Annotated in this window: 46 protein-coding genes and 4 pseudogenes (2 of these 50 only partly in view); 25 read left to right on the top strand and 25 right to left on the bottom strand. The window is 72.4% G+C overall.

The window, feature by feature from the left end; translation table 11 throughout:
* Window positions 1-451, bottom strand: the 5' end (the start) of a protein-coding gene (gene murQ, locus N8I84_RS18815) for an N-acetylmuramic acid 6-phosphate etherase (protein ID WP_263230626.1). The gene continues 485 nt to the left of window position 1, outside the view; 451 of the gene's 936 nt are visible here — the first part of the coding sequence; the start codon lies at window positions 449-451; the stop codon falls past the left edge of the window.
* A 213-nt stretch (window positions 452-664) separates the two neighbouring features.
* Window positions 665-1,603, bottom strand: coding sequence for a MurR/RpiR family transcriptional regulator (locus N8I84_RS18810; protein ID WP_200420940.1), 939 nt, complete (start codon window positions 1,601-1,603; stop codon window positions 665-667).
* Between the two features lie 55 nt (window positions 1,604-1,658).
* On the opposite strand from N8I84_RS18810, the gene N8I84_RS18805 reads away from it, so the two are divergent.
* Window positions 1,659-2,042 carry a hypothetical protein gene (locus tag N8I84_RS18805; protein WP_263230625.1) on the top strand — a complete coding sequence of 128 codons (384 nt, stop codon included), beginning with the start codon at window positions 1,659-1,661 and terminating at the stop codon, window positions 2,040-2,042.
* Window positions 2,039-2,359: a DUF4031 domain-containing protein gene (locus tag N8I84_RS18800; RefSeq protein ID WP_263230624.1), complete on the top strand. Its 321-nt coding sequence runs from the start codon at window positions 2,039-2,041 to the stop codon at window positions 2,357-2,359. Before N8I84_RS18805 ends, N8I84_RS18800 begins: the two co-directional genes overlap by 4 nt.
* On the opposite strand, the gene N8I84_RS18795 is transcribed toward N8I84_RS18800, so the two are convergent.
* The gene (locus tag N8I84_RS18795) at window positions 2,307-3,374 is read right to left on the bottom strand and encodes a GNAT family N-acetyltransferase (protein ID WP_263230623.1); all 1,068 of its coding nucleotides are present in this window, start codon (window positions 3,372-3,374) and stop codon (window positions 2,307-2,309) included. The two genes, N8I84_RS18800 and N8I84_RS18795, sit on opposite strands and share 53 nt — an antisense overlap.
* A 25-nt stretch (window positions 3,375-3,399) precedes the next feature.
* Window positions 3,400-4,047, bottom strand: a complete 648-nt coding sequence (locus tag N8I84_RS18790) for an HD domain-containing protein (RefSeq protein ID WP_263230622.1) — start codon at window positions 4,045-4,047, stop codon at window positions 3,400-3,402.
* On the opposite strand from N8I84_RS18790, the pseudogene N8I84_RS43160 reads away from it, so the two are divergent.
* The 4 genes and pseudogenes from N8I84_RS43160 to N8I84_RS18775 form a co-directional block, all read left to right on the top strand.
* A pseudogene (locus N8I84_RS43160) lies at window positions 4,046-4,588 on the top strand (maleylpyruvate isomerase family mycothiol-dependent enzyme); the annotation flags it as partial. The gene N8I84_RS18790 and the pseudogene N8I84_RS43160 overlap by 2 nt on opposite strands.
* Window positions 4,485-4,772: a hypothetical protein gene (locus N8I84_RS43155; RefSeq protein ID WP_390898917.1), complete on the top strand. Its 288-nt coding sequence runs from the start codon at window positions 4,485-4,487 to the stop codon at window positions 4,770-4,772. The pseudogene N8I84_RS43160 and the gene N8I84_RS43155, both read left to right, overlap by 104 nt.
* Before the next feature lie 120 nt (window positions 4,773-4,892).
* Window positions 4,893-5,582, top strand: a complete 690-nt coding sequence (locus tag N8I84_RS18780) for a copper homeostasis protein CutC (protein ID WP_263230621.1) — start codon at window positions 4,893-4,895, stop codon at window positions 5,580-5,582.
* A 251-nt stretch (window positions 5,583-5,833) separates the two neighbouring features.
* The gene (locus N8I84_RS18775) at window positions 5,834-9,148 is read left to right on the top strand and encodes a choice-of-anchor D domain-containing protein (protein WP_263230620.1); all 3,315 of its coding nucleotides are present in this window, start codon (window positions 5,834-5,836) and stop codon (window positions 9,146-9,148) included.
* A gap of 49 nt (window positions 9,149-9,197) precedes the next feature.
* Here the strand turns inward: N8I84_RS18775 and N8I84_RS18770 are convergent, their stop codons facing one another.
* Window positions 9,198-11,162, bottom strand: a complete 1,965-nt coding sequence (locus N8I84_RS18770) for a HelD family protein (RefSeq protein ID WP_263234806.1) — start codon at window positions 11,160-11,162, stop codon at window positions 9,198-9,200.
* A 453-nt stretch (window positions 11,163-11,615) separates the two neighbouring features.
* Between N8I84_RS18770 and N8I84_RS18765 the strand changes: the two genes are divergently transcribed.
* Window positions 11,616-11,804 (top strand): hypothetical protein, encoded by a 189-nt coding sequence (locus N8I84_RS18765; RefSeq protein ID WP_263230619.1) that lies wholly within the window; start codon window positions 11,616-11,618, stop codon window positions 11,802-11,804.
* Between the two features lie 27 nt (window positions 11,805-11,831).
* Here the strand turns inward: N8I84_RS18765 and N8I84_RS18760 are convergent, their stop codons facing one another.
* Together N8I84_RS18760 and N8I84_RS18755 are read right to left on the bottom strand one after the other, a co-directional pair.
* Window positions 11,832-13,478 (bottom strand): DNA repair helicase XPB, encoded by a 1,647-nt coding sequence (locus N8I84_RS18760; RefSeq protein ID WP_263230618.1) that lies wholly within the window; start codon window positions 13,476-13,478, stop codon window positions 11,832-11,834.
* Window positions 13,479-13,593: 115 nt separating this feature from the next.
* Window positions 13,594-16,197: pseudogene (locus tag N8I84_RS18755) on the bottom strand (helicase-associated domain-containing protein).
* A 701-nt stretch (window positions 16,198-16,898) separates the two neighbouring features.
* Between N8I84_RS18755 and N8I84_RS18750 the strand changes: the two are divergent.
* Window positions 16,899-17,903 carry a hypothetical protein gene (locus N8I84_RS18750; protein ID WP_263230617.1) on the top strand — a complete coding sequence of 335 codons (1,005 nt, stop codon included), beginning with the start codon at window positions 16,899-16,901 and terminating at the stop codon, window positions 17,901-17,903.
* A gap of 79 nt (window positions 17,904-17,982) precedes the next feature.
* On the opposite strand, the gene N8I84_RS18745 is transcribed toward N8I84_RS18750, so the two are convergent.
* Window positions 17,983-18,405, bottom strand: a complete 423-nt coding sequence (locus tag N8I84_RS18745; RefSeq protein ID WP_263230616.1) for a hypothetical protein — start codon at window positions 18,403-18,405, stop codon at window positions 17,983-17,985.
* A 152-nt stretch (window positions 18,406-18,557) separates the two neighbouring features.
* Between N8I84_RS18745 and N8I84_RS18740 the strand changes: the two genes are divergently transcribed.
* Complete coding sequence (locus tag N8I84_RS18740; RefSeq protein WP_263230615.1) at window positions 18,558-19,175, top strand: HAD family hydrolase; 618 nt, start codon at window positions 18,558-18,560, stop codon at window positions 19,173-19,175.
* Between the two features lie 19 nt (window positions 19,176-19,194).
* Here N8I84_RS18740 and N8I84_RS18735 read toward each other — a convergent pair whose 3' ends face one another.
* A complete protein-coding gene (locus N8I84_RS18735; protein WP_263230614.1) occupies window positions 19,195-19,449 on the bottom strand; it encodes a hypothetical protein in 255 nt (84 codons plus the stop codon).
* 175 nt (window positions 19,450-19,624) lie between these two features.
* On the opposite strand from N8I84_RS18735, the gene N8I84_RS42745 reads away from it, so the two are divergent.
* Window positions 19,625-20,008, top strand: coding sequence for a cold-shock protein (locus N8I84_RS42745; protein ID WP_103845154.1), 384 nt, complete (start codon window positions 19,625-19,627; stop codon window positions 20,006-20,008).
* Window positions 20,009-20,033: 25 nt separating this feature from the next.
* Here the strand turns inward: N8I84_RS42745 and N8I84_RS18725 are convergent, their stop codons facing one another.
* The 4 genes from N8I84_RS18725 to N8I84_RS18710 all read right to left on the bottom strand — a co-directional run bounded on the left by N8I84_RS18725 (window position 20,034) and on the right by N8I84_RS18710 (window position 23,564).
* Complete coding sequence (locus N8I84_RS18725; RefSeq protein WP_263230613.1) at window positions 20,034-20,888, bottom strand: 1,4-dihydroxy-6-naphthoate synthase; 855 nt, start codon at window positions 20,886-20,888, stop codon at window positions 20,034-20,036.
* A complete protein-coding gene (locus N8I84_RS18720) occupies window positions 20,885-21,628 on the bottom strand; it encodes a futalosine hydrolase (RefSeq protein WP_263230612.1) in 744 nt (247 codons plus the stop codon). The genes N8I84_RS18725 and N8I84_RS18720 overlap by 4 nt, the downstream gene beginning before the upstream one ends.
* Entirely contained in the window at window positions 21,598-22,059 is a 462-nt protein-coding gene (locus tag N8I84_RS18715) for a DUF2771 domain-containing protein (RefSeq protein WP_103845157.1), read from the bottom strand. Before N8I84_RS18715 ends, N8I84_RS18720 begins: the two co-directional genes overlap by 31 nt.
* Window positions 22,060-22,130: 71 nt before the next feature.
* Window positions 22,131-23,564 carry an MFS transporter gene (locus N8I84_RS18710; RefSeq protein ID WP_263230611.1) on the bottom strand — a complete coding sequence of 478 codons (1,434 nt, stop codon included), beginning with the start codon at window positions 23,562-23,564 and terminating at the stop codon, window positions 22,131-22,133.
* A 377-nt stretch (window positions 23,565-23,941) separates the two neighbouring features.
* Here N8I84_RS18710 and N8I84_RS18705 point away from each other — a divergent pair, with 377 nt between their 5' ends.
* Both N8I84_RS18705 and N8I84_RS18700 read left to right on the top strand, forming a co-directional pair.
* Window positions 23,942-24,862, top strand: coding sequence for a DUF3027 domain-containing protein (locus N8I84_RS18705; RefSeq protein WP_263230610.1), 921 nt, complete (start codon window positions 23,942-23,944; stop codon window positions 24,860-24,862).
* 229 nt (window positions 24,863-25,091) lie between these two features.
* A complete protein-coding gene (locus N8I84_RS18700) occupies window positions 25,092-28,208 on the top strand; it encodes a sacsin N-terminal ATP-binding-like domain-containing protein (RefSeq protein ID WP_263230609.1) in 3,117 nt (1,038 codons plus the stop codon).
* A 76-nt stretch (window positions 28,209-28,284) separates the two neighbouring features.
* Here N8I84_RS18700 and N8I84_RS18695 read toward each other — a convergent pair whose 3' ends face one another.
* Together N8I84_RS18695 and N8I84_RS18690 are read right to left on the bottom strand one after the other, a co-directional pair.
* Window positions 28,285-30,678 (bottom strand): cation-translocating P-type ATPase, encoded by a 2,394-nt coding sequence (locus N8I84_RS18695; RefSeq protein WP_263230608.1) that lies wholly within the window; start codon window positions 30,676-30,678, stop codon window positions 28,285-28,287.
* Between the two features lie 119 nt (window positions 30,679-30,797).
* Window positions 30,798-31,070 (bottom strand): DUF2530 domain-containing protein, encoded by a 273-nt coding sequence (locus N8I84_RS18690; RefSeq protein ID WP_263230607.1) that lies wholly within the window; start codon window positions 31,068-31,070, stop codon window positions 30,798-30,800.
* A gap of 280 nt (window positions 31,071-31,350) precedes the next feature.
* On the opposite strand from N8I84_RS18690, the gene N8I84_RS18685 reads away from it, so the two are divergent.
* Window positions 31,351-32,802: an NCS2 family permease gene (locus N8I84_RS18685; RefSeq protein WP_263230606.1), complete on the top strand. Its 1,452-nt coding sequence runs from the start codon at window positions 31,351-31,353 to the stop codon at window positions 32,800-32,802.
* A gap of 33 nt (window positions 32,803-32,835) precedes the next feature.
* On the opposite strand, the gene N8I84_RS18680 is transcribed toward N8I84_RS18685, so the two are convergent.
* A complete protein-coding gene (locus tag N8I84_RS18680) occupies window positions 32,836-33,030 on the bottom strand; it encodes a ribbon-helix-helix protein, CopG family (protein WP_200420915.1) in 195 nt (64 codons plus the stop codon).
* A gap of 193 nt (window positions 33,031-33,223) precedes the next feature.
* On the opposite strand from N8I84_RS18680, the gene N8I84_RS18675 reads away from it, so the two are divergent.
* The 3 genes from N8I84_RS18675 to thpR all read left to right on the top strand — a co-directional run bounded on the left by N8I84_RS18675 (window position 33,224) and on the right by thpR (window position 36,125).
* A complete protein-coding gene (locus tag N8I84_RS18675; protein WP_200420914.1) occupies window positions 33,224-33,661 on the top strand; it encodes a MarR family winged helix-turn-helix transcriptional regulator in 438 nt (145 codons plus the stop codon).
* Window positions 33,662-33,803: 142 nt separating this feature from the next.
* Entirely contained in the window at window positions 33,804-35,465 is a 1,662-nt protein-coding gene (locus N8I84_RS18670) for an MFS transporter (protein ID WP_390898916.1), read from the top strand.
* 90 nt (window positions 35,466-35,555) lie between these two features.
* Window positions 35,556-36,125: an RNA 2',3'-cyclic phosphodiesterase gene (thpR, locus tag N8I84_RS18665; RefSeq protein WP_263230605.1), complete on the top strand. Its 570-nt coding sequence runs from the start codon at window positions 35,556-35,558 to the stop codon at window positions 36,123-36,125.
* Between the two features lie 213 nt (window positions 36,126-36,338).
* On the opposite strand, the gene N8I84_RS18660 is transcribed toward thpR, so the two are convergent.
* From N8I84_RS18660 to N8I84_RS18650, 3 genes are all read right to left on the bottom strand, one after another.
* Window positions 36,339-37,328, bottom strand: coding sequence for an aldo/keto reductase (locus N8I84_RS18660; RefSeq protein WP_263230604.1), 990 nt, complete (start codon window positions 37,326-37,328; stop codon window positions 36,339-36,341).
* 59 nt (window positions 37,329-37,387) lie between these two features.
* Window positions 37,388-37,981, bottom strand: coding sequence for a Uma2 family endonuclease (locus N8I84_RS18655; RefSeq protein WP_263230603.1), 594 nt, complete (start codon window positions 37,979-37,981; stop codon window positions 37,388-37,390).
* A gap of 87 nt (window positions 37,982-38,068) precedes the next feature.
* Window positions 38,069-38,752, bottom strand: coding sequence for an SGNH/GDSL hydrolase family protein (locus N8I84_RS18650; RefSeq protein ID WP_263230602.1), 684 nt, complete (start codon window positions 38,750-38,752; stop codon window positions 38,069-38,071).
* Between the two features lie 111 nt (window positions 38,753-38,863).
* On the opposite strand from N8I84_RS18650, the gene N8I84_RS18645 reads away from it, so the two are divergent.
* The gene (locus N8I84_RS18645; protein WP_263230601.1) at window positions 38,864-39,856 is read left to right on the top strand and encodes a WD40 repeat domain-containing protein; all 993 of its coding nucleotides are present in this window, start codon (window positions 38,864-38,866) and stop codon (window positions 39,854-39,856) included.
* 71 nt (window positions 39,857-39,927) lie between these two features.
* On the opposite strand, the gene serC is transcribed toward N8I84_RS18645, so the two are convergent.
* Entirely contained in the window at window positions 39,928-41,046 is a 1,119-nt protein-coding gene (gene serC / locus N8I84_RS18640) for a phosphoserine transaminase (protein ID WP_263230600.1), read from the bottom strand.
* 258 nt (window positions 41,047-41,304) lie between these two features.
* Window positions 41,305-41,562, bottom strand: a pseudogene (locus N8I84_RS18635) (cytochrome P450); the annotation flags it as partial.
* A gap of 204 nt (window positions 41,563-41,766) precedes the next feature.
* On the opposite strand from N8I84_RS18635, the gene N8I84_RS18630 reads away from it, so the two are divergent.
* The gene (locus N8I84_RS18630) at window positions 41,767-44,676 is read left to right on the top strand and encodes an FAD-binding and (Fe-S)-binding domain-containing protein (protein ID WP_390898915.1); all 2,910 of its coding nucleotides are present in this window, start codon (window positions 41,767-41,769) and stop codon (window positions 44,674-44,676) included.
* Entirely contained in the window at window positions 44,673-45,452 is a 780-nt protein-coding gene (locus tag N8I84_RS18625; RefSeq protein WP_263230599.1) for a metallophosphoesterase family protein, read from the top strand. Before N8I84_RS18630 ends, N8I84_RS18625 begins: the two co-directional genes overlap by 4 nt.
* 28 nt (window positions 45,453-45,480) lie before the next feature.
* Here the strand turns inward: N8I84_RS18625 and N8I84_RS18620 are convergent.
* The 4 genes and pseudogenes from N8I84_RS18620 to N8I84_RS18605 all read right to left on the bottom strand — a co-directional run.
* Window positions 45,481-45,579 (bottom strand): annotated as a pseudogene (locus N8I84_RS18620) (phosphotransferase-like protein); the annotation flags it as partial.
* 178 nt (window positions 45,580-45,757) lie between these two features.
* Entirely contained in the window at window positions 45,758-46,714 is a 957-nt protein-coding gene (locus N8I84_RS18615) for an EamA family transporter (RefSeq protein WP_263230598.1), read from the bottom strand.
* A 120-nt stretch (window positions 46,715-46,834) separates the two neighbouring features.
* Complete coding sequence (locus N8I84_RS18610) at window positions 46,835-48,877, bottom strand: ABC transporter ATP-binding protein (RefSeq protein WP_263230597.1); 2,043 nt, start codon at window positions 48,875-48,877, stop codon at window positions 46,835-46,837.
* Between the two features lie 148 nt (window positions 48,878-49,025).
* Complete coding sequence (locus N8I84_RS18605; protein WP_263230596.1) at window positions 49,026-49,154, bottom strand: hypothetical protein; 129 nt, start codon at window positions 49,152-49,154, stop codon at window positions 49,026-49,028.
* Between the two features lie 339 nt (window positions 49,155-49,493).
* Between N8I84_RS18605 and N8I84_RS18600 the strand changes: the two genes are divergently transcribed.
* The 6 genes from N8I84_RS18600 to N8I84_RS18575 form a co-directional block, all read left to right on the top strand.
* Window positions 49,494-50,288 (top strand): TIGR03084 family metal-binding protein, encoded by a 795-nt coding sequence (locus N8I84_RS18600; protein ID WP_263230595.1) that lies wholly within the window; start codon window positions 49,494-49,496, stop codon window positions 50,286-50,288.
* Window positions 50,285-52,063 (top strand): acyclic terpene utilization AtuA family protein, encoded by a 1,779-nt coding sequence (locus N8I84_RS18595; protein WP_263230594.1) that lies wholly within the window; start codon window positions 50,285-50,287, stop codon window positions 52,061-52,063. Before N8I84_RS18600 ends, N8I84_RS18595 begins: the two co-directional genes overlap by 4 nt.
* Window positions 52,060-53,658, top strand: coding sequence for an acyl-CoA carboxylase subunit beta (locus tag N8I84_RS18590; protein WP_263230593.1), 1,599 nt, complete (start codon window positions 52,060-52,062; stop codon window positions 53,656-53,658). The genes N8I84_RS18595 and N8I84_RS18590 overlap by 4 nt, the downstream gene beginning before the upstream one ends.
* 31 nt (window positions 53,659-53,689) lie before the next feature.
* The gene (locus tag N8I84_RS18585; protein ID WP_263230592.1) at window positions 53,690-55,531 is read left to right on the top strand and encodes an acetyl/propionyl/methylcrotonyl-CoA carboxylase subunit alpha; all 1,842 of its coding nucleotides are present in this window, start codon (window positions 53,690-53,692) and stop codon (window positions 55,529-55,531) included.
* 96 nt (window positions 55,532-55,627) lie between these two features.
* Entirely contained in the window at window positions 55,628-56,761 is a 1,134-nt protein-coding gene (locus N8I84_RS18580) for an acyl-CoA dehydrogenase family protein (protein WP_263230591.1), read from the top strand.
* A gap of 29 nt (window positions 56,762-56,790) precedes the next feature.
* Window positions 56,791-57,671: the 5' portion of a 4-coumarate--CoA ligase family protein gene (locus N8I84_RS18575; protein WP_263230590.1), read on the top strand. It continues 685 nt past the right edge of the window; 881 of the gene's 1,566 nt are visible here — the first part of the coding sequence; its start codon is at window positions 56,791-56,793; its stop codon lies off the right edge, out of view.

The raw sequence follows: 57,671 nt of genomic DNA, 5'->3' as shown, positions 1-57,671 counted from the left end.
CCGAGACGCCGACCACCGTGTCACGGGCCGTCAGCTCCAGCGCGTCGAGGTCCTTCGCCGCCAGCTCCCTTGAGTCCTCCGCGCCCTCGACCGACGTCACCATGGCGCCCGGGCCGCCCGCGATCAGGCCCACGACCTGGGAGGGGTCCGTGTCGAAGGTCGGCGGGCACTCCGACGCGTCCAGGACGCCGAGCCGCCCGGCGGTCCCCGCGCCCGCGTAGACGAGCCGGCCGCCGAGGGCCATCCGCTCGGCGATGGCGTCGATCGCGGCGGCGATCTGCGGCAGCCGTGCGGCGACCGCGGCGGGCACGGTGGCGTCCTCGCCGTTCATCAGGTGCGCGATCTCCAGCGTCGGCAGCCGGTCGATCTCGGCCAGCTCGGGACGGAACGCCTCGGTGGTCAGCGTCTCCAGCTCGGCGCGGAGATCGCGGGGGTGGGACGAGGAGGTCATGAGGGCGGCTCGTTTCCGGTGCGGCACTGCTCTGGAAGGAGGAGGGAACGGCTGGGGCCTCTCGTTTGGATCATGCCGGGCTCGCGGGAGCTGGCACCGCGCCTCGCCGCGTTGTCGTCGGTTGCCATGGCTCCGCCATGGCGCCCTCCTCCGCCTTGCGATGCACGGCACCAGGCCCCGCTCCCTGATCCGGCCTGATCCAAACGAAAGACCCTAGCGCTTCGTTCCGCCCCGTGGGCGGTGACGGTGCGCCAACGCCTCGTACGAAGCGGCCAGCGCCGGCGCCGCCGTCTCGTACGTCCGTTGCGCCACGCCCACGAACAGGCAGTCCACCACGAGCAGTTGGCTGGTGCGGGACGACATCGCGGCCGGGCGCAGCTCGCTCTCGCGGGCCGTGGACGTGGTCAGGACGTGGTCGGCGTACTGCGACACCGGGCCGTCCGGGCGGCCTGTGACCGCGACGGTGGTCGCGCCGTGCTCGAAGGCGACGCGCAGCGGTTCGATGACGTCCCCGGTGGAGCCGGAGTGCGTGATCGCGATCGCCACGTCCTTGGCGCGCAGCTGCACGGCGTTGGTGACGGCGAGGTGCGGGTCGCTGTGCGCGTGGGCTATGAGACCTATCCGCAGCAGCTTCTGCACCAGGTCCTGGGCGACGAGCCCGGAGGCGCCGATGCCGTAGACGTCGACGCGGCGGGCGGCGGCGAGTGCGGCGACGGCGGCGCCGAGCTGCACGGTGTCGAGCCCGGCCGCGGTGTCGGCGAGGGTCTGCTGTTCGTCGTGGGCGAGCTTGGCGACGACGTCGGCGATGGGGTCGTCGACCGCGATGTCCGCGGTGACGGACGGGGCACGGCCCGACTGCTGTTGGGCGGCGAGGCCGGCGAGGGCGAGCCGCAGGTCCCGGTAGCCGGGGTAGCCGAGCAGTCGGGCCGTGCGGACGACGGTGGCCTCGCTGGTGCCGGTCAGTTCGGCGAGCCCGGTGACCGTGAGCGCCGCGCAGCCGGCCGGGTCCCCGGCGACGGCCTCGGCGACGCGCTGCATGGACCGGGTCATGGACGGTGCGAGGGTGCGCACCTTGGCGGCGAGGGCGGCGGGGGCGGGTGGCACCCCCGGGCCCACCGGCCCTGCGAAAATTTCCTTCACGTCGCGGGTCACATGTGAAAGCTATTTTCGATTCGGCCGTCCGGTCAAGAGTGCGCACAATAGGGGCATGGACCCCATCAGCCCCCTGGAGCAGGCCCTGCACGCGGCGCGCGCCCTGGTGCTCGCCGACCTGGTCGCGGGCGAGGTCGCCCAGGCGGACGTGGTCTCACTCGTCGAGGACTCCGTGGCCCAGCGGCGATGGTGGGTCGAGCAGTGGCCGGACGGCGCCGACTACGTGGCGGGCCTGGTCGCTCAGGACGTCCAGGACGCGCTCCTGGAGCGCTACGGCCGCTGGCCGCTGTGCCCGGTCTGCGGCTCCGGCGACCCGCACGCCCTCGACGTCGAGCCGGAACTCGGGCCCAATCCGCACTGGGTGTGCTCCCAGGCCGGTGTGAAGGTCGCGGCGGTGGGCTCGCTGGGGAGGGCGACGGGCGGGATGACGTCCTCGTGACGGTCTACATCGACCCTCCTGCCTGGCCGGGGCACGGTCGCCTGTGGTCGCATCTGATCAGCGACGTCTCGTACGACGAACTCCACGCGTTCGCCGGGAGGCTGGGCGTGCCGCGCCGGGCCTTCGAGCGGGATCACTACGACCTGCCGTCCCACCGGTACGCCGACGCGGTGGCCGCCGGTGCGGTGGAGGTCTCCAGCCGCGAGGTGGTGCGGCTGCTGCACGCGTCCGGACTGCGCCGACGGAAGGGCCGCGAGCAGGGGCTCAGCGGTGCAGCGCGTACGCGTACGTCTCCTCGTCCTCACTCACTCGGGTGAACCCGGCCCGCTGTATGACGCCCTGCGAGGGCGTGTTCGCCCGCTCGACGGTGGCGAACAGTGTGCCGACGTCGTCCCTGGCCAGCGCCCACGCGGCGAGGGAGCGCAGCGCCTCGGTCGCGTAGCCGTGGCCGCGGGCGCCCTCCACCAGGTCGTAGCCGACCTCCGCGCGTCCCTCCTCGTCCGGGGCTCCGTGGAAGCCCATGCTCCCGACCGCGCGCCCGTCTTCCCTCCGAACGAGCACGAAGACCCCCCACTCCGGCCGGTGCACCCCGGCCTCGTACGCCTTCACGAGCATCCCGGCGGCTTCCCGTGTGCCCTCGAAGGGCTCGCCGTCGAGCCACTCGAAGCCTCCGGTGCCGCCCATGCGCAGATCGGTGGCGGCCGCCGGGGTGACGCCCTGAAGGGTGAGACGCTCGGTGGGGATGACGAGGTTGTTGCTCCAGCGCCACTCGGTGACCGGCTCCCGGCCGGGCAGGTCGCCACGGCCCGTGGCCCACAGGAGCGTCGGCCAGGGCCGGGGGCCGGGCCGGACATGCGGGAAGAGCCGCATGAGCAGGTCCTCGCACAGCTCGGCGGGCGGGGCGTAGGCGAGCCCGAGGCCCTCGGCGATGTCGTGCGTGTGCAGCACGACCTCGGCGATGCCCATCGCCGCGAACCCCTCGCGGTCCGCGCTGCGGAACGGGTACGGGTGGAAGGCGCGCACCTCGCGGGGCGTGGTGGTGACGGCGGCGGCGAGCAGCGCGCCCGTCGCCTCGATCACCTGCAGCAGGCCCGAGTTGTCGGCGCCCTCGTCGAGGGTGATCTCGAAGGGCACGTAGTCGTCCTGCGCGCGGCCCGCCAACTGCCCGGCGTAAGCGATGAGGTCCTCGGCGATGTGGAACGCCGTCAGGCGGCAGCTCCATGTGAGCCGCCCCGCCTTCACCCCGTCCCAGTCCCGGTCCGCCGCCGTCCGCAGCAGCTCCACGGACCCCGCGACGGCTTCCGTCACCCGTTCCCCGCCCATGCTTCGCATGCGAGGCAGGGTACGGGCGCGACGCTCATCGCAGCGACAGCATTTCCAGCTCCGAGGTGATGTTGTAGCGGGCCGTCGCCTCCCACTTCTCCCGCCCGTACGGGGTGTGGAACAGCCGTGGCAGGTCGAGGAGTCGGCGCAGAACCGCCGCACGGCCCTCGCGGAACGCCTCGCCCGGCACGAAGTGGTACTCCTCGCGGACGGCCGCCGTATAGGCGGCGTACGCCGACGGGGGAGAGGCGAGGATCGCGAGGTCCGCGTCGCACAGGACCTGGCCGTTGCGGTCGCCGTCGGCGGGGTCGTGGGTCACGGTGAGGCGCACCAGGCGGGCGACCTCAACGGTCCTCTCCTCGGACACCCCGGCCTCCGGCAGCGCGCGCTCGGCCAGACGTGCCGACCGCTCCTCGTTCTCCGACCGCTCCGGCAGGTACACCGCGTCGTGGAACCAGGCCGCGAGGCGCACCGCGTCCGGGTCGTCCGCGTACTCCTCCAGGACGTCGACACGGCCGAGGACCGCCGCCAGATGCTCCACCGTGTGGTACCGGCGCTGCGGCTCCGACCAGCGGCTCAGCAGGTTGTCGGCGTAGGGCTCGGGATCGGGCCGCTCCGCACCGCCCCGCACCGCGAGCAGGGTGCGCCGCCAGCTCTCACGCAACGCGTCGAGGTCGGTCATGGGGGCATTCTCCCCTGTTCGCCGGTGGGCACCTAGCGTGGGGCGCATGACGAATGCAGAGCTGCACGACGACGTCCGAGACCCCGAACTGCCCGGCCTGCTGCTGACCACCGAGCGCGACGCGCTGATCCCGCTGCTGCGCTCCCGCCCGGACGCGGACTTCGCGCTGCCGACCGCCGCGTGTCCGGGCTGGACCGTGCGGCACGTCCTCGCGCACTGTTCGGCCGCCCTGACGCGGGTGGTGGAGCACCGTTTCGAGAAGGGGGTGTTCAGCCCCGAGTCGAACGACCGCGACATCGCCGAGCGCGCCGGCTGGACCAACGCCGGGGTCGTCGACGAACTGGAGCGCGGCATGACCGAGGCGGGCTCCGCGATCGCGAAGGCGGGCGGGGCGCTCGACATGGTCGCGCTCGGGGAGTGGGTGCACGGGGGGGGACGTGCGGGAGGCGTTCGGGGAGCCGGGGGCGTACGCCGGCGACGGGCTGCCGTACGCGCTCACCCTGCTCGCCCGCGTGTCCCGGGAGAAGGGGCACGTCCCGCTCCACGCGGACCTCGACGACCTCGACGAGCCCCTGCTCCTGGGCGACGCGAACGGGGAGCACCCGCCCGCCCGGTTCATCGGCGAGGCGTCCACGCTGGTGCGGCTCTACTCCGGCCGCCCGCTGGACGGGGCGCGGTACGAGCTGGCGGGGGTCGAGGAGAGGGAGCTGAACCTCTTCGGCTGAGGACGGCCGTAGGTCCGAGGCGGCGGCCGGTGCCCTGTCGCCGCCCGCACCCCGTCGTCGTACCCTTGGATTGGACTAGACCTGTAGCCGCTCCACGGGTACACCGACGGAAGGGGTCCTATGAGCACGCGTGCAGTCCTGGAGGTGATCGCCCTCGACGTCGAGGACGCGGTCGCCGCCCAGGCCGGAGGCGCGGACCGCCTCGAGCTGGTCACCGACATGGCCTCCGACGGGCTCACCCCGCCCGTTGCGGCCTTCGCCGGGATCCGCGCCGCCGTCGACATCTCCCTGCGCGTGATGCTCCGCCTCGGGGACGGGTTCGCGGCCGGTGACGTCGAGGCGCTCGTACGGGCCGCAGGGGAGCTGCGTGCCGCCGGTGCCGAGGAGTTCGTGCTCGGGTTCCTCGGCGAGGACGGCGGGCCCGACCTCGACGCGGTGGAACGGCTGGCCGGGGAGCTGGACGGCTGCCGCTGGACCTTCCACCGTGCGATCGACCGCGCCGCCGACCGCGACGCCCTGCGCAAGCAGCTCGCCGAGCTGCCCGGCCTGGACACCTACCTCACGGCGGGCTCGCCGGACGGCGTGGACGACGGCCTGCCCACCCTCGTCGCCGAGGCCGCCCGGCGCGGCGAACCCGGCTACACCCAGCGCCTCATGGCCGGCGGCGGCCTCCGCCTGGACCACGTCCCACGGCTGCGCGCGGCGGGCGTCGACGCCTTCCACATCGGCGCGGCGGCCCGCACGGGCGACTGGACGACACCGGTGTCGGCGGAGGCGGTGCGGTCGTGGCGCACAGCGCTCGACGCCTGACCTGATCGACCACGACACGGTCGCCCGGTCGAACAGAGGGACTGCGTGCCTCGGGTTCACAACCGTAGGCACGAAAAATTCACAACCGTAGGCACGGACGCCGGTTTGTGATTGGATGCGCGGACTGTACCCGCCCACCGCGGCCTCCCACGCGATCGTGGAGGCCGCCGTGGCGCGGGAGGAGGGCCTGGGGGGCCTTTCGAGGATGGGGACTCAGGGGGGTTTCCTTGGCGATGTCACATGGCGATGTGGTGCCTGGCGCCAGACACGCGCACGGACGCAGACACACCCGGCGGCGCGGCCTGGCGCTCGCCGTGACGGCCGCGGTGACCGCGTGCCTGATCGGGCTGGGCGTCCCACAGGCGCAGGCGAGCGAGACGACCGCCTCGGTGGACACCCTCCGGACCGGCTGGGACCGGAGTGAACCGAACCTCGGCCCGTCCGACGTCCGCTCCTCTTCCTTCGGGCAGCTCTGGAAGGCCCCCGCGCAGCTCGACGGGCAGATATACGCCCAGCCGATCGTCGTCGGCGGCACCGTGGTGGCGGTCACGGAGAACAACAAGGCCTACGGCCTCGACCGCGCCACGGGAGCCGTGCTGTGGCAGCGCAGCTTCGGGCCTGCGTGGCCCGCGTCCACCCTCAACTGCGGCGATCTCGTGCCGACCATCGGCAGCACCGCGACGCCGGTGTACGACCCGGCCAGTGGGGCCGTCTATCTGACCACCAAGGTCGACGACGGCCCGGACGCCCTGAGCCCGCACTGGTACATGCACGCGCTCGACCCGGTCACCGGGGCGGAGAAGTCCGGCTTCCCCGTGACGATCCAGGGCACCCCGTCCAACGACCCCACCCAGTCCTTCCTGCCCGCGTACCAGATGCAGCGTCCGGGCCTGCTGCTGCTCGACGGGGTGGTGTACGCGGCGTTCGGCGGACACTGCGACGCCAAGCCCTATCGCGGCTACGTGGTCGGCGTCAGCACCACCAACCCCTCGGTGACCTCGATGTGGGCGACGGAGACCGGCGCCAGCAACAGCGGGGCCGGCGTCTGGCAGTCCGGCGGCGGACTCGTCTCGGACGGTCCCGGCCGGATCTTCCTCGCCACCGGCAACGGCGTCAGCCCGGCGCCCGGCCCCGGCAGCGCCCCGCCCGGCACTCTCGCGGAGTCCGTGGTCCGGCTTCAGGTGCAGGCCGACCGGAGCCTGAAGGCCGCAGACTTCTTCAGTCCGTCCAACGCGCCGACCCTGGACCAGCAGGACAAGGACCTGGCCTCCGGCGGGCCGGTCGGCCTGCCCGACAGCTTCGGCACCGCCTCCCACCCGCATCTGTTGGTGCAGCAGGGCAAGGACGGCCGGGTCTTCCTGCTGGACCGCGACGACCTCGGCGGGAGGTCGCAGGGCACCGGCGGGACCGACGACGTGGTGGGAATCACCGGGCCGCTCAAGGGCCAGTGGGGCCACCCCGCGGTCTGGGGCGGTGACGGCGGTTATGTCTACTCCGTCGGCAGCGGCGGCTCACTGGTGGCGCTCCAGCGCGGCGTGACGGGCTCGGGCGACCCCGCGCTGACCGTCGCCGGGTCCAGCCAGGACTCCTTCCCCTACACGAGCGGATCGCCCGTGGTGACCTCCGACGGAACACGCTCGGGCAGCGCCCTGGTGTGGGTGGTCTGGTCGGGCGGGTCGACCGGTGTCAACGCGCAACTGCGCGCCTACGAGCCGGTTCCCGATGCGAACGGCGTCCTGCCGCTGGTCTGGTCCGCGCCGATCGGCACCGCGTCGAAGTTCGCCACCCCGGCCACCGACGGCGGGCAGGTCTTCGTGGGCACCAGGGAGGGCAAGGTCTATGCCTTCGGCAACCCGGTGGGCAGCCCGCTCAAGGGCGGCCCGGTCGAATTCGGGCTCGTGCCGGTGGGCGGCTCCGCGAGCACCGACGTCGTCCTGACGGAGAACCAGAGCCCGTCCCAGTCCCTCGGCATCAAGGGTGTCACCGTCGACGGTCCGTTCACCGCGGACACCTCGTCGCTGCCGCCGACGATCCCGGCGGGCGGGCAGCTGTCGATACCCGTCTCCTTCGAACCCACCGCGGTCCTGGGCGCGAGCGGAACGCTCACCGTGGCCACCGACGCCGGCAGTTTCGCGCTGAGCCTGCACGGCGTCGGCACCAAGCCCGGTCTGGCCGCGTTCCCGGGCACGGTGTCCTTCGACAACCAGCCGACGGGGAGCACGGCCACCGCGAACGTCCAGCTGACGAACACGGGCACCGACCCCGAGACCATCACCTCCGTCACCCCGCCCGACGGACCGTTCACGGCCGCCGACCTGCCGAGCGCCGACCCGGCGAACCCGACGGTGATCCCGCCCCAGAGCTCGATCGTCCTGCAGGTCGGGTACGCGCCCACGGCCACCGGTCACAACTCCTCGTCGATCACACTGAGCAGCACCAGCGGCTCGCTCACCATCCCGCTCGAGGGCGATGCGATCAGCGGTCAGGGCCATCTGGTGTTCGACCCGACGACCCTCTCGTTCGGCGCGGTGGTCCGCGGCACGTCGAGCACACGGACCTTCACCATCACCAACACGGGGAACATCCCGGTCACCGTCACCAAGGCGAAGGCCCCGGCAGGGGTGTTCAGCAGCGCCGACCCGCTCCCCGAGGGCCTGGTCATAGGTCCCGAGCAGAGTGTCCGGCAGACGGTCACCTTCGCCCCGACCGTGAGCGGCAGCCAGTCGGCCTCGTACGAGGTCACCGGCGACGCCGGGCAGGGGGCACAGCTGGAGCCGCTCACCGGCACCGGTGTGCCCCCGGCGTCGCAGCTCGGCACCGTGCTGGCACGCGACTACTCCGGCACCCTGTGGCAGTACCGCGGCACAGGTGTGCCCGCCGGGACACTGGCCGCCCGGGCCGCCATCGGAACCGGCTGGAACACCTACACCCTCATGACCAGCCTCAGTGGTGAGATGGCGGACGGCACCGGAGCGGTCGTCGCCCGCGACAGCAACGGGGGCCTGTGGTTCTACCAGGGCACCGGCGACCCGAACGTGCCGTTCGGGCCCCGGAAGCAGATCGGTTACGGCTGGAACATCTACAACTCCGTCGTCGGCGTCCGGGACGTGACCGGGGACGGGAAGGCGGATCTCGTCGCCCGTGACAGCAACGGGGGCCTGTGGTTCTACCAGGGCACCGGCGACCCGAACGTGCCGTTCGGGCCCCGGAAGCAGATCGGTTACGGCTGGAACATCTACAACTCCGTCGTCGGGACCGGTGACCTGACGGGGGACGGGAAGGCGGATCTCGTCGCCCGTGACCGCAATGGCGGCCTGTGGCTCTACCAGGGCACCGGCAATCCGAACGTGCCGTTCGGGCCCCGGAAGCAGATCGGTTACGGCTGGAACATCTACAACTCCGTCGTCGGCACCGCTGATCTGTCAGGGGACGGCAAGGCGGATCTCGTCGCCCGCGACAACAACGGGAGCCTGTGGCTGTACCGCGGCACCGGGAACGCTTCGGCACCCTACCTGGCACGCTCGTCCATCGGTTACGGCTGGAACATCTACAACTCGCTGATGTGACCGGGGCGTCAGGCGCGGCACCGAGCCAGGTGCCGCGCCTCCTGGGGTCCTAGCCCAGCTGCGGCGGCAGTGGGGCCGCGTGCGTGACGATCAGGCCCGAGACCGCGCGGGTCAGGGCCACGTACAGGCGGCGCAGGCCCGTCCGCTCGTCCGGTTCGCCGTCGACGACGGCCTGCGGCTCGTCGAGGACCACGTAGTCGTACTCCAGGCCCTTGGCCAGCGACGCCGGGACCAGGGTCAGGCGGGTCGCTGCCGTCGTCTCCTCGCCGGGGCCGAGATATGTCAGCCCGGCCGCCGTGAGCGCCTCGGCGAGAGCGGGAATCCGGGCGTCGGCGGCGATGAGGCCGGCCGAGCCCTCGTTGCGCAGCAACTCCTCGCAGGCGGAGACCACTTCGGCGTCCGCGGCGATCGTACGGACCTCGAAGAAGCCCGGGTTCTCCCGTACCGACGCGACGGGCGTGAGGCCGGGCGCGATGTGCGGCAGCAGCCGGGAGGCGTACGTGATCACGTCCGTCGGCACACGGAAACCCGCCGTCAGCTCCTCGATCACCGCGTCCGGCTTCCCGAGGTGGGCGAGCGCCTCCTGCCAGCTCCGCGTCGCCCAGGGCGTGGTGCCCTGCGCCAGGTCGCCGAGCACGGTCGCCGAACCGGTCGTGCAGCGCCGGCCGACCGCCCGGTACTGCATCGGGGAGAGGTCCTGCGCCTCGTCCAGCACCACGTGCCCGAGCGAGTGCGTGCGCTGCACCAGGTCGGTGGCCTCGTCGATCAGCACGGCGTCCGCGGGCGACCACTTGGCGGACTTCACCGACCTGACCGGCTTCGACCAGAGGATCTCCTTCTGCTCGTCCGCGTCGAGGACCCCGTCCGCGTGTTCGGCGAGGAAGTCGGCGTCGGTGAGCAGCCGCAGGACCAGCTTGGCGGGGTCGACGGGCGGCCAGATCGCCTTCACGGCCGCCTTGACCGCCGCGTTACGGGCCACGGCGTCCTGCACCCGGTCGTCCGGCGCCTCCCCCGAGCGCTCCATCTGGACCAGCACGGCGTGCGCGATCCGCTGTGGCAGGGCGTCCCGGGCGGCGCCGTACCGGATGTCCCGGTCCAGCAACTCCTGGACGATCTGCTCCAGTTCGTACGCCGGCACCCGCCACCGCCGCGAGCCCCGCACCACCACGACCGGCTCGGTGGGCATGGTCACGTGCGAACGGACGGCCCTGCGCAGGACCTCCGCCATGCGCGCGTCGCCCTTGGTCACGGCGGCGGCCGCGGTGTCCGTGCCGCGCGCTTCGACGTGCGCGACCAGGTCGTCGACCGTCGCCTGTTTGACCTCCAGCTCGCCGAGTGCGGGCAGCACCTGCTCGATGTAGTGCAGGAAGGACTTGTTGGGGCCGATGACGAGGGTCCCGGTGCGGGCCAGGCGCTCGCGGTGGGCGTAGAGGAGGTAGGCGACGCGGTGCAGGCCGACGGCGGTCTTGCCGGTGCCGGGTCCCCCCTGGACGCAGACGGTCCCGGATAGTCCGGCTCGCACGATCTCGTCCTGCTCGGGCTGGATGGTGGCCACGATGTCGCGCATCGGGCCGACGCGCGGGCGCTCGATCTCCCGCTGGAGCAGCTTGCTGGTGGTGGCGGCCTCGGCGGGGTCGGAGAGGTGTTCGTCCTCGTACGCGGTGAGGTCCCCGCCGGTGTAGCCGAAGCGGCGGCGCAGCCCGACGTCCATCGGGTCCTTCTTGGAGGCCCGGTAGAACGGCTGGGAGACGGGGGCGCGCCAGTCGATGACCATGGGGTCGCCGTCGGCGTCGTGCACGTGCCGGCGCCCGATGTAGAACCTCTCTCCCTCGGCCCCCTCCGCCTGGTCGGCGCCGGGGGCGTGGAGGTAGTCGAGGCGGCCGAAGAAGAGGGGGGTGTGGCTGAGGTCGGCGAGGGCCTTGATGCGTTCCTCGATCTGGTGGGCGAGGACCTCCGCGTTGACCCAGTTCGCGGTGACGTCGCGGATGTCGAGGTTCTCCACGTCCTCACGCATGGCCCGCAGGGCGGCCCGGGAGGCGGCGAGGTGGGCGCGCTCGCGGAGGAGGGGGTCGGTGTCGGTGTCGGGCGGGGTGGTCGGGATGGACACGGAAAGGTGCCTCCGGGGCGTGGCAAGGAGCCGGGCGGTACGCGGGCACGTACGCGTGCGTACCGGTGGCCGGCTGCTGCGGTGACGGGTGGCGGTTCTGCCGTCCGGTTTCCGTCCGGACGGCGGCTCTCCGTGAAGGGAGGCGGGCAAGAGAGGGGATTCTAGGTGACGGGCGGATACGGCGGCCAACGGTTTTTCCGCCGTGCCGACCGCCGCCTCAGGGGCGTGGTCCGGGTGCCTTAAGGGTCGGTGTCCGTCCTGGGTACTACGCGGGGGACCGACTGAAGGGGGAGGTGCGGGCCGTGCAGGTTACGTCCCTGGTCCGACGCCATTCGGGTGGTGCGGTTCCACCATGGAGACATGAGCGCAGCAACCTTCACCCCCTCTCGGCACGGTCCGCCGTCCGGTGCGACGGCCCTCGACGGCGACCACCACCGGCACCGCCTCGCCGACGCCCTGCGCGCCGTCAAGGTGTTCCTGGGCGCCGCGGTGGACGTGGTCCTCTTCGGCGAGTACGGCGAGGAGGCGGGCATCCGCCGCCACCCCTAGTCACCCGCCCCTCTCAGCTCCCCGGCCTCAGTTCTCCCCGGCCAGGATGTCGTCCGAGTCCATGATCCGGTACGCGTACCCCTGTTCCGCAAGGAAGCGCTGGCGGTGGGCCGCGAAGTCCTGGTCGATGGTGTCCCGGGCGACGACCGAGTAGAAGTGGGCCTGGTGGCCGTCGGCCTTGGGGCGCAGCACCCGCCCCAGCCGCTGGGCCTCCTCCTGCCGCGACCCGAACGTCCCCGACACCTGGATGGCGACCGTCGCCTCCGGCAGGTCGATGGAGAAGTTCGCCACCTTGGAGACGACGAGCACGCTGATCTCGCCCTGGCGGAAGGCGTCGAAGAGCTTTTCGCGCTGCGCGTTGGACGTCTCGCCCTTGATGACGGGCGCGCCCAGATGCTCACCCAGCTCGTCCAGCTGGTCGATGTACTGCCCGATCACGAGGATCTGCTGTCCGGCGAAGCGTCTGACCAGTGCCTCGGTCACCTTCCGCTTGGTGTCGGTGGTCGCGCAGTACCGGTACTTCTCCTCCGTCTCGGCGGTGGCGTAGGCGAGCCGCTCGGAGTCGGTGAGGTTCACCCGGACCTCCACGCAGTCGGCGGGCGCGATGTACCCCTGGGCCTCGATCTCCTTCCACGGCGCGTCGAACCGCTTGGGTCCGATCAGGGAGAACACGTCCGACTCGCGGCCGTCCTCCCGCACCAGCGTCGCCGTCAGCCCGAGCCGCCGCCGCGCCTGGAGGTCCGCCGTGAACTTGAAGACGGGCGCGGGCAGCAGGTGCACCTCGTCGTAGACGATGAGCCCCCAGTCACGGGAGTCGAACAGCTCCAGGTGCGGGTAGATGCCCTTCCGTTTGGTGGTGAGGACCTGGTAGGTGGCGATGGTGACCGGCCGGATCTCCTTCCTGGTCCCCGAGTACTCGCCGATCTCCTGCTCGGTGAGCGAGGTCCGCTTCACCAGTTCGTGCTTCCACTGGCGTGCGGAGACGGTGTTGGTGACGAGGATCAGCGTGGTCGCCTTGGCCTGCGCCATGGACCCGGCGCCGACCAGGGTCTTCCCGGCGCCGCAGGGCAGGACGACGACACCGCTGCCGCCGTGCCAGAAGTTCTCCACGGCCTGCTTCTGGTAGGGCCGCAGCGCCCAGCCGTCCTCGCGCAGCTCGATGGGGTGCGCCTCGCCGTCCACGTACCCGGCGAGGTCCTCGGCGGGCCAGCCCAGCTTCAGCAGCACCTGCTTGATCTGCCCGCGCTCGGAGGGGTGCACGGCGACGGTGTCCTCGTCGATCCGGGCCCCGACCAGCGGAGCGATCCGCTTGGAGCGCAGCACCTCCTCCAGGACGGGCCGGTCGGTGGTGCTGAGGACCAGTCCGTGGGCCGGGTGCTTGGTGAGGGTCAGCCGCCCGTACCGGTCCATGGTGTCGGCGATGTCGACGAGCAGCGCGTGCGGCACGGGATACCGGCTGTACTGCACGAGCGCGTCCACGACCTGCTCGGCGTCGTGGCCCGCGGCGCGCGCGTTCCACAGCCCGAGCGGGGTCACGCGGTAGGTGTGGATGTGCTCGGGCGCCCGTTCCAGCTCGGCGAACGGCGCGATGGCCCGACGGCAGTCGTCGGCCTGCTCGTGCTCGACTTCGAGGAGCAGGGTCTTGTCGGACTGGACGATCAGCGGACCATTCACGCGCGGCTGCCTTTCTGCACGGCTCTGCACGGATCTCTATGGCTCTGCGCGACTCTGCACGGCCAAACGTCCAGTGTGCCTCATAGGAGGACGATCAAGGCCGGCTCGCGGACGGTCACTCCTGGTCGTCCGCGAGTTCCGCGACCCCCGTGACCCGGTGCAGCGGGTAGGTGCGGACCTCGTCCGCCGTGTGGTCGTACGCCGTCACGTAGCCGCCCTCCACGCGGATGGGTGCGATGACGCGCTGGCTGGCGGCGCCCTCGGCGTTGACGTAGCCGATCCACAGGGAGTCGCCGGTGAGCACGGCGGCCTGCATGGTGGCGAGGGTCTCGGCGGAGGTGGTGCGCGGGAGGTCGCCGCCGGTGGCGGGGGCGGTGGGTTTGCGGGGGGCCGTGGAGGCCAGGTCGCGGCGCGGATGGCGCGCAGGGCGGCCGTGAGGAGGGTGGCGTCGGGGGCGGCGGGCCGTCCGGGACCGGCTCGGGCGGGGTGCGCGGCGGGGTGCGGTGCGCGTGGGCGCGGGCGATCAGGACGTCGCCCTCGGCGGACTCGGCGGCCGGGGCGAGCCCCATGGCGCGCAGCCCCTCCAGGAGGGTCGCCGGGTCGGTCTGGGCGGCCAGGACGGTCGGGGCAAGGCGGCGCAGGCGCAGGGCGGCCGAACGCTTGTCGGCGAGGATCTCGTTGAGCAGGGCGTCGTCGTCGCAGCGCACATAGGCCGAGGCTGCGCCCACGCGCAGGTGACCGTGCTTCCGCGCGACGTCGTCGATCAGATAGGCCAGCGGCTGCGGTACCGGCGTGCGGGAGTGGGCGGCGAGGAAGGCGTGCAGGTCGGACGCGGTGCGGCCGGCGTCCAGGGCGCGGCGGACGGAGGCGGGCGTGAAGCGGTAGACGGTCGCGCCGCCCTTCGACTCCACCTCCGCGAGCACGCCGAGCACGTCGGCCAGCGGGCGCTGCAACGGGCCGGGGGCCACCGCCGTGAGGTCGGCCTGCAGCAGGACGTGGTCCAGCGGTTCGGGCAGCAGCGGGGCGAGCAGGCGGGCCGCGCGGGACGCTGCCGCGGCCTGCTCGGCGGGGGTGAGCGGGGCGCGGGGCGCGGCGGGCCGGTGGTGCTGGTGGTGGACGGGGAGCTTGTCGCCGGGCCCGGTCGCGGCGGGCTCGACGGCCGGAGTGTGACCGGAGGGTTCCCCGATCAGGGCGCGGCCGTGGGCGGACAGGGCGCCGCGGCCGGTGACGCCGAGGAGTTCCGCCTCGGAGAGGGTCCACTGGGCGAGGCGGGTGCGCAGGTCGTCGGCCGGGGGCTGGGCGGCGGCGGGCTGGACGGCCGCGGGCCGGGTGCCGCGCGGGGGCCGCTCCAGCGCAGCCGGGCCAGGATCGACTCGGGGGTGGCCGCGGCGCCTTCCGGCAGCCCGGCGAGCAGAGTCAGGACCCGGTGGCGGACCTCGGGCGCCGACGAGCGGTCGAGACCGGGGCCGAGCGCGGACAGGGCGCGGTCCTTGGCGTCCCGCCCGCCGACCAGACCCGGGGTGCGGGTGGCGGCCAGCCAGGCGGTGGCGAGCCGGGTCCACCGCTCGGCGGCGGGGCGTTCCAGCCACTCGTCGTAGGCCGGGGTGGCCGCGTACCGCTCGTCGGCCTCGCCGTCCGAGGCCAGCAGGCCCGCCGCGTAGGCGAGTTCCACCCAGAAGGCGGCGACGGGCTCCGGCACGTCGAGGGCGACGGCCGTCCGCTTCAGATCCCGCACGCTGAGCCCGCCGGCCCGCAGCACGGACGGCCCGCCCTCGTCCCAGTCCTTCAGCAGCTCCTCGACGGTGGCGAGCGCCGTGTACGCCTGACCGGCCGCGGTCGCGTCCACAACCTGTGGACGGTGCGTGGCGGCGGGCTCCACGGCGGGCGGCAGCGGCTCGGGACGGCGGTGCGCCCGCCCGGACCGCAGATGCAGGGCGACTTCGCGGGGGAGCACGACGGTGCCGGGTGCCGTGGGCAGCAGCAGACCGCGGTCGAGGAGCCAGCGCAGACGTGGGGCGGGGTCCGGGGTGACCTGCCCGTACGGCGGCCCCCACACCAGCCGGTGGAGCACCTCGAGCGACTCGGCGGGTGCCGTGGCGAGGAGCGCGGCCATGCGGGCGCGGTCGCTGAAGAGGCCGGTGAGCGAGGAGACGGCGGACACGGCGTCGTGGGTGGTCGGCAGCCCGGTGGTGGTGAGGATCTCCTGGATCCGCCCCGGGGACATGCCGGCGGTGGCCTCGGCGACGGTGGGGCCGAGGCCGGTGGGGGAGGGGTGCTGCGGGGTGGGGGCGAGCAGCTCGCGGGCGGTGCGGACGAGGTGGAGCCGGTCGTCGGTGCCCCACACGAGGGCCTGCTCGCGCAGGGTGGCGAGGGCGTGGGGGACGGCCTCGGCGACCACGGGATCGGCCTCGGCGCCGCCGTCACCGGTCATGAGTTGGAGGAGTTCGCCGTACGACGCCGGGTCCCCGGCCACGGCGAGTGCCTCCGCCGTCTGCTGGGCGAACCGGTCGAGGCGCTCCAGCGCGCGGACGACGCTCGCGCGGGTGGCGGCGCGGGTGGCGAGCTGGGTGAGGTCGGTGGGGACCGGGGTGATGAGGTCCGGACGGGCGCGGAGGAGGGCGGCCAGCGAGGCGTCGTCCCGGGCGCGCAGGAATTCGGCCAGCGAACGGGGCGCACCGGTGCCGGCGGCTTCCTTACGTGAGCGCTCCTCGGTCGTCATCCGGTCAACGGTAGCGGGTGGCACGGCCCCACCGCGTGCCCCGACGGGGCAACCACCGACAGGATCCCACCCCCCAGGCCACGGGGAACTGCGCGATCAGCCACGTGCGGCCGGCAGCGGGGCACTCTTCCGAGCCACTCGGGGGTTGGGGGCGAAGCCCCTTGAAGGGGCGCGGGGAACTGCGCGATCAGCCACGTGCGGCCGGCAGCGGGGCACTCTTCCGAGCCACTCGGGGGTTGGGGGCGAAGCCCCTTGAAGGGGCGCGGGGAACTGCGCGATCAGCCACGTGCGGCCGGCAGCGGGGCACTCTCCCGAGCCACTCGGGGGTTGGGGGCGAAGCCCCTTGAAGGGGCGCGGGGAACTGCGCGATCAGCCACGTGCGGCCGGCAGCGGGGCACTCTTCCGAGCCACTCGGGGGTTGGGGGCGAAGCCCCTTGAAGGGGCGCGGGGAACTGCGCGATCAGCCACGTGCGGCCGGCAGCGGGGCACTCTCCCGAGCCACTCGGGGGTTGGGGGCGAAGCCCCTTGAAGGGGCGCGGGGAACTGCGCGATCAGCCACCCGCGGCCCGCAGCGAGGCACTCACTCGAGCCACCCCACTCTTCAGGCCGAAGGCCGACCGGGGGCCGGGGGGCGAAGCCCCCGGGTGCGGTTCGCCCCGGTACGGTACGGGGGAGATGCGGCGCCACCCCGGAGGGGCTTCGTGGGGATTGAGAGCGATCAGCTCGTCTTCGACTATCTGAGCCGGGTCGGAGACGTGGCCCAGCAGCGCCAGTTGCCGTCGGCCGCGCGCATGCGCCTCGTGTCCGAGTTGCGGAACGAGATCGACCGGCGGCGGGCGAAGGCCGCCGTCGACAGCCCCACGGCCGTCCGCCGGATCCTCGCCCGGCTCGGCACCCCCGACGAGGTCGTCGCCGCCGCGTCCGCCGACGCCCCCGCCGGCGCCACCGACAGCCGCCCCGCCTCCGTCCCCGTCCAGCGGGCGAACGACGCGGACGGCCGTCCCAAGGCTCCCAAGGGCCTGCGCCGGGTCGTACCCCGGCCACGCCCGGCCGGTCCCCCGCCCGCCGACACCTCCCGGAACGCCCCTTCCCCGCCCCACCTGGCCGGTGCCCACGAGCTCGGCGACAGCGCCGTCCGTCCCGACTGGTGGCGCGTCGGCGGCGGGCCCGCCGGCGCGTTCGAGGCCGGTGACGGCGTCCCCGGGTTCGTCGGCGGTGTGGAGATCCCCGAACTGCTGAAGCCGCCGCCGCGCGACCCTCCGAAGCCGGAGACCGAGCGGAAGGACCCGGAGCCGGTACCGGCCGCGGAGGCCGCCCCCGCCGCCGAGGGGACCGCAGCCGCCCCTGCCTCCCGTCTGCCGCGTCTGACGGGATGGCGCAACCCCCTGCTGCTCCTCGCCGCCGGTCTCCTCGTCGCCGGCGCCGTGCTCGGCAACTGGATCGCCCTCGGGCTCGGTTGGCTCATCGCCTGGGCCTCCCGTCGGCTGACCCCCACCGAGTCCAAGTGGGCGGTCATGGGCATGCCCGGCCTGGTCGCGGCCGCCGGCATCGTCTGGCTGTGGGGCCGCACGGACGGCCGCTGGGGCACCCCCGTCCCGGAGGGGCACATGAACGACGCGATCGCCCAGACCTGGCCCTGGGTGGTCCGCGGCGCCGCCGTCGCCTCGGCCCTGTTCCTGGTCTGGCGCTCACAGCGGCACCGGTGACACCGCAAAGGCCCCGGCTCACGGGAGCCGGGGCCGTTCATTACTAGATCCTCCGTTATTCCTCTGCTCCTCTGCTCCTCTACTCCTCCGTGCCGGTGTCTTCGCTCCCGCTCTCCTCGGCCGCGCCGGTCTCGGGTGCTTCAGCCCCGGTGTCCTCGGCCGCGGTGGTCGCGGGTCCCTCAGCCCCGGTCTCCCCGGTCTCCCCGGTCTCCCCGGTCGCCCCGGTCGCCGTGGTGGCCTCAGGTTCCCCAGCCCCGGTTTCTCCGGTCTCCTCGGTCGCCGTGGTGGCCTCGGCTCCTCCGGTCGCGGTCTCCCCGGCCGTCGTGGCCTCAGGCCCTTCGGTCGCGGTCTCTTCGGCCGCGGCGGTTTCCGGTTCCTCGCCCCCGACGCCCTCGGCCCCAGTGGTCTCGGGCTCTTCCGTCCCGGTGTCCGGCGCCTGCTCGGGGGTGCTCTCCGCCTCTGTCCCTTCGGCCGCAGTGGGCTCCTGCTCGGTGTCGCTCACGTGCTCACCGCCTTCCCGTGCTGACAGGCAGGAAAGGGCTCAGGTGTCGTCCCGTCGGACGACCGTCGTGATACGGAATTCACTACTCATGATGTCACTGATGGGATGATTTGAGCCCTTTGGGCATGTTCTCCCCTGGAACAATCGCCGACATGACCTCTCACGCCCTCACCGTCGGCTTCGACCTCGACATGACGCTGATCGACTCCCGGCCCGGAATCCACGCCTGCTACCAGGCACTCTCCGCCCGGACCGGCACGTACATCGACGCCGACCTGGCCGTCACCCGGCTCGGGCCGCCGCTCGCGGAGGAGCTCGTGAACTGGTTCCCGGTCGAGGAGATCGACGCCGTGGCCGACCTCTACCGTGAGATGTACCCCACCATCGCCATCGCGGCGACGCCCGCCCTGCCCGGCGCCCGCGAGGCGATCGACGCCGTACGGGCGGCCGGCGGGCGCGCGATCGTCGTCACCGCCAAGTACGAGCCCAACGCCAAGCTGCACCTGGAGCACCTCGGCATCGAACCCGACGCGGTGATCGGCGACCTGTGGGCCGAGCGCAAGGCGGAGGCCCTGCTCGACCACGGCGCGGCGGTCTACGTCGGCGACCACACGGGGGACGTACGCGGCGCCCGTGCGGCGGGGGCCCACTCCGTCGCCGTCGCCACAGGCCCCTGCGACGCCGACGAGCTGCGGGCCGCGGGCGCGGACGTCGTCCTCGCCGACCTCACCGAGTTCCCGGCCTGGCTCGCGACGTACCGGGCTCGGTAGCGACCCGCTACCGCCACCCCTACCGCTGCCCCGCTCCGCGCGCCTGCCTGCGCCCCTCCGCGATCGACTGCAGCACCCCGGCCCCGGCCATCAGGAAGCCCACTCCCATGAGCATGCACAGGCCGTACATGTATGTCGGGAAAGGCTTCGTCCCCAGCAGCAACGGGGCCACGGTGACCAAAGTGGACACGGCCCCGAGGAAGAACACGATGGCGCCGGCACGGATCAGCCGGTCGCCGGCCGCGGCGGAATTCGCTTGGGTTTTGTCACGCACTGGACCAGGGTAGTTCCCACCGCGAGGAACCACTCAGCGACGTCTTGTCACCGGCCCGGGGACCATTAGCCTTGGTACCGGCGGGTCCGCGCGGCCCGCTGCAGTGCTCTCCAGAGCAGTTTTCCGAAACACTTTGCAGACGCAGTTTCCGACGAGTACGAGGACGAGGACAGACGTGCCTACCGGCAAGGTCAAGTGGTTCAACAGCGAGAAGGGCTTCGGCTTTCTCTCCCGCGACGACGGCGGCGACGTCTTCGTCCATTCCTCGGTTCTCCCCGCCGGAGTGGATTCCCTGAAGCCGGGACAGCGCGTGGAGTTCGGGGTGGTCGCCGGCCAGCGCGGCGACCAGGCCCTGTCCGTCACCCTTCTGGAGCCGACCCCCTCGGTCGCCGCCGCGCAGCGCAAGAAGCCGGACGAACTGGCGTCCATCGTCCAGGACCTGACGACCCTCCTGGAGAACATCACCCCGATGCTGGAGAAGGGCCGCTACCCCGACAAGGCCTCCGGCAAGAAGATCGCGGGCCTGCTGCGCGCGGTCGCCGATCAGCTGGACGTCTGACCACGCGCACAGGGCACCGGCCCCGTCAGGGGAACGCGAGCGCATTCGGGCCGAGGGGCGGAACCAGCCCCTCGGCCGCCGCGCGTGTGAGCAGGCCCCGGACCGCCGCGTAGCCGTCCTCGCCCAGGTCGGCGGTGAACTCGTTGACGTACAGGCCGATGTGCTGGTCCGCCACCGCCGGGTCCATCTCCTGGGCGTGCTCCATGACGTACGGGCGTGAGGTCTCGGGGTCGTCCCAGGCCGCCCGTACGGATGTGCGGATCGAGTCGGCGAGCAGCTTCAGCGCGTCCGCGCCCAGCGACCGCTTGGCGATGATCGCGCCCAGCGGGATCGGCAGGCCGGTGGTGTCCTCCCAGTGCTCGCCCATGTCCGCGAGCTTGTGCAGAGCGTAGTTCTTGTAGGTGAACCGCGCCTCGTGGATGACCAGCCCCGCGTCGACCTTCCCGTCCCGCACGGCCGGCATGATCTCGTGGAAGGGCATGACCACGATCTCCCCGACCCCGCCGGGGACGGTGTCCGCCGCCCACAGGCGGAAGAGCAGGTACGCCGTGGACCTCTCGCTCGGCACGGCGACCGTCTTGCCGGTGAGATCGGCCCCCTCCTCGCGCGTGAGCACCAGCGGCCCGCAGCCCCGCCCCAGCGCGCCGCCGCAGGGCAGCAGGGCGTACTCGTCCAGGACGTACGGCAGGACGGCGTACGACACCTTCAGCACGTCGAGCTCGCCGCGCTCGGCCATCCCGTTGGTGATGTCGATGTCGGCGAACCTCACGTCGAGCGCCGGCGCGCCGGGCACGCGGCCGTGGGCGAGGGCGTCGAAGACGAACGTGTCGTTCGGGCAGGGGGAGTAGGCGATCTTCAGGGGCTCGGCGGATGCGGTCATGCTGACTCCCAACTCTCCAATACGGGCGCTAGCTTCCCGAAGCCCTCCGTGAGGGCCGTGAGCGCGTCACCGATGCGCCAGGCGGCGCGGTCGCGCGGGCCGACCGGGTTGGAGACGGCCCGGACCTCCATGACGGGCGTGCCGTGCGCGGCGGCCGCCTCCGCGACCCCGAACCCCTCCATCGCCTCCGCGAGCGCCCGCGGATGCCGGGCCCGCAACTCGGCGGCGCGCACGGCGCTGCCGGTCACGGTGGAGACGGTGAGCACGGTCCCGGCCGGCGCCCCGGTGGCGGCGACGAGCTCTCGTACGAGTGATTCCGGCGGCCGATGGCTGACGGTCCCGAAGCCGAGTTCGGTGACCGGCAGGAAACCGTCTCCTGTCTCGGCGCCGAGGTCGGCGGCCACGATGTCGTCGGCGACGACGAGCGAGCCGACGGGCGCGTCGGGCGCGAAGCCGCCTGCGATGCCGGCGGACACGACCAGGTCGTAGGGGGTGCCGTCGAGGGCGGCGGCGGTGAGCGCGGTGGCGGTGGAGGCGGCGGCGAGGGCGGGCCCCACCCCGGCGGCGAGCAGGTCGTAGGCGCCGGTGCGGTGCAGGGTCACCCCGGGGAGCCGTACCTCGGCGGCCGGGGATGCGAAGGCCCCGGCCACCGCGTCCCGTTCCACGGGGACCGCGGTGGCCACCAGGACCCGCGCTGGGGAGGACGTGATCAGGAAGCCTTCTCGAGCTTGAAGGACCACAGTCCCGTCACCTTGCTCTCGCCCTCCTTGATGGAGACGAGCGTGGAGTTGCCGCTCGCCCCGTACTGGGCGTTGAAGAACACGCTGCCCGGGATCGTGCGGTAGGTCTTGGTGCTGGACTCGGTCAGCGGCTGGCCGTTCATCAGGATCGTCCAGCCCTTGTCCGCGATGGCCGGGTCGACGCCGAAGCGGACCGTCTCGTCGGGATCGACCTTGATCGACTTGATGTCCTTCGACTTCAGGCACTTCGCCAGATCGGCGGAGGGGACTTCCTTGCCGTCGTTGTAGCAGTCGGTCTGGGAGCTCACCGAGTTCGTGCCGACCGTGATGGTCGCCAGCGGCGAAGGCTTCTCACAGGCGGACAGCAGGAGCAGTCCGGCGGAAACGGCGCCGAAGGCGGCTACGGCGCGACGGGAACGCAGTGCGGTCATGGCCGAAGGCTATCGGGCACGGCCGGAGCGCCCCCCACGCGGGGTGGACGACGTGCCGCCCGCTCCCGCGATCAGGCCCCGGGCACCCGGGCCGGGGCCGTGCCCTCGCGCCGTGCCGAGGTCAGCAGTGCCCGTACCGTCGGCAGCCAGCCCGTCGCGACGATGGCCGCGCCGACCGAGAGCCCCAGCACCCCGTTGAGGGGGAGCACGATCCCGATCGCGCCGCCCAGCACCCACGCCATCTGCAACAAGGTCTCCGAGCGCGCGAACGCCGACGTGCGCACCAGCTCCGGCACGTCCCGCTGGATCAGCGCGTCCAGCGCCAGCTTGGCGAGTGCCTGCGCGAACCCGGCGACCGCCGCCAGACACGCCACCAGGAACGCTCCGAAGAACACCGCCGCGGTGATCGCCGCGCCCAGCACGATCGCCACCACCGTCACGATGATCACTTCCGGTGCGCGCGACCTCAGCCAGGCGCCGACGGCCGTACCGAGCGCGTTGCCCGTGCCCGCCGCCACGCCCACGATGCCCAGCGACACGGCCGCGCTCTCCCCGGTGAGGGGGTGCTCGCGCAGCAGGAAGGCGAGGAAGAAGATCAGGAAGCCGGACAGGGAGCGCAGCGCGGCGTTGGCGACCAGGGCGTGGATGACGGCGGGGCCCACGGTACGCAGCCCGGGCCGGCGTGAGGCCGCCTTGCGCTCGGGGCCGTGCAGATGCTCCTCGTCCGAGGCGAGCAGCGCGCGGTCCTCCCCCTTCGCCGAGTCGACCTTCGGCGGGAGCGAGAACGACAGGAACGTCCCCGCGACGAACAGTACGAAGGCGCCGTACAGCGGCCAGCTGGGACCGACGGCGTGCAGCGCGGCTCCGACCGGGGCGGCCAGCCCGGTGGCGAGCAGGCCCCCGAGGGTGACCCGGGAGTTGGCCTTCACCAGGGAGAAGTGGGGCGGCAGCAGCCGTGGCACCACGGCGCTGCGGACGACGCCGTACGCCTTCGACGCGACGAGGACGCCGAGCGCCGCCGGGTACAGCTCCAGGCTTCCGCTCGCCACCGCCCCCGAGATGATCAGAGCGAGCAGGGCGCGGGCGAGCATCGCGCCCGCCATCGCGGCCCGCCGGCCGTGCGGGAGGCGGTCGAGGAGGGGGCCGATCACGGGGGCGAGCACCGTGAACGGCGCCATGGTGATGGCGAGGTAGAGCGCGACGCGCCCGCGGGCCTCGTCGGTCGGCACGGAGAAGAAGACGGTGGAGGCGAGGGCGACGGTGATCATGACGTCGCCGGCGCCGTTCACCGCGTGCAGTTCGATCAGCTTGCCGAGACCGGACTCGCCCGCGCCGTGCGCGTGCGTGGCCTTCCGGATGCCGCGGGCGACACCGGTGAGCGGACGGCGCACGGCACGGCCGACCGCGCGGACGGGCCCGCCGAACCGGCCCGAACCGCCACCTCGGCTGCGCCCCCCGACCCCACCGACCCCGGTGGTTCCCTGGGACGACCTCGCGGCTGCCACCCCGTCATAGTGCCCCGAGAAGCGCGGGTGTAGTGCCGTTACCGCACGTACGGGATCGACCGGTGTCGTACAGGGGGCGGGACGCGCCCGCCTGGAGGGGCCGCGGCGACACGTCCGGAACGGCATGCGGAGGGCCGGGCTCCGGGAAAGCGCAGCGACTCGGTGTGGGCGCCGGGGCTCGGAGAGGGTAGCGTGCGTAGCGCGCCGTGGCGATTGTTCTCGGCCGCGCGCCTGAAATCCATCCCGCAGAATGGATGGTGTGGGTGCGCCCGAGCGCGATCGGGCGCGGACGTCGACGCGGCCCTCAGGTCCGCTCCGTCCGCACCCAGCCGAGGAAGGGCGCACCCGTGAGACGGCGTAGGAGAGAAGCGATACCTGTGAGCGCGACAACGCGAAGCCGCACCCCCGACCGCCTGTGCGCCGAGGCGATCGACCTCGCACGTACCGCCGCCGAGGAGGCCGCCGCGCCCGGCGTCGTCGGCGAGCACTCCGGGATGGTCTCCGAGGGTGACCGTGTTGTCACGCACTTCTTCGAGTGCAAGGAACTGGGGTACCGGGGCTGGCGCTGGGCGGTGACGGTCGCGCGGGCCTCGCGCGCGAAGGTCGTCACGGTGGACGAGACGGTCCTGCTGCCCGGCCCCGACGCACTGCTCGCCCCGGAGTGGGTGCCGTGGAGCGAGCGGCTGCGCCCCGGCGACCTGGGTCCGGGCGACCTGCTGCCGACGGACGCCGAGGACCTGCGCCTGGAGCCCGGCTTCACCGGCGAGGAGGAGCCGCCGCCGAACGCGGCGGTCTCCGGCGAGATGGCCGAACTGGTCGAGGCGGAGGACGCGGAGGTGACCGGCGGGACCCCGGCGAACCTGCCGATCGCCCCGTCGCGCGGTTCGATCTCCGCGGTGGCTGAGGAGCTGGGCATGCGCCGCGCCCGGGTCCTGTCCCGCTATGGACTGCACGTCGCCGCCGACCGCTGGGAGGAGGCGTTCGGCGCCAAGACGCCGATGGCACAGGCGGCTCCCGCCTCCTGTGTCTCCTGCGGCTTCCTGGTCCCGATCGGCGGCTCGCTCGGACAGGCCTTCGGGGTGTGCGCAAACGAGTTCTCCCCGGCGGACGGCCGCGTGGTCTCGCTGTCGTACGGCTGCGGCGGCCACTCGGAGGCGGCGGTCATGCCGAAGACGCCGCGCCCGGCTCCGCCGGTGGTCGACGAGACGAAGGTCGAACCGTTCCCGCTGCGGCCGTCGCCGGAGGGGTCGGTGCCGGCGGTGGCGGACGAGTCGTCGGCGGAGCTGGGACACTCCTAGGAGCACGGCCGGAGCCTGGTCCGGCATCACCGGCCCGTCTGGGGGTCCCCCCTGCTCGTGGAGCTTGGGGGAGACCTAGGACGAGCCCGTTCAGGCCGATACGGGGACCTGGGGGCGGCGCCCCAGGAGCGGCGCGCCCGACGGACGGCACCTGTCCGAATGTCGGCCACGCTCCCGCACGGTACCTTCGTCCGGCGGCAGCCCCCCGCCGCCAGAGGGAGAGTGAACCGTGAGCAAGTTCGTGCGACCGGCAGCCGAAGGCGACCCGTTCGGCACGGCCCGCCTGCGCCGCGGCGTGCTGGACGCCTGGGCGACCAGCCCGGCCCGGTTCCGCGAGGACGCCAACGCCGAGGAGGACCTCGTCCTCGGCGGTTACCGCGACCGCCTCGTCGTGGAGCTCGCACAGAACGCCGCCGACGCCGCGGCCCGGGCGGGGGTCCCGGGACGGCTCCGGCTGACCCTCCGCGAGGGCGTGCTCGTCGCCGCCAACACCGGTGCCCCGCTCGACGCGGCCGGTGTCGAGTCGCTCTCCACCCTGCGGGCCTCCGCCAAGCGCGACGAACGGGAGCAGGCCGTCGGCCGCTTCGGCGTCGGCTTCGCGGCCGTCCTCTCCGTCAGTGACGACCCCGCGGTCGTCGGCCGGCACGGAGGGGTGCGCTGGTCCCTGTCCGAGGCCCGGGAACTCGCCACCGAGACCGCCCGGCACAGCCCCGGCCTCGGCGACGAGATCCGCCGCCGCGACGGGCACGTACCGCTGCTGAGGCTGCCGTTCGCCGCCGAGGGCACCGCCCCGGACCCGTACGACACCGCCGTCATCCTCCCGCTGCGCGACGCGGCGGCCGCCGATCTGGCCGAGCGGCTGCTGGGGGCCGTCGACGACGCGCTGCTGCTCGCCCTGCCCGGCCTCGAAGAGGTCGTCGTCGAGATCCACGACGAGAGCCCTCGCACGCTGGTCCGCCGCACCGAGGGCACCGACACCGTCGTGGAGGACTCCCGGGACGGCACCACCCGCTGGCGCACCGTCTCCCAGCACGGCCCCCTCACCCCCGACCTGCTCGCCGACCGCCCGGTCGAGGAGCGGCTGCGCCCCCACTGGTCCGTCACCTGGGCCGTCCCCGCTGAGGCCGACGGCACCCCGGGCCGTCCCCGCACCGCCCCGGTGGTGCACGCCCCGACCCCCAGCGACGAGCCGCTCGGGGTGCCCGCCCTGCTCATCGCCTCGTTCCCGCTGGACACCAGCCGCCGCCACGCCGCGCCCGGCCCGCTGACCGACTTCCTGGTGGAGCGCGCGGCCGACGCCTACGCCGAACTCCTCGCCGATTGGCGCCCGGTGACCCCCGGCATCCTCGACCTGGTGCCGGGGCCGCTGGGCAAGGGCGAGCTGGACGGCGCGCTGCGCGGGGCCATCCTGGAGCGGCTGCCGCGCACCGCTTTCCTGCCGCCCGCGAACGAGCCCGGCGACGACGACGAACTGCCCGAGGCGCTGCGCCCCCGGGACGCCGAGATCGTCGAGGGCGCCGGGACCGGGACCGTGCGGGTCCTCGCCGAGGTGCTGCCCTGCCTGCTGCCCGCGGGCCTCGAACGCCGCGTGGAGCTGCGGACGCTGGGCGTGGCCCGGGTGCCGCTGACCGAGGCGATCGACCGGCTCGCGGGGCTGGAGAAGGCGCCGGAGTGGTGGTGGCGGCTGTACGACAGCCTGGCCGGGGTCGACCCGGACCGGTTGTCCGGGCTGCCGGTGCCGCTGGCCGACGGGCGGACCACGATCGGGCCCCGGCAGGTCCTGCTGCCGACCTTCGACGGGCCGCCGGTGGCTCCGGAGGCGCTGGCCCGGCTGGGACTGAAGGTCGCCCACGCGGACGGCGCCCATCCGCTGCTGGAGAAGCTCGGCGCGCTCCCGGCCACCCCGCGGGCCATCCTCACCACCCCGCAGGTGCGGGCCGCCGTCGCCGCCTCCCTCGAGGACGAGGGCGCGGGCTGGGAGGAGGACGGTCTGGACGCGGAGGAGCTGGCGGACACCGTGCTCGCCCTCGTCCGCGAGGCGGCCCTCGACCCCGGTGACGAGCCGTGGCTCGGCGCGCTCGCGCTGCCCGACGAGGACGGCGAACTCGCGCCCGCCGGGGAACTCGCGCTGCCCGGCAGCCCGTTCGCGAGCGTCATGCGCGAGGGCGAACTGGCCTTCGTGGACGCCGACCTGGCCGAACGCTGGGGCGAGCAGCCGCTGGCCGCCTGCGGCGTGCTCGCCGATTTCGCCCTCGTCCGCGCCACCGACGTCGTCCTGGACCCGGACGAACTGGAGCCCCGCGACTCCGACTTCGCCGAACCCGACGACGTGGGGCTGCTCGACGCGGTCGACGTGTGGTGCGAGGACGTCCTCGACCGGCTGCCCGACACACCGGTACCGCCGGTGGCGACCGAGATCGTCGCGGTACGGGACCTGGACCTGGTCGACGACGACCGCTGGCCGCAGGCCCTCGCCCTGCTCTCGCGGCCCCCGCTCAGGGACGCGCTCACCCAGCCGGTGCGGGTGCTGCTGCCGGACGGCACGCACGAGGTCGTACGCCCCTACGCGGCCTGGTGGCTGCGCGGCCACCCGGTGCTGGACGGTCGCCGCCCGGCCGGTCTGCGCGCGGCGGGCGGCGACCCGCTGCTGCACGGCCTGTACGACGAGGCGGACGCCACCGGCTTCGACGACGAGCAGGTGCTGCGCGCCCTCGGCGTACGGACGTCGGTCGCCGCCCTCCTCGACGAGCCCGGCGGCGCCGCGGAACTCCTCGACCGGCTCGCCGACCCGGACCGCGCCGTCACGGCCGCTCAACTGCACGCGCTGTACGGCGCGTTGGCCGAGCTGGATCCGCAGCAGGTGACCTTGCCGGAGGAGCTGCGGGCGGTGGTCGACGGGCGGGTGACGGTCGTGGACGCCGCCGACGCGGTGGTCGTCGACTCGCCCGACCTGCTGCCCTTCACCGAGGGCGTCCCCCTGCTGCCGGTCCGCCCGGCCCGGGCCGCCGACCTGGCCGAGCTGTTCCAGGTGCGGCGGCTGAGCGAGTCGGTGACGGGCGAGGTGAGCTCCGAGGGCGTCGAGCACGACGTACCGGACTCGGTGCGGGTCCTGCTCGGACCGCGGACGCCGCGGACGTACGTGGAGCACGAGGTACTCGTCGTCGACGGGGTCGAGCTGGACTGGCGCCTGACGTCCGACGGTGTGCTGCACGCGGCCACCCTGGAGGGCGTCGCGGCGGGCCTGGCCTGGGCGGCGGGCCAGTGGCCGCGCCGCTTCGAGGTGGCGGCGCTGCTGGAGGACCCGTCCCGCACCGAGGAACTGGCGCGGGACCGCTGGTTCGACTAGGGCGTCGCGTTCGACTAGGGCGTCACGTTCGACTAGGGCGTCACGTTCGAATGAGGCATCACGTTCGACTGAGGCATCATGCGGGGAACCGGCGGTCGACCCGCTTCCAGAGCAGCTCCAGGGCGGCCGCCGACACCGCCGCGATGCCCACCGCGACCCAGGGGATCGTCTCCCCGACCAGCCTCAGGGCGAAGAAGTGCTGCAGCCACGGCACCCCCAGCACGCACACGAACGCCACGCCCATCGCGGCCACCAGACCGATCCGCCACCAGGTGTAGGGGCGGGCGACGATGGCCAGCACCCACATGGCGATCAGGAACAGCGTGAGGGTCGCCGCGCTGGTCTCCGCCTCCAGGGAGCCGGGACCGCTGTAGTGGTGGCGGGCGATCAGGTACGTGACGAACGTGGCGACCGCCGCCACCGCCCCGCCCGGGATCGAGTACCGCATCACCCGCCGGACGAAGTGGGGCCTCGCCCGCTCGTTGTTCGGCGCGAGGGCCAGGAAGAACGCCGGGACGCCGATCGTCAGGGTCGACAGCAGGGTCAGGTGCCGGGGCAGGAAGGGGTACTCCACCTGCGAGCACACCACCAGCACCGCCAGGAGCACCGAGTACACCGTCTTCACCAGGAACAGCGTCGCGACCCGCGTGATGTTCCCGATGACGCGCCGTCCCTCGCCGACCACCGACGGCAGCGTCGCGAAGCTGTTGTCGAGCAGCACGATCTGCGCCACGGCCCGGGTCGCCTCCGAGCCGGAGCCCATCGACACCCCGATGTCCGCGTCCTTGAGCGCCAGCACGTCGTTCACGCCGTCGCCCGTCATCGCCACCGTGTGCCCGCGCGACTGGAGCGCGCCCACCATGTCCCGCTTCTGCTGCGGGGTGACCCGGCCGAAGACGGTGCCCTTGTCCAGGGACTTCCCCATCTCGTCCTGGTTCTGCGGCAGGTGCCGGGCGTCCATCACCTGGCCACGGATGCCGAGCTTTCCGGCCACCGCGCCCACCGACACCGCGTTGTCGCCGGAGATGACCTTGGCGCGGACGTTCTGGTCGGCGAAGTAGCGCAGGGTGTCGGCGGCGTCCGGGCGCAGCCGCTGCTCCAGGACGACCAGCGCGGTGGGCCGGACGCCGGCCGTGACCCGCGGGTCGTCCAGGTCCCGGGAGGCGCGGGCCAGCAGCAGCACGCGCAGCCCCTGCTCGCTCAGCCGCTCGGTCTCGGTCAGCGCTGGGTCGTCGGGGTCGAGGAGGACGTCGGGGGCGCCGAGGAGCCAGGTGCCGGTCTGGCCGTCGCCCTCGCTGAAGGAGGCGCCGCTGTACTTGCGGGCGGAGGAGAAGGGCAGGGCCTCGAGGCAGCGCCAGTCCTCGCTGTCGGGGTAGGCGTCGATGATCGCCTGGAGGGAGGCGTTCGGACGCGGGTCCGCCTCGCCGAGGGCGCCGAGGACCTTGCGTATGTAGGTCTCGTCGGCGCCCTGGAGCGGTCGCAGCTCGGTGACGTCCATGCCGCCCTCGGTGAGGGTGCCCGTCTTGTCGAGGCAGACGGTGTCGACGCGGGCGAGCCCCTCGATGGCGGGCAGCTCCTGGACGAGGACCTGCTTGCGGCCCAGCCGTATGACACCGATCGCGAAGGCCACGGAGGTCAGCAGGACCAGCCCCTCGGGGACCATGGGCACGATGCCTCCGACCGTGCGGGCGACGGAGTCCTTGATCCCGTGCTGCGTCGTCACCAGCTGGCTGATCACCAGGCCGACCGCGGTCGGGACCATCATCCAGGTGACGTACTTGAGGATGGTCGAGATGCCGGTGCGCATCTCGGAGTGCACGAGTGTGAAACGGCTCGCCTCGTCGGCGAGCTGGACGGCGTAGGCCTCGCGGCCCACCTTGGTCGCCTGGAACGCGCCACCGCCCGCGACCACGAAGCTGCCGGACATCAGAGGGTCACCGAGCCGTTTGACGACGGGGTCGGCCTCTCCGGTGAGCAGTGACTCGTCGATCTCCAGCCCGTCGGTCTCGACGCAGACGCCGTCGACGACGATCTTGTCCCCCGGCCCGATCTCGATGACGTCGTCCAGCACGATCTCGGAGGTACCGATCTCGGCCGCCGTCCCGTCCCGGCGCACGGTCGGCCGTGCCTCGCCGATCACCGCGAGGGAGTCCAGGGTCTTCTTGGCCCGCCACTCCTGGATGATGCCGATCCCGGTGTTCGCGATGATGACGTATCCGAACAGGCTGTCCTGGAACGGCGCCACGAACAGCATGATCAGCCACAGCACACCGATGATCGCGTTGAAGCGGGTGAAGACGTTCGCGCGGACGATCTCGCCGAGGGAGCGGCTGCTGCGCACGGGAACGTCGTTGACGTCACCGCGGGCGACCCGCTCGGCCACTTCGGCGGCGGTCAGGCCGCGCGTCCGCACGGGCATCGGGGCGGGGTGCACGGGATCGAGTTCGGCGCCCGCGTCGATGTGCGTCATGCATTCGACGGTACGTGCGGATTTGCGCCTTCACCCGCCGAGCACTTCAAAGATCCGACCAGGGGAGGAGGGCGGCTCATGCGGGGGTCGGAGGGAGCGCGGGAGAGGTACTGCGAAAGTCACCGCTCGGCGTCGGCGGCCCGCTTGATCGCCGTGTCCCGCTTGATCGCCGCGTCCCGCTTGCGCACGTACCAGATGCCCACGCAGCCCAGCCCCGCTCCCGCCAGGCACGTCCACAGCCACCATGTGTGCCCGTGGTCGGCGAACCAGCCGTAGAACGGCAACTGGACCAGGAACATCAGCAACCAGAGGATCGTGCCGCCGGTGACGACGGGCGCCACGGGGCCCTCAAGGGGCTCCGGCGCCTCGTGCCTGGGGGTCCACTTCGCCATGCGCACAGCTTACGAGGAGCCGAAACCGCTCCGACGCCGACCCGACCCCGACCCGGCGCGACGCGGACGCGGCCCTGGGGGCCTTGCGCGCCAAGGGTCTACGCGCGGAGATAGCGATCAGGGCCTTATATGTTCATACTGAAACGGTTCGAGTCTGGCCGCTTACGTTCGTATGAAGCACCAACAGAAGCGTGGGGGAACCTGTTGGTGACAGTCGACGGCGAGACTCGATCACGTTTGTCCGCGATCCCCGTGATCCCCGTGCACATTGAGGTCCCGCATGCCCACCTCGGCCCCCGCCAAGGCCTCCGCCCAGCAGCAGCCGGGCACCCGGCCGCCGTCCGGCGCCCTCGACCGCTACTTCAAGATCTCCGAGCGGGGCAGCACGCTGTCCCGTGAGATCCGCGGCGGTTTCGCCACCTTCTTCGCGATGGCGTACATCATCGTGCTGAACCCGATCATCCTCGGCAGCGCGAAGGACATGTACGGGCACCACCTGGACCACGGCCAGCTCGTCACCGCGACGGCCGTGACGGCCGCCTTCACCACGCTGCTCATGGGCGTGATCGGCAACGTCCCGATCGCCCTCGCCGCCGGCCTCGGCGTGAACACGGTCGTCGCCCTCCAGCTCGCCCCGCGCATGTCGTGGCCGGACGCGATGGGCATGGTCGTCCTCGCCGGTTTCGTGGTGATGCTCCTCGTCGCCACCAGTCTGCGCGAGCGCGTGATGAACGCCGTGCCGCTCGGCCTGCGCAAGGGCATCTCGATCGGCATCGGCCTGTTCATCATGCTGATCGGTCTCGTGGACTCCGGCTTCGTGACCCGTATCCCCGACGTCGCCCAGACCACGGTCCCGCTCCAGCTCGGCGTGAACGGCCACCTGAGCGGCTGGCCGGTGCTGGTCTTCGTCCTCGGCGCGCTGCTCACCTTCGCGCTGATCGTCCGCAAGGTTCCGGGTGCGATCCTGATCTCGATCGTCGCGATGACGGTCCTCGCGGTGGTCCTCAACGCCGTAGCCAAGATCCCCAGCTGGGGGCTGACCGTCCCGAAGTGGCCCGGCAACCCGGTCGCCAGCCCCGACTTCGGTCTGATCGGCAAGGTCAGCCTGTTCGGAGGCTTCGGCAAGGTCGGCGTGCTGACCGGCATTCTGTTCGTCTTCACGGTCCTGCTGTCGTGCTTCTTCGACGCGATGGGCACGATCATGGGCATCAGCGACGAGGCCAAGCTGACCGACGCCGAGGGCAACATGCCCGGCATCAACAAGGTCCTCTTCGTCGACGGCATCGCGGTCGCGGCGGGCGGAGCCAGCTCCTCCTCGGCCACCACCTGCTTCGTGGAGTCCACGGCCGGTGTCGGCGAGGGGGCGCGCACGGGCTTCGCGAACGTCGTCACGGGCCTGCTGTTCGCGGTGGCGCTCTTCCTCACCCCGGTCGCCACGATGGTCCCGTCCCAGGCGGCGACCCCGGCCCTGGTCGCGGTGGGCTTCCTGATCCTGTCCAACTCGATCAAGGAGATCGACTGGGCGGACCACACGATCGCCATCCCCGCGTTCGTGACCATGCTGATGATGCCGTTCACGTACTCCATCACGAACGGCATCGGCATGGGCTTCATCACCTTCGCCCTGCTGCGCCTGGCCGCGGGCCGCGGGCGTGAGGTCCCGGCGGCGATGTACGTGGTGGCGGCGGTCTTCGCCTTCTACTACCTGATGCCGGCGCTGGGCCTGACCTGATCCGCCGGGCCGGCCTCCGGGGCCGGGCGACGGTCAGGTGACCGGCGTAGAGCCGTTGTAGAACCGTTCCGTCTCCTCGACGGCGGCCTCGAACCGCTGGTCGAAGTCATCCCGAATGAGCGTCCGGACGACATAGTCCTGGACGCTCATTCCCCTTCTGGCGGCGTGGTGCCGGAGCCGCTCGAGCAGTTCCCTGTCTATACGCACGCTGAGCACGCTGGTCCCCATGGCGACGAGGGTTGCCCGACCCGGGCACGCGAGGGGTCACGTTCCGCTGCCGGATCACTCATTCGAGTGATGTAGGCAGCTCAGGGGTTTCTTGCCTGGTCCCGGTCGTGCCGCTGCGGAAGTGGTCGGAGTCACCCTTGTGGGCGTGCGTCCGGGTGGTCTTTAGGAAAGGTAATGAGTTATCCTAAAGAGCATGCCTGACCTGACCCATGGCGACGACGCTGCCGCTGTGAACGCTCTCCGCTCCGCCGTGATGCGCCTGTCGCGCCGACTCAAGCACCAGCGGGTCGACGAGTCGCTGAGCCCGACCGAGATGTCGGTGCTCGGCACCCTGGCCCGCTGCGGCTCCGCGACCCCGGGTGAGCTGGCCCGCAAGGAGCACGTCCAGCCGCCCTCGATGACCCGCATCGTGGCGCTGCTGGAGAGCAAGGGTCTGGTCGCCCTGGAGCCCCACCCCGAGGACCGGCGCCAGAAGGTGGTCACCCAGACCGAGCGTGCCGAGGCGATGCTCGAGGAGAGCCGCCGCAAGAGAAACGCGTTCCTGGCCGGACTGATCGAGGGCCTGGACGAGGACGAGTGGGCGGCACTGCGCGCCGCGGCCCCCGTCCTCGAGAAGCTCGCGCACCTGTGACCGGGCCGCATCCGGGGCCCTGCGGCACCCCGAGCCGGGGTGTCGCGGCCACGGATGCGTGCCCGTGCCGGACGCCCACCGTGACCGACGCGGCCCCCACCCGCGTACGTACGAAGCCGTCATCGCAAGGAGGCGAATCCCTTTGAGTACGGGAACCGGAGCAGCTTCCGCCCCCGCACCAGCCACCCACTACTCCCCGCCCGCCCACGAGACCGCACAACCGGCACAACCCCCCACCGCCGCCGAGGGCCCCGAGCCTGCCGAGCGGACCGGGACCGTCGCACGGACCGGGACCGTCGAGCGGACCGAGACCGTCGCACGCACCAAGCCCGTCGCACGGACCGGCCGCGTCGCAAGGACCGCGCCCGTCACGCAGACCGGCCCCGTCCCACGGACCGAGCCCGTCCCACGGACCGAGCCCGTCCCACGGACCGGGCCCGTGCCGCCGGCCGAGCCCGACGCGCGGACCGAGCCCGTCCTGCCGGCCGAGTCCGTCGAACGCGCCGAGACCGCCGTCCCGACCGAGCCCCGCAAGTCATCGATGTTCAGCTCGCTGCGCATCCGTAACTACCGGCTCTTCTTCCTCGGCCAGGTCGTCTCCAACACCGGCACCTGGATGCAGCGCATCGCCCAGGACTGGCTGGTGCTCAGCCTGACCGGCTCCTCCACCGCCGTCGGTGTCACCACGGCGCTGCAGTTCCTGCCGATGCTGCTGTTCGGCCTGTACGGCGGCGTCCTCGTCGACCGTCTGCCCAAGCGCCCGACGCTGCTCGTCACGCAGTCGGCGATGGGAGCCACCGGCCTCGTCCTCGCCTTCCTGACCCTGACCGGGCACGTCCAGGTCTGGCACGTCTACGTGGCCGCCTTCGCCGTCGGACTCGCCACGGTCCTCGACAACCCGGCCCGGCAGTCCTTCGTCTCCGAGATGGTCGGCCCGAAGCACCTGCAGAACGCGGTCAGCCTGAACTCGGCGAACTTCCAGTCCGCCCGCCTGGTCGGCCCCGCCGTCGCCGGTGTCCTGATCACCGGCATGGGCACCGGCTGGGCCTTCCTGCTCAACGGCCTGTCCTTCCTCGCGCCCATCGCCGGCCTGCTGCTGATGCGCTCCCGTGATCTGCACGCCGTGGATCGCGCACCGCGCGGCAAGGGCCAGCTGCGCGAGGGCCTGCGCTATGTCGCCGGGCACCCGGAGCTGATCTGGCCGATCGTGCTGGTCGGGTTCATCGGCACCTTCGGCTTCAACTTCCCCGTGTGGCTGTCGGCCTACGCGGACGACGTCTTCCACGCGGGCGCCGGCGCCTACAGCCTCTTCAACACTCTGATGGCGATCGGCTCGCTGACCGGCGCGCTGCTCGCCGCCCGCCGCGGCACGGCCCGGCTGCGGGTGCTGATCGCGGCGGCGGCCCTCTTCGGCACGCTGGAGGTCGTGGCGGCCGGGGCGCCGTCCCTGTGGTTGTTCTCGCTGCTGATGGTGCCGATAGGGATCTTCGGCCTCACGGTGAACGTCACGGCGAACACGGCCGTCCAGATGGGCACGGACCCGGCGATGCGCGGCCGCGTCATGGCCCTGTTCATGATGGTCTTCATGGGCGGTACACCGCTCGGGGCGCCCGTCGTCGGCTGGATCACGGACGCGTACGGCGCCCGGGTCGGGTTCGCCCTGGGCGGCCTGATCTCGGCCCTGGCCGCCGCGACCATCGGCCTGATCCTGGCCCGTGCGAGCGGCCTGCGCCTGACGGTGGGCTGGCACCGGGGACACCCGCGGGTGCGGTTCGTGCCGCGCGAGGAGCCGGTGCCGGCCTGAGGGGTTCGGGGCGCCCCGGGGCGTGGGCGCCCCTCTTCGCGCCTGGTCACCGGTGTGGCCGGGGAACCCGATCCCTGCGAAGGTGAGGTCATGAGACTCTTCGCCGCGGTGCTGCCGCCCCCGGACGCCCTCCGGGAACTGGCCTCGGCGGTGAAGGAGTTGGAGGGGCTGCCGGGGGCGCGCTCACTGCGCTGGACGGAACGGCCGGCCTGGCACTTCACCCTGGCCTTCTACGGTGAGGTGTCCGAGGACGTCGTACCGGACCTGTCCGAGCGGCTCGCCCGGGCGGCCCGGCACACCGAGCCGTTCCCGCTGTCCGTGTCCGGGGGCGGGCGCTTCGGGGACCGGGCACTGTGGGTGGGCGCGTCCGGGGACGTACGGGCGCTTCGGCTGCTCGCCGACCGTGTGGAGTCCGCGGCGCGCAAGGCGGGCGTGGAGATGGGGGAGCACCGCCCCTACCGCCCGCATCTGACCCTGGCCCGCAGCCGGGGCCCGGCGGACCTCCGGCCGTATGTGGCGGCACTGCGGGAGTTCGCGGGCCGCGAGTGGAGGGTCGCCGACCTGACCCTCGTGCGCAGCCGCCTGCCGAGGTCGGGCGTGCCGGGGGAGCAGCCGCGCTACGAGACGGTGGAGCGGTGGGGGCTCGGCGCAGGGGAGTGACGAGGCCCGGTTAGGCTCGATACGTGGACCCGAAGACCCGAAACCGGATCATGGCCGGTGTGCTCGTGCTGATGTTCGCAGTGGTGGCGCTGGCGGCGGCGGTCGGGAAGTAGATCCAGGGGTACCGCGCGGACGCGGGCGAGGTGCCCCGGGCCAGACCTTCCCGGCCCGCGGACACCACCCGCGTCCCGCATCCGCGTCCCGCCGGGCGGGCTACCAGGCGAAGGCCTCCGGAGACGGGCCCGGACCGGGGAAGATCTCCTCCAGGCCCGCCAGGACCTCCTCCGTCAGCTCCAGCTCCACCGCCCTGATCGCGGACTCAAGCTGCTCGGCGGTGCGCGGGCCGACGATCGGTCCCGTGACGCCGGGGCGGGTCAGCAGCCAGGCGAGAGCCGCTTCGCCGGGCTCCAGGCCGTGCTTCTCCAGCAGGTCCTCGTAGGACTGGATCTGCGACCGCACAGCGGGATCGGCGAGCGAGTCGGCGGTGCGCCCGCCGGCCCGGCGTCCGCCTTGCACCTCCTTCTTGATGACGCCGCCCAGCATTCCGCCGTGCAGCGGCGACCACGGGATGACTCCGACGCCGTAGTCCTGCGCGGCCGGGATGACCTCCATCTCGGCGCGGCGCTCGAAGAGGTTGTACAGGCACTGCTCGCTGACCAGTCCCAGCGAGCCGAGCCGGGCGGCGGTCTCGTTCGCCTGCGCGATCTTGTAGCCGGGGAAATTGCTGGAGCCGACGTACAGGACCTTGCCCTGCTGGACCAGCACGTCCAGGGCCTGCCAGATCTCCTCGAAGGGAGTGTTCCGGTCGATGTGGTGGAACTGGTACAGGTCGATGTAGTCGGTCTGGAGGCGCTTGAGGCTGGCGTCGACCGCCCGCCGGATGTTCACGGCGGAGAGCTTGTCGTGGTTGGGCCAGGCCTCCCCGTCCGGGCCCATGTTGCCGTACACCTTGGTGGCGAGCACGACCTTGTCGCGCCGCTCGCCGCCCTTGGCGAACCAGTTGCCGATGATGGTCTCGGTACGGCCCTTGTTCTCGCCCCAGCCGTACACGTTGGCGGTGTCGAAGAAGTTGATCCCCGCGTCCAGGGCCGCGTCCATGATCGCGTGACTGTCGGTTTCCTCGGTCTGCGGACCGAAGTTCATGGTCCCGAGAACGAGCCGGCTGACCTTGAGTCCCGTGCGTCCGAGCTGCGTGTACTTCATGACTGCTTAGCCAACGGCGTGGAGTGCGCTCTAGGCAAGGGGGTCGGGGAGCGGGCGGATCAGTCGCGAGGGAAGTCGTCGGTTTTGAGGACGAGGTCGACCACGGTGCCGGTCAGGTCGATGTCGGTGCCGAAGTCCACCGGCGTCCTGTTCTCGTAGTCGCCGTCCTTGGGGTCGGTGTAGACGTAGCACCGTCCCTGGTAGGGATCGGCGATGACGTAGACAGGGACCTCGGCGTCAGCGTAGGCGGCCCTCTTCGGGCCGTAGTCGTTCTGAGCCGTGCCCTGGGAGATGACCTCGGCGACGAACTCGACGTCCTGGTAACGCCAGTGGCCCGTGTCGTCCGGCTTTGCCGAGCTCTTGAGCAGGGCGACGTCCGGGCAGAAGCCGTTTTCGTGGCCCGGGAAGTCGATGCGGACGTCCGAGAACACCTTGACCTTCCTCCCGAACCTGTCCTCGAGAGCCCAGAGGAACTCGCGGATGATCAGCCAATGAGTGTCCCGCTGCGGCGTCATATGGACGTTGCCCCCGACGATCTCGACCCTGTATCCCTCGGGGACGGGCATGCGCTCAAGACGCTCGAACCACTCGTCCAGACGCTTGGTGTTGGCGTCGGCGTCGGCCATTTCGATCCTGTCTTCAAGGACGGTCATCGTGGCGCTCCTCCCCGGCTGCCCACGGACGAGTGCAGCCGCGCTGTTCAACGATACGCACGGTGACGAGGAGACGCCGGAAATCGGTCAACTTGTTCCGGCCGCGTACACCTGTCCGATCCCCCACGCCTCCCACATCGCCCCCGCGAACGCCGCCGCGATCTTGTGCTCGCCGGAGGCATTCGGATGCGTACCGTCGTACGTGTCGACGTGGATGTCGTACGACGGCGGCGGCGAGGCCAGCAGGATCGGCGAGCGGGGCTCGTCCAGGTCGGCAGCCGCCTTCGCCAGAAGTTCGTTGAAGAGGGCCACCTGGGCCCCGAAGAGCGCGTCCGCCTGCGCCCGGATGTTGGGGATCACCGGGAGCAGGACCATCCGGACACGAGGGTTGGCGCTCCGCGCCTGAGTCACGAAGCGGCGCACGTTCTCCGCCGTCTGCTCCGCGTTCGTGTAGAAGCCCAGGTCGATCAGGCCCAGGGAGACCAGGAGCACGTCCGCCCGCGACGCGCGGACCGCGTCCGCGATCAGCGGCGCCATGTGCAACCAGCCCTCGCCCCAGCCCGCCAGGTGGGCGCGGGGGAAGTCGGGTTCGGCGTAGGCGTGCGACGTCGGCGCGTCCGCCGCCTTGTCGTACAGCGTCTCGCGCGGACCGACGAGCGTGCACGGGCCGCCGTACGTCGTGCAGAGATGCCGCCACAGCCGGTAACGCCATGTGTGTTCGCCCGCGCTGCCGATCGTCTGGGAGTCGCCTACGGGCATGAACCTGAGCATCCGCTCATGATGGACGATCAGCGGGGAAACGGCGTGGGACGTATGGGATGGGGTGGGTGTGAGGATCGACACGCGCGACGCCCGCCGATCACGGGATGGCACGCTGGGGCCATGCGTCGATCGTCCGCGTTCCTCTCCGGCCTCTTCGGGGCCCTGCTCGCCGGTGTGCTCGCGCTCGTCGCGTCGGCGCCCGCGTCCGCCGACGACGGGGGCTTCACCATCAAGGATCCCCGGATCACCGAGTCGAGCGGGCTCGCCGCCTCCCGTCTCCACCCGGGGATCTACTGGACGCACAACGACAGCGACGACGGCCCGTACGTCTACGCGGTGGACGGCCGCACCGGAAAGACGGTGGCCACCCTCACCCTCCGCGGCATCGGCACCCCGCGTGACGTGGAGGCCGTCTCCATGGGCCCGGGCAACGAGATCTACCTCGGCGACATCGGCGACAACTTCGGCGGCAAGTGGCCGTACGTGTGGATCTACAAGCTGCCCGAGCCGAAGGTGCTCAAGGACCAGACGATCCGCGCCACCCAGTACGTCGTGAAGTACGCGGACGGCCCCAGGGACGCCGAGTCCCTGCTGGTCCACCCGAAGACCGGGCGCGTCTACATCATCGACAAGAAGGAGGACGGCGGCCACCTCTACGAGGGCCCGGCCAGGCTGTCCGCCACGGGGACGAACGTCTTCCGCCCCACCGCCGCCGTCGACCTGTGGGCCACCGACGCCGCCTTCTCGCCCGACGGCGAACAGCTCGCCGTGCGCGGCTACTTCGGCGGCATCGCGTACGCGTGGAACGGCGGGCGGATCAAGAAGCAGACCCGCCTCGACGTCCCTCTGCAGCGGCAGGGCGAGTCGGTCACGTACACGCTCGACGGCTCCGAGCTCCTGTACGGGAGCGAGGGCGCGGACAGCCCGGTGCAGCCCGAGAAGGTGCCCGGTCACCGGTCGTCCAAGTCGCCCTCGGGGAAGGGGAGTACGCAGACCGGGGCCGGAAGCGGTTCACCGCTGAACGCCGACTACAAGGTGGGCGCCCTGGTCCTCGCCGCCGGCCTGGCCCTCGTCCTGGTCCTCAAACGCCTGCTGCGCCGCACCCCGCGCTAGAGAAGGACGGGAAGGGGCGCCCGGTGACACCGGACGCCCCTTCCGTCGTGCGCGATGAGGTCGCCCGAGTCCTACAGCTTCTCGATCACGTAGTCGACGCACTTCGTCAGTGCCTCGATGTCCGCCGGCTCGATCGCCGGGAACATCGCGATGCGGAGCTGGTTGCGGCCGAGCTTGCGGTACGGCTCGGTGTCGACGATGCCGTTGGCGCGCAGGACCTTGGCGACGGCGGCGGCGTCGACCTCGTCCGAGAAGTCGATCGTGCCGATCACCTGGGAGCGCTTGGCCGGGTCGGTGACGAACGGGGTCGCGAACTTGACGTCCTCGGCCCAGCCGTACAGCGTGCGCGCCGAGGTGGCGGTGCGGCGGACCGCCCAGTCCAGGCCGCCCTGGCCGTTGATCCACTCAAGCTGCTGGTTGAGCAGGAACAGGGTGGCGAGGGCCGGGGTGTTGTACGTCTGGTTCTTGCGGGAGTTGTCGATCGCCGTGGGGAGGCTGAAGAACTCCGGGATGTGGCGGCCGGAGGCGTGGATGCGCTCGGCGCGCTCGATCGCGGCCGGGGAGAAGACGCCGATCCACAGGCCGCCGTCGGAGGCGAAGGACTTCTGCGGGGCGAAGTAGTAGACGTCGGTCTCGGCGATGTCGACCGGGAGGCCGCCGGCGCCGGAGGTGGCGTCCACGAGGACCAGCGCGCCTTCGTCGGCACCCTCGACGCGCTTGATCGGCATGGCGACACCGGTCGACGTCTCGTTGTGCGTGTACGCGTAGACGTCGACGCCCGCCTCGGCCTGCGGCTCGGGGTGGGTGCCGGGGTCGGTGGCGACGACGGTGGGCTCGGCGAGCCACGGGGCGAGCTTGGCGGCCTTGGCGAACTTCGAGGAGAACTCGCCGAAGCTGAGGTGCTGCGACTTGTTCTCGATCAGGCCGTGGGTCGCGATGTCCCAGAACGCGGTGGACCCGCCGTTGCCGAGGATCACCTCGTAGCCGTCGGGGAGCTGGAACAGCTCACGGATACCCTCGCGCACCTTGCCGACCAGGTTCTTGACCGGGGCCTGGCGGTGGGACGTGCCGAGCAGGGAGCTACCCGTGGCGGCGAGGGCGTCCAGCGCCTCGACCCGCACCTTGGAGGGACCCGCGCCGAAACGACCATCGGCGGGCTTGATGTCGTCAGGAATCTGGATATCAGCCACGGACGGAGCGTAGCCGCTGGAGGAAACCTGGGCGAAACGTGGTCCGTCGGCTGAGACGGGGTGTCGCCGCCGGTTGACCCCGCCCCCGCCGCCGCGGGGCTCCGCCCCTCCGACCCCACCGGGTCTCCGCCCCGTGCCCCGGCGGGGACTGCGTCCCCTGCACCCCTTCGACCCCGCACCCCATTGGGACGCCGCCCCGTATCCCGCAGCCCCCAAGGACGGGAAGGGTAGGGGCGGCGGGGGCGAGGAACCCCTGCCTCAGCCGCCGAGCCGCAGCTCGCTCGTCGGCACCGCCAGGTCCGGGAAACGGGCGTACAGCGCCGGAAGCGCCACCCCCGCCTCAAGACGGGACAGCGCCGCCCCGGGGCACACGTGCGGACCGTGCCCGAAGGAGATGTGCCGGTTCTTTGTTTCCCGGGTGACGTCGAAGACGCCCGCGGTCGGACCGTGCGCCTTCTCGTCCCGCCCGATCGCCCCGTACGACACGATCAGCGCGTCACCCGCCGGGACGACCCGCCGGGCGGTACGGGGGCGGTCATGAATGGTGTCCTCGGCCTCAAGTGGCGTCACTATAAGAGTGATTGGGCGTGTGATTGCCGCGCGACAGCTCGGCGGCCGCAGTGGCCACCACCCGGCGACCGCAGCCGCCCACCGTCCTGCGAGACGGCTCCGGTGTGCCCCGGGACGGTCACCGTCAGTGGCGGAAGGCATGCTGGTGGCATGACGGATCCTGTGGTGCGAGGGCAGCAGGCGGCGGGTGCCGTCGCCGACGTCGGTGCGCTGAGTCGGGAGCTGCGCGCGGCGGTGCGCGGTGCGGTCGAGTTCGACACGACCGTGCGGGCGCTGCACACCATGGATGCGTCGAACTACCGGCGCGTCCCGCTCGGCGTGGTGGCGCCCCGGGACGCGGACGACGTGGCGGCGGCGCTGGCGGTGTGCCGGGCGCACGGCGTGCCGGTCGTCGCCCGCGGCGGCGGCACGTCGATCGGCGGGCAGGCGACGGGCACCGGGGTGGTGCTCGACTTCACCCGCCACATGAACCGGATCGTGTCCCTGGACCCCGAGGCGCACACGGCGGTGGTGCAGCCGGGCCTGGTCCTCGACCGCCTCCAGGAGGCCGCCTCCCCGCACGGCCTGCGTTTCGGCCCGGACCCCTCCACCCACGCCCGCTGCACGCTGGGCGGAATGATCGGGAACAACGCGTGCGGCTCGCACTCGGTGGCCTGGGGGACGACGGCGGACAACGTACGGGAGCTGTCGGTGCTCACCGCGCGGGGCGAGCCGCTGACCCTCGGGCCGGGCTGGAAGGGCGCCCCCGAGGGGCTGCGGACGCTGCTCGAGGGTGAGTTGGCGCTCCTGCGCACGGGCTTCCCGTCCCTCCCGCGCCGTATCTCCGGTTACGCCCTGGACGCGCTGCTGCCGGAGAAGGGCTCGGATGTGGCCCGCTCCTTCTGCGGCTCCGAGGGCACGCTGGGCGTCCTGACGGAGGCGGTCGTGCGCCTCGTCGAGGCACCCCGCGCGCGTGCGCTCGCCGTGCTGGGGTACGCGGACGAGACGGCGGCGGCCCAGGCGGCGGCCGGGCTGCTGCCGCTCGGCCCGCTGACGGTGGAGGGCATGGCCGCCGATCTCGTACCACCGTCGGCGGGGCTGCCGCGCGGCGGCGCCTGGCTGTTCGTGGAGGCGGGCGGCGGGGATGAGGCGGAGGCACGCGCGCGTGCGGAGGCCATCGTCCGGGCGGCGGACGTCACGGACGCCACGGTGGTCACCGACCCCGCCGGACAGCGCGCGCTGTGGCGGCTGCGGGAGGACGCCGCCGGTACGGCGACCCGCATGCCCGACGGAGGGGGCCCCTCCCGCTCGAGCGGAGCCGAGAGTGGGGGAGAGGCCTGGCCCGGCTGGGAGGACTGCGCGGTACCCCCGGCCCGACTCGGCGACTATCTCCGCGACTTCAGGCGCCTGCTGAGGGACCACGGCCTGCGCGGCACTCCGTACGGCCACTTCGGGGACGGCTGCATCCACGTCCGGATCGACTTCGACCTGCTGACCGAGGAGGGCGTCGCCCGCTTCCGCCGCTTCTCAGAGGACCTCGCGGACCTGGTCGTCGCCCATGGCGGCTCGCTGTCGGGGGAGCATGGTGACGGGCAGGCGCGCGCGGAGCTGCTGCCGAAGATGTACGGCCCCGATCTGGTCGCACTGTTCACCCGCGCCAAGGACCTGTGGGACCCGGACGGCCTGCTCAACCCGGGCATGCTGGTCCGCCCGGCCCGCCTGGACGAGAACCTGAGGTTCGCGGTGCTGCCCCGTGAGCGGGTCGAGGTCGCCTTCGGCTATCCGTCGGACGGCGGCGACTTCTCGGCGGCGGTCCGCCGGTGCGTGGGCGTCGCCAAGTGCCGTACGACGACGGTGTCCGGCTCTTCGGTGATGTGCCCGTCGTTCCGGGCGACGGGCTTGGAGGAGCACTCCACGCGGGGCCGCGCCCGGCTGCTGCACGAGATGCTGGCGGGCGAGGTGGTGACGGACGGCTGGCGCTCGACGGAGGTCAGGGACGCCCTCGACCTGTGCCTGTCCTGCAAGGGCTGTCGTACGGACTGCCCGGTCGGCGTCGACATGGCGACCTACAAGGCGGAGTTCCTGCACCACCACTACGCGGACCGCCGCCGCCCGGCCGCGCACTACGCGATGGGGTGGCTGCCGCTGTGGCTCCGGTCGGTGGCCCGCACCCGCGCGGCGCCGCTGGTCAACGCCCTCGCGTCGGTGGACCCGTTTGCGTCGCTCGCGAAGCGTCTGGGCGGGATCGCACCGGAGCGCCGCCTCCCCCGACTGGCGCAGGAGACCTTCAGCCGTTGGTGGAGGCGGACGACCGGCGGACGCCCCCGGACGGCGGGCCCGCTGGTCGCCCTCTGGCCGGACACCTTCACGGAACACCTGTCGCCGTCGGTGGGCCGCGCGGCGGTACGGGTGCTGGAGGCGGCGGGCCTCAGGGTGGCCCTGCCCCCGGGCCGCCGGCGCAGGGTCTGCTGCGGCCTGACCTACGTCTCCACCGGCCAACTGGACCGCGCCCGCACCGTCATGCGCCGCACCCTCGGCCTGATGGAACCGGTGCTGGCGGCCGGCGCCCCGGTGGTCGTCCTCGAACCGAGCTGCGCCGCCGCTCTGCGCACGGACCTCCCCGAGCTGCTGCACGACGACCCACGCGCGCAGCGTCTCGCGGCGGCGGTGGTGACGTTCGCGGAGGCTCTGGAGAGGTACGCCCCCGACTGGACACCGCCCCGCCTCGACCGCCCGGTGGCCGGCCAGACCCACTGCCACCAGCACGCGGTCCTGGGCGACACGGCCGACCGCCGGTTGCGCACGGCGGCGGGCCTGACCGGCGAACTCACCGGCGGCTGCTGCGGCCTCGCGGGCAACTTCGGCTTCGAGAAGGGCCACTACGAGGTGTCGACGGCCTGCGCGGAGGAACAACTGCTCCCGTCGGTGCGCTCGGCACCCGAGGACGCGGTGATCCTGGCGGACGGCTACTCCTGCCGCACCCAGCTCCAGCAGCTGGCGGGCGTCAGGGCACGGCATCTGGCGGAGGTGCTGGCGGAAGGGCTGGAGAGGTCATCGACAAGGAGGGGGACGAGTAAGTGAGCGACGTACTGGACCGGGTGGCGGTCCTCTCCGACATCCACGGCGTACTGCCCGCCCTGGAAGCGGTACTCGCGGAGCCGGAGGTCGCCGCCGCCGACCGCGTCGTGGTGACGGGCGACATCACGGCGGGCCCGCAGCCGGCCGAGGTCCTGGACCTGCTGGCGCGCGAGGGCGGGCGGGTGGTCTGGGTCGCGGGGAACGCGGACCGGGAACTCGTCGAATACCGCCGCGGACAGCGGACGGAGATCCCCGACCCCATCGGCCCCTACGCGGCCTCCCGGCTCCGCGAGAAGCAGGTCGACTTCCTCGCCGGACTGCCGCTGACGGTGACACTCCCGGTGCGCGGCCTCGGCGAGGTCCTGTTCTGTCATGCGACACCGAGGAACGACGAGGAGGTCGTCCTCGTCGACTCGCCCCTCACCCGCTGGGCTCAGGTGTGGGAGAAGCTGCCGGACACGATCGGCACGGTGGTGTGCGGCCACACCCACATGCCGTACGTCCGGCTCGCCCACGGCCGCCAGGTGGTCAACCCCGGCAGCGTCGGCATGCCCTACGGCCGCCCCGGCGCCCACTGGTGCCTGCTCGGTCCCGGCGTGGACCTGCGCAGAACGCTCTTCGACATTCCGTCCGCCATCGCCCGCCTGACCCGGGAGTCGGCGTACGAGGACATCGCCGAGTGGGCGGACTACTTCCTCAACGCACGGGCGGGCGACGCGGAGGTGCTGGAGGTGTTCGGACGGATGGAGGCGCGGGGAGCGGCGCCGGAGCGGGAGTGATGGCCAGGCGGGCAGGGCCGTCGGGCGTGAGGAAGACGTCATCGACGACGACCCGGGCAGCCGCACGGGCCATGGCGGCGCCCCCTTCCCTCCATGCTGCTTCCAGCTCGCGGAACGCCGGCCCGATGTGCGCGCGGACGTGTCCACGGAGGGGGTGTACCGGCTGAACTGCGACACCTTCGGGAAATGTGTCGCACCGCCGCCGCGCAACCCGCCGCACTCCGCGATGGGGCGGCGGCTCGCCCGTCCGTCCCGACGCCGGAGGCCGGGCGCGAAGCCGTCCTCGCCGACAGCCGCCCCGGGGCCTATGCCTCCGGCTCCGCCGTCCTCACCCTGCCCCGCCCGACCTGCGTCCGCACCGCCCCCATGCTCGCCGCGATGACCAACGTGATCGCCACCGCCTGGGTCGCGGTCAGGGACTGGCCGAGGATCAGGAAGCCCGCCGTCGCCGCGAGGGCCGGCTCCAGGCTCATCAGGATCGCGAAGGTGGAGGCGGGCAGGCGGCGCAGGGCGAGGAGCTCCAGGGTGTAGGGCAGGACCGAGGAGAGCATCGCCACGGCCGCGCCGAGTCCGATCGTCACCGGTACGAGCAGCCTCGTGCCGGACTCGGCGATCCCCAGCGGCACGAACAGCACCGCCGCGACCGCCATCGCGAGCGCCAGGCCGTCGGCCTGCGGGAAGCGCCGTCCGGTACGGGCGCTGAAGACGATGTACGCCGCCCACATCGCGCCCGCCGACAGGGCGAAGGCGACACCCGCCGGGTCCAGGTCGCCGAAGCCTCCGCCACCCAGCAGGAACACGCCGGCCAGGGCGAGGGCCGCCCAGACCACGTTCACCGCGCGGCGGGAGGCCAGCACCGAGAGGGCCAGCGGGCCGAGGACCTCCAACGTGACGGCGGGGCCCAGCGGGATGCGGGCGACGGCCTGATAGAAGAGGCCGTTCATCGCGGCCATGGTGACGCCGAAGACGACGACCGTGCCCCAGTCGGCGCGCGAGTGCCCGCGCAGCCGGGGCCGGCACACCAGGAGCAGGACGATCGCTGCCACCACCAGTCGCAGGGTGACGACCCCCAGTGCACCGGCTCGCGGCATGAGGCTCACCGCGAGCGCGCCGCCGAACTGGACCGAGACGCCTCCGGCGAGCACCAGGCCGACGGGCCCGAGGGAACCCCGCAGCCGAGGACCGCCGGGCGCCACCGGAGCGGTCGAGGCGGGGGGCGCCGCCGGAGAGGCGGCGGAGGCTGCGGTGCTGGGCGTGTTCACGGGGCCTTCCAGGTGCTGTGCGGAGATCGTGCAGCTTGGTGTACCTGGAAGTCCAGGGTAGTGGACTTCGTCATGTGTGTGAAGCGGTTATGGGCCTGTACCCCCGGCCGCCGAACGGTGTCAGCCTCCGTGCCGGGGCCGCTCGTCACGGAAGAGCGGGCGGCCGTCCGGGAGTTGGTGGGGCACGGCCCCGGGGGATTTCCCGGGGAACCCGTACGGCACGTACGGGTCGGGTGCCGGCCGGCCGACCTGCTGCCCCGCCGGGGCCCCGGCCGCGTACTCCGCCGGAACCGCTGCGGGCACCTCCGCCGGTTCAGGGAACAGCGGCAGCCGCAGCTCCGCCGTGTCCATGTTCACGTTGTTCTGCGAGCGGTGCAGCCGGGAGTACGCTCCGCCCCACGCCAGCAGCACCTCGTGGCGGCCCGTCTCGACGATGCGTCCCTGGTCGACGACGAGGATGCGATCGGCGTCGGGCGCCAGGTTCAGATCGTGCGTGATCATGATCGTCGTACGGCCGGTCATCAGGCGCCGCAGCGGTTTGACGACCCGGCGTGCCGCCATCGCGTCCAGGCCCGTCGTCGGTTCGTCCAGCACGAGGACGGGCGCGTCGCGCAGGATGGCGCGCGCGATCGCGAGCCGTTGCAGCTGACCGCCGGACAGCCGGGCGGAGTTGGGGTCGACCTTGGTCCCGTACCCCTCGGGGAGCCGCATGATGAAGTCGTGCGCGTCCGCCGCCCGTGCCGCCTCGATGATCGCCTGCTCGCCGGCGCCGGGCCGGCCGCAGGCGATGTTCGCGCGGACCGTGTCGTGCAGGACGAGGGTCTCCTGCGGCAGCAGCGTGACGTACTCGCGCAGCCGTGCCAGCGGGAAGTCGCCGATCGGGGTTCCGTCGAGGAACACCGCGCCGGAGTCGGGGTCGTAGAAGCGCAGCAGCATCTTGGAGACCGTGGACTTACCGGCGCCGCTCGGTCCGGTGATGATCACCAACTCGCCGGGGCGCACGGAGAACGACAGTCCCTCCAACGCCATCCGGTCCGCCCCCGGGTAGCGGAAGTACACGTCCCGCACCTCCACCGACCCGTCGGGCCGCCCCGCCGGCGCCCGGTCCGAACGCGCCGGATCGCTCACCGCCAGCCGTACGTCCAGGATCTCGATCAGCCGTTCGGCCCCGGCCGTCGCGGCCGTCACCGTGAGCCCGAGCTGCGCGAGGCCCCGCACCGGCGGGTAGAGGTAGCCGAGGAAGGCCGCGAACGCGAGCAACTGGCCGAGCGTCATCCGCCCCGCGGAGATCTCCCAGGCGCCGAGCCCGATCACCGTGAGCACGCACACGGTCTCGATGACCTGCACGAGTTGCTCGTACAACTCGCTCAGTCGGGCCGAGCGCACCGACGCCCGGAACCAGGCGTTCGCCTCCTGCCCGAGCCGCCGCCGCTCGGCGGCGCGGCGGTCGTACGCCTGGGTGAGCACGATGTTGCCCAGCGACTCCTCCACCACGGAGGTGATCGCGCCGTCCGCGACCCGGCCCTCGCGCGAGACCGTCTTGATGCTTCCCGAGAAGCGCCGGGCGGCCAGCCAGAACAGCGGCGCCAGTACGAAGGTCGCCGCCGCGAGGTCCCAGCGCAGCCAGAACGCGGCGGCCGCGTAGAAGACGGCGCTGAAAGCGGCCGAGGCGGCTCCGACCAGCCCGGACACCACCATCGTCTCGATCGCCTCGACGTCGCCGGTCAGCCGGGACAGCAGGTCGCCCTGCCGGTGGCGTTGGAAGAAGTGCGGCGGCAACTGCTGGACGTGGTCGAAGACGTGCTCGCGCAGCCGCATCACGAAACGCTCGGTGATCCAGGTGGCCAGGGAGTTGCCCGCGTACCCGATGGCCGCGCCGAGCACGGCGACCACGAGCCACTCGGCGGCCGGCGCCCAGAACGCGCTCAGCGAGCCCTTCTGCAGCGCGTGGTCGGTGAGTTCGCTGAACAGCAGGATGGCGGCGGTCTCGGCGAGCGCGGCGAGCACCGTGCACCCCCAGACGATCGCCAGCCGGCCCCGCAGCCCCCTGGTCATCGGCCAGAAGCGCCGGAAGGCGGTGCGGGCGGGGATCGTGGGGGTGTCGTTCTCCTCGCGGTCCGCGTACTCGTCCGCGTGGTCCTCGTACTGATCAGTCCTGGTCATGCCCAGAGGTTCTGTCACGGGGATTGGTCGGCCCTTTGAGTGATCTCGGCACAGGCTGTGAAATGCAGCCGAAATCGGCCGGGAAAAGCGCGAAAGAGGGCCGACGGTGTACCCGTCGGCCCTCTTCGCGGTTACCGGATTACCGGATTCAGTGGTCGTGGCCGGGCAGCGGCTGGGGCAGCGGCTTCGGCTGGTGCTTCTTCTTCGGCTTCGGCGGGGGCGGGAGCTGCTTGGCCTTGGGCTTCGGGGGCAGCGGGGCAAGCTTCTTGAAGCTCATTTCCGTCTCCTTGCGGGTTTCTCGATATTGCCGTGGTGCGAGAATTCTCGGCGGACGGAGCGGGAATTCCGGATCGCTTGTCCCGGGAATTCCTTCGCCGCCCGACACGGAAGAACTTACACGGCCCGGGACCGCAAAACGGCAAGGAACTGCAAACGGGGGCTGTGAAAACCTTGGGAATTGCTGGCAGTCGGTCACGGAAGCTGAGCGTTGGTTGTTCCCGAGGCCCCTGCCTGTGAGCCCCCTGAGCGTCGACGATCCATGCAAGCACGCTTGCTTGTTTCTCCGCCCGCTGCCATGCTCCCCACGCACACCGTCGTGCCCCGAGGGGAGCGCATCGTGTCCGACGTATCGTCCGTGATCGACGACCTGGGCCGGGAGAGCGAGGAACTCGACCGACTGGTGGCCGAGTCGGGGGAGGACGGCTGGGCGTTGGACACCCCCGCCGAGGGCTGGACCATCGCCCACCAGATCGCGCACCTCGCCTGGACCGACCGCGCCGCCCTGCTGGCCGTCACGGACCCGGAGGCCTTCGCGACGGAGGTCGAGAAGGCCCTCGCGTCGCCCGGCACCTGGGTCGACGAGGCCGCACGCGAGGAAGCCGGGCGCCCGCCCGCCGAACTGCTCGCCCGGTGGCGCGAGGGCCGCGCCGCGCTCGACCGGGCCCTGCGCCAGGCACCGCGCGGCGCCCGCTTCCCCTGGTACGGGCCGCCCATGTCGACCGCCTCCATGGCCACCGCCCGCCTGATGGAGACCTGGGCCCACGGCCTGGACGTGGCGGACGCGCTCGGTGTGGCGCCCGCGCCCACGGCCCGGCTCCGGCACATCGCCCGGCTCGGATTCCGCACCCGCGACTTCTCCTACGCGGTCCACGGACTGCCCGCTCCCGCCGACCCGTTCCACGTCGAACTCCTCGCTCCGAACGGGGACGTGTGGACGTACGGCCCCGAAGACGCCCCGCAGCGCGTCACCGGACCCGCCCTCGACTTCTGCCTCCTGGTCACCCAACGCGCCCACCGCGCCGACCTCGCCCTGCGCGCCGAGGGCCCGGACGCCGACCACTGGCTGGACATCGCGCAGGCCTTCGCGGGCCCACCGGGCAGCGGACGCCCGGCGAAGGGAGCCTCCCGGTGACGACCCCGCCTGCCCTGCGCATAGGCAACGCCTCCGGCTTCTACGGCGACCGTTTCGACGCCCTGCGCGAGATGCTCACCGGCGGCCCCCTCGACGTCGTCACCGGCGACTACCTCGCCGAGCTGACCATGCTGATACTCGGCCGCGACCGCCTGAAGAACCCCGGCGGCGGCTACGCGCGCACGTTCCTCGGTCAGTTGGAGGAGTGCCTCGGCCTCGCCCACGAGCGGGGCGTGCGGATCGTGGCCAACGCGGGCGGCCTCGACCCGGCCGGTCTCGCCGAGCGGGTACGGGAGTTGGCGGGGCGTCTCGGCATACCCGTCCGGGTGGCGCACGTCGAGGGCGACGACCTCACCGCGTCCCTCCCCCAAGGTCTCGACTTCGCTAGACCAGGGGGGACCCCCACCGGCGCCCTCACCGCCCACGCCTACCTCGGCGGGCACGGGATCGCCGCGTGTCTGCGCGAGGGCGCCGACGTCGTGGTCACCGGGCGCGTGACGGATGCGGCGCTGGTCACCGGGCCTGCCGTCGCCCACTTCGGGTGGGGGCCCGAGGAGTACGACCGGCTGGCGGGCGCGGTCGTCGCCGGGCACGTCCTGGAGTGCGGGGCGCAGGCCACCGGCGGCAACTACGCCTTCTTCGCCGACCATCCGCCCGAGCGGCTGCACCGGCCCGGCTTCCCGCTCGCCGAACTGCACGAGGACGGCAGCAGCGTCATCACCAAGCACGACGGCACCGGCGGCGTCGTGGACGTCGGCACGGTCACCGCACAGCTGCTGTACGAGACGGCCGGCGCCCGGTACGCGGGCCCCGACGTCACCGCCCGGTTGGACACCGTCCGGCTCACCCAGGAGGGGCCCGACCGGGTGCGGATCGACGGCGTGCGGGGGGAGGCACCGCCGCCCACCCTGAAGGTCGGCCTCAGCAGGCTCGGCGGCTTCCGCAACGAGGTCACCTTCGTGCTGACCGGGCTCGACATCGAGGCCAAGGCCGCGCTCGTGAGGGCGCAGATGGAGGCGGCCCTGGACGCGGCCAAATCCCTCCCTCAAGCTCTCGGCTCCGCTCGAGCAGGGGGGACCCCCATCGCCGAGGTGCGCTGGGAGCTGGCCCGCACCGATCACCCGGACGCGCCCACCGAGGAGACCGCGAGCGCCCTGCTGCGGCTCGTCGTACGGGACCCGGTCCAGGAGGCCGTGGGCCGTGCGCTCACCGGCGCCGCCGTCGAACTGGCGCTCGCCAGCTACCCCGGCTTCCATGTGGTCGCCCCACCGGGGAAGGGCGAACCGTATGGAGTCTTCGAGTCGGCCACCGTCGACCGTGGTGCCGTAGACCATGTGGCGGTCCTCCACGACGGCCGCCGTATCCCCGTGCCGTCGGCCCAGAACACCCGCGTACTCGACGACGTGCCGGAACCGCCCCTGCCCGAGCCGCTGCCCCCGGGACCCACCCGCCGCGCACCCCTCGGTCTCGTGGCAGGAGCCCGCAGCGGCGACAAGGGCGGCAGCGCCAACGTCGGAGTCTGGGTCCGCACCGACGAAGCCTGGCGCTGGCTCGCCCACGCCCTCACCGTCGACCGCTTCCGCGCACTGCTCCCGGAGACGGCCAACCTGCCCGTCGTACGCCACGTCCTGCCCGGCCTGCGCGCCCTGAACTTCGTCGTCGAGGGCATCCTCGGCGAGGGCGTCGCCGCGCGGCACCGGTTCGACCCGCAGGCCAAGGGCCTCGGCGAATGGCTGCGCGCCCGCCACCTGGAGATACCGGAGGCCCTTCTGTGACCGTCCTGTCGTCGGCGCTGGACCCCCGAAGCCCCGACCACCTCGCCCACCGCGACGCCATGCTCGCCAAACTCGCCGAGCTGGACGCCGAGCACGCCAAGGCGCTGGCGGGCGGCGGCGAGAAGTACGTCGCCCGCCACCGCGCACGCGGCAAGCTGCTCGCCCGTGAGCGGATCGAACTCCTCCTCGACCCCGACACACCGTTCCTCGAACTGTCCCCGCTGGCCGCCTGGGGCAGCGACTACACGGTCGGCGCCTCCCTCGTCACCGGCATCGGGGTGGTCGAGGGCGTCGAGTGCCTGATCACCGCCAACGACCCCACCGTGCGGGGCGGCGCCAGCAACCCGTGGAGCCTGAAGAAGGCCCTGCGCGCCAACGACATCGCGCTCGCCAACCGGCTGCCCTGCATCAGCCTCGTGGAGTCGGGGGGCGCCGACCTGCCGTCCCAGAAGGAGATCTTCATCCCCGGGGGCGCCGTCTTCCGGGACCTGACCCGCCTGTCCGCCGCCGGCATCCCGACCCTCGCGGTCGTCTTCGGCAACTCCACGGCCGGGGGCGCGTACATCCCCGGCATGTCCGACCACGTGATCATGGTCAAGGAGCGCGCCAAGGTGTTCCTCGGCGGGCCGCCGCTGGTGAAGATGGCCACCGGCGAGGAGAGTGACGACGAGTCCCTGGGCGGCGCCGAGATGCACGCGCGTGTGTCGGGCCTCGCCGACCACTACGCGGTCGACGAGCAGGACGCTATCCGGCAGGCCCGTCGTGTGGTCGCCCGCCTGAACCACCGCAAGGCGTACGCCGACCCGGGCCCGGCGGCCCCTCCGAAGTACGACCAGGAGGAACTCCTCGGGGTCGTGCCCGGCGACCTGAAGGTGCCCTTCGACCCGCGCGAGGTCATCGCCCGCATCGTCGACGCCTCCGACTTCGACGAGTTCAAACCGCTGTACGGGACCAGCCTGTGCACCGGATGGGCCGCCCTGCACGGCTACCCGATCGGCATCCTGGCGAACGCCCAGGGGGTGCTGTTCAGCGAGGAGTCCCAGAAAGCGGCCCAGTTCATCCAGCTCGCCAACCAGCGCGACATCCCGCTCCTCTTCCTGCACAACACCACCGGCTACATGGTCGGCAGGGAGTACGAGCAGGGCGGCATCATCAAACACGGCGCGATGATGATCAACGCCGTCAGCAATTCGACGGTGCCGCACCTGTCGGTCCTGATGGGCGCCTCGTACGGCGCCGGGCACTACGGCATGTGCGGACGGGCCTACGACCCGCGCTTCCTGTTCGCCTGGCCCAGCGCCAAGTCGGCGGTCATGGGCCCCCAGCAGCTCGCGGGCGTCCTGTCGATCGTCGCCCGGCAGTCGGCGGCGGCCAAGGGGCAGCCGTACGACGAGGACGCCGACGCCGCCCTGCGCGCCATGGTGGAGCAGCAGATCGAGTCCGAGTCCCTGCCGATGTTCCTCTCCGGGCGGCTGTACGACGACGGGGTCATCGACCCGCGCGACACCCGCACCGTCCTCGGCCTGTGCCTGTCCGCGATCCACACCGCGCCCTACCAGGGCGCGCGTGGCGGGTTCGGCGTCTTCCGGATGTGAGGCCCTGATGCCCCCGATGCCCTCGAGGCCCGTGATCACTTCCGTCCTGGTGGCGAACCGCGGCGAGATCGCCTGCCGTATCGCCCGCACCTGCCGCGACCTGGGCATCCGTACGGTCGCCGTGCACTCGGACGCCGACGAGAACGCGCTCCACGCGCGCGTGACCGACGCGGCCGTACGCCTTCCCGGCGCGGCACCCGCCGACACCTATCTGCGTGGCGACCTGATCGTCGAGGCCGCCCTCGCGTCCGGCGCCGACGCCGTGCACCCCGGCTACGGCTTCCTCTCCGAGAACGCCGACTTCGCGCGCGCCGTGCGGGACGCGGGCCTGGTGTGGATCGGGCCGCCGCCGGAGGCGATCGAGGCGATGGCGTCCAAGACACGCGCGAAGAAGCTGATGGGCCTCGAACCGCTCACCTCCGTGACGGAGGCCGACCTGCCGGTCCTGGTGAAGGCGGCGGCGGGCGGCGGCGGACGCGGCATGCGGATCGTACGGCGACTGGCCGACCTGGACGCCGAACTGACGGCCGCACGTGCGGAGGCACGCGGCGCCTTCGGCGACGACGAGGTGTTCATCGAGCCGTACGTCGAGGGCGGACGCCACGTCGAGGTGCAGATCCTCGCCGACGCCCACGGCACGGTGTGGGCGCTCGGCACCCGGGACTGCTCCCTCCAGCGCCGCCACCAGAAGGTGATCGAGGAGGCCCCCGCCCCCGGACTGGCCCCCGAACTCGAGGAAGCCCTGCGCTCGATGGCCGTACGGGCCGCCCGTGCCGTCGACTATGTGGGCGCGGGCACGGTCGAGTTCCTGGTCGCCGGGGACAGGGCGCACTTCCTGGAGATGAACACCCGTCTCCAGGTGGAACACCCGGTCACCGAGGCGGTGTTCGGGATCGACCTGGTGGCCCTGCAGATCCGGGTCGCGGAAGGCGCGGCACTGGACGACGAGCCGCCACGCGTGCGCGGGCACGCGATCGAGGCCCGCCTCTACGCCGAGGACCCGGCCCGGGACTGGGCCCCGCAGACCGGCACCCTCCACCGCATGGCCGTACCCGGGGTACGCCTCGACACGGGATACACGGACGGCGACACCATCGGCGTCCACTACGACCCCATGCTCGCCAAGGCCGTCGCCCACGCCCCCACCCGCGCGGAGGCGATCCGGAAGCTGGCGGGTGCCCTGGAGCGCGCCGAGGTCCACGGTCCGGTGACGAACCGGGACCTGCTGGTCCGCTCCCTGCGCCACGAGGAGTTCACGGCGGCGCGGATGGACACCGGCTTCTACGACCGCCACCTCGCCGTCCTCACCGAGTCCGCCCCCGACCCGTACGCCCCCCTGGCCGCCGCGCTCGCGGACGCCCACGGCCGCTCACGGTTCGGCGGCTGGCGCAATCTGCCGTCGCAGCCGCAGACCAAGCGGTACCGCATGGCGGGCGAGGAGCACGAGGTCCACTACCGGCACACGCGCGGGGGCCTGGCGGCGGACGGGGCGCGGGTGGTGCACGCCGACGCGCACCTGGTGATCCTCGAGGTGGACGGCGTACGCAGGAGGTTCCCGGTGGCCCGCTACGGCGACGAGGTGTACGTCGGCTCGACGGCCCTGGCGGCCCTGCCCCGCTTCAACGAACCCACGGCGGCCCATGCCCCGGGCTCCCTGCTGGCCCCGATGCCCGGCACGGTCGTACGGATCGCGGAGGGGCTGACGGCCGGCGCGACGGTACAGGCCGGGCAGCCCCTGCTCTGGCTGGAGGCGATGAAGATGGAACACAAGATCACAGCCCCGGCCACAGGGACGGTCACGGCCCTGCACGCCGCTCTTGGCCAGCAGGTCGAGGTTGGGGCTCTGTTGGCAGTGGTTCAAAGCACCGAGTAGGGAAGCGCCCCGTCAGGGGCGCGGGGCTGTATCGATATGCGGCCACCGCCGCGTGAGCGCGAGCAACCAAAACGGACCCGCACCCGGGAGACAACAATGAGCCCCCTCATCGAATCCGAAGAACAAAAAGCCCTCCGCGCAGCGGTAGCCACCCTCGGCACCCGCCACGGCCGCAACCACGACCCCGTCGAACTCTGGTCGGAAGCCGCCAAGCTCGGCTACCTCGGCGTCAACCTGCCGGAGGCACACGGTGGCGGAGGCGGCGGCATAGCCGACCTCTCCATCGTCCTCGAAGAGCTGGGCGCAGCCGGCTGCCCCCTGCTCATGCTCGTCGTCTCACCCGCCATCTGCGGCACGGTCATAGCCCGCTTCGGCACCGAGGAACAGAAACAGACCTGGCTCCCTGGAATCGCCGAGGGCACTCGCATCATGGCCTTCGGCATCACCGAACCCGACGCCGGCTCCAACTCCCACCGCATCACCACCACCGCCCGCCGCGACGGCGACGACTGGATCCTGAACGGCCGCAAGGTGTTCATCTCCGGCGTCGACATCGCGGACGCGACCCTCATCGTCGGCCGCACCGAGGACGCCCGCACCGGAAACCTCAAGCCCTGCCTGTTCATCGTCCCCCGCGACGCGCCCGGGTTCGAGCGGCGGCAGATCGACATGGAACTCACCGGCCGGGAGAAGCAGTTCGAGCTGACCCTGGACGACGTACGGCTGCCCGCCGACGCCCTCGTCGGCGACGAGGACGCCGGGCTCCTCCAGCTCTTCGCCGGCCTCAACCCCGAACGCATCATGACGGCCGCCTTCGCGATCGGCCTCGGCCGCTACGCGGTCTCCCGTGCCGTGGAGTACGCGCGCGACCGTACCGTCTGGCGGCAGCCCATCGGCGCCCACCAGGCGATCGCGCACCCTCTGGCGCAGGCGCACATCGACCTGGAACTGGCCCGCCTGATGATGCAGAAGGCCGCCTTCCTCTACGACTCCGGGGACGACACGGCCGCCGGGGAGGCCGCCAACATGGCCAAGTACGCGGCCGGGGAGGCCTGTGTGAAGGCCGTCGACCAGGCCGTGCACACCCTCGGCGGCAACGGCCTCACCCGCGAGTTCGGGCTCGCCTCCCTCATCACGGTCGCGCGCGTGTCTCGTATCGCACCGGTGAGCCGGGAGATGATTCTCAACTACGTCTCCCACCAGAGTCTGGGCCTGCCCAAGTCGTACTGACGGCCGGCGCGCCGGCGCGAGGAGGAACAGTGTTCCGCAGCGAGTACGCAGACGTCCCGCCCGTCGAACTCCCCATCCACGACGCCGTGCTGGGCCGGGCCGCCGAGTTCGGCGAGCTGCCCGCGCTGATCGACGGCACGGACGGCACCACCCTCACCTACGAACAACTGGACCGTTTCCACCGGCGGATCGCGGCCGCGCTCGCCGAGGCGGGTGTGCGCAAGGGCGACGTGCTCGCGCTGCACAGCCCGAACACGATCGCCTTCCCGCTCGCGTTCTACGCGGCCACGCGCGCCGGTGCCTCCGTCACCACCGTGCACCCGCAGGCCACGGCCGAGGAGTTCGCCAAGCAGTTGCGGGACTCCGCGGCCCGCTGGATCATCACCGTCTCACCGCTCCTTCAGACGGCCCGCCGCGCCGCCGAACTCTCGGGCGGCGTCGAGGAGATCCTCGTCTGCGACAGCGCGCCCGGCCACCGGTCGCTGATCGACATGCTGGCCTCCGCCGCGCCGGAGCCCCAGGTCGTCATCGACCCGGTGCAGGACATCGCCGCGCTCCCGTACTCGTCCGGGACGACCGGCATCCCCAAGGGCGTCATGCTCACCCACCGCCAGATCGCCACCAACCTCGCCCAGATCCGGCCTCTCATAGGCACGGGGCCCGGCGAGCGCATCCTCGCCGTGCTGCCCTTCTTCCACATCTACGGCATGACGGCTCTCATGAACGCCCCCCTGCGGCAGGGCGCCACCGTCGTCGTGCTGCCCCGCTTCGACCTGGACTCCTTCCTCGCGGCCATCCAGGACCATCGCATCACCGGCCTGTACGTGGCCCCGCCGATCGTGCTCGCCCTCGCCAAGCACCCGGTCGTCGCCCAGTACGACCTGTCGTCGCTGAAGTACATCATCAGCGC

Source organism: Streptomyces cynarae (genome assembly GCF_025642135.1).
Classification (GTDB): domain Bacteria; phylum Actinomycetota; class Actinomycetes; order Streptomycetales; family Streptomycetaceae; genus Streptomyces; species Streptomyces cynarae.
The sequence above is the reverse complement of the archived record's forward strand: the minus strand, read 5'-3'. Positions and strand labels throughout refer to the sequence as shown.

Bases quoted from the DNA above. Each gene is read 5' to 3' on its own strand.
- N8I84_RS18805 (WP_263230625.1), top strand. From the start codon at position 1,659: ATGGACCCCATCAGCCCCCTGGAGCAGGCCCTGCACGCGGCGCGCGCC.
- N8I84_RS18795 (WP_263230623.1), bottom strand. From the start codon at position 3,374: ATGCGAAGCATGGGCGGGGAACGGGTGACGGAAGCCGTCGCGGGGTCC.
- N8I84_RS18790 (WP_263230622.1), bottom strand. From the start codon at position 4,047: ATGACCGACCTCGACGCGTTGCGTGAGAGCTGGCGGCGCACCCTGCTC.
- N8I84_RS18780 (WP_263230621.1), top strand. From the start codon at position 4,893: ATGAGCACGCGTGCAGTCCTGGAGGTGATCGCCCTCGACGTCGAGGAC.
- N8I84_RS18770 (WP_263234806.1), bottom strand. From the start codon at position 11,162: ATGCGTGAGGACGTGGAGAACCTCGACATCCGCGACGTCACCGCGAAC.
- N8I84_RS18765 (WP_263230619.1), top strand. From the start codon at position 11,616: ATGAGCGCAGCAACCTTCACCCCCTCTCGGCACGGTCCGCCGTCCGGT.
- N8I84_RS18740 (WP_263230615.1), top strand. From the start codon at position 18,558: ATGACCTCTCACGCCCTCACCGTCGGCTTCGACCTCGACATGACGCTG.
- N8I84_RS18725 (WP_263230613.1), bottom strand. From the start codon at position 20,888: ATGACCGCATCCGCCGAGCCCCTGAAGATCGCCTACTCCCCCTGCCCG.
- N8I84_RS18715 (WP_103845157.1), bottom strand. From the start codon at position 22,059: ATGACCGCACTGCGTTCCCGTCGCGCCGTAGCCGCCTTCGGCGCCGTT.
- N8I84_RS18695 (WP_263230608.1), bottom strand. From the start codon at position 30,678: ATGACGCACATCGACGCGGGCGCCGAACTCGATCCCGTGCACCCCGCC.
- N8I84_RS18690 (WP_263230607.1), bottom strand. From the start codon at position 31,070: ATGGCGAAGTGGACCCCCAGGCACGAGGCGCCGGAGCCCCTTGAGGGC.
- N8I84_RS18685 (WP_263230606.1), top strand. From the start codon at position 31,351: ATGCCCACCTCGGCCCCCGCCAAGGCCTCCGCCCAGCAGCAGCCGGGC.
- N8I84_RS18680 (WP_200420915.1), bottom strand. From the start codon at position 33,030: ATGGGGACCAGCGTGCTCAGCGTGCGTATAGACAGGGAACTGCTCGAG.
- N8I84_RS18675 (WP_200420914.1), top strand. From the start codon at position 33,224: ATGCCTGACCTGACCCATGGCGACGACGCTGCCGCTGTGAACGCTCTC.
- thpR (WP_263230605.1), top strand. From the start codon at position 35,556: ATGAGACTCTTCGCCGCGGTGCTGCCGCCCCCGGACGCCCTCCGGGAA.
- N8I84_RS18660 (WP_263230604.1), bottom strand. From the start codon at position 37,328: ATGAAGTACACGCAGCTCGGACGCACGGGACTCAAGGTCAGCCGGCTC.
- N8I84_RS18655 (WP_263230603.1), bottom strand. From the start codon at position 37,981: ATGACCGTCCTTGAAGACAGGATCGAAATGGCCGACGCCGACGCCAAC.
- N8I84_RS18650 (WP_263230602.1), bottom strand. From the start codon at position 38,752: ATGCTCAGGTTCATGCCCGTAGGCGACTCCCAGACGATCGGCAGCGCG.
- N8I84_RS18645 (WP_263230601.1), top strand. From the start codon at position 38,864: ATGCGTCGATCGTCCGCGTTCCTCTCCGGCCTCTTCGGGGCCCTGCTC.
- N8I84_RS18630 (WP_390898915.1), top strand. From the start codon at position 41,767: ATGACGGATCCTGTGGTGCGAGGGCAGCAGGCGGCGGGTGCCGTCGCC.
- N8I84_RS18610 (WP_263230597.1), bottom strand. From the start codon at position 48,877: ATGACCAGGACTGATCAGTACGAGGACCACGCGGACGAGTACGCGGAC.
- N8I84_RS18605 (WP_263230596.1), bottom strand. From the start codon at position 49,154: ATGAGCTTCAAGAAGCTTGCCCCGCTGCCCCCGAAGCCCAAGGCCAAG.
- N8I84_RS18580 (WP_263230591.1), top strand. From the start codon at position 55,628: ATGAGCCCCCTCATCGAATCCGAAGAACAAAAAGCCCTCCGCGCAGCG.